Source organism: Paenibacillus sp. NN59 (assembly GCF_057597225.1).
Genome location: NZ_CP199678.1, coordinates 4152081 through 4209751 on the forward strand (window position 1 = coordinate 4152081; position 57671 = coordinate 4209751).

A 57671-nucleotide genomic window follows, 5' to 3' on the forward strand; every position below is an offset into this window, starting at 1 on the left:
TCTCCAGTCTGCAGGTGTTTGTTAACCGCAATAAAACCTCGTTCCACTTTGATATCGGTATTCTCAAGTCCAATATTTTCAACATTAGCTTGACGCCCAACAGACACCAGCATTTTTTCAGCCGTCAGAGCTTCTACCTTATCTCCCGCAAGCTGCACGTCAATGTTCACGTTCTGATCATCGGTGTGGTAACTGTCGGTCATCAGCTTAGCGCCAGTCAAGAAACGCACGCCTCGTTTACCAAGTAAACGTTGCATTTCTTTTGCTATATCCTCATCTTCTGCAGGAAGCACATGAGCCGCTGTCTCAACCACCGTAACACTCACGCCAAAGTCATTCAGCATAGAGGCCCATTCCAGACCGATTACACCACCGCCCACAATGAGGATTGAAGCTGGCAATTCGTCCATGCGGAGCGCTTCATCACTGCTCATGATGTATCGTCCATCCGGTTCAAGACCCGGTAGCACGCGTGGACGTGAGCCCGTAGCAATAATCAGGTTCGTTGGAACAACCGTGTCCATCTCGCCGTCCTCATACTCCACCGCTACAGCCCCGCTCTGTGGTGAGAAGATCGACGGCCCGATCACACGTCCTTTGGCGTGCACGACTTCGATTTTATTTTTTTTCATCAAATATTGAACGCCCTGATGAAGTTGCTCCACAATCGCATCTTTACGCGCCTGGACCTTCGGGAACACAAGCGTTGTTCCTGTTGTCTCGATGCCGTAGCTCTCGCTATCCTGAATCTCAGCGTACATCTCGGCACTTTTTAGCAGCGCCTTGCTTGGGATACATCCACGATGCAGGCAAGTTCCACCTAGCTTGTCCTTTTCTATAATAACGACCTTTTTGCCTAGCTGGGCAGCACGGATCGCCGCAACATATCCGCCCGTTCCTCCACCTAATACAGCAACATCACATGGTATTGGCATCTCTATGTTCTCCTCTATATGCTCATTTTTTTGAAAATAAATAATAATAAAATGACCTGTAATACCTAATTTACTTCCTACCCTCTATATATCATTGTACTCTCCTTGCGCGGTCAACTCAAAATTTAACCCATTCTCGCATGGACAGTCTGTACATTCCAAGCTATGATATAAGCAGGGATTCCCTGTAAGCGTAACCTTTATTTTATGTCTACACTGGCAGAAAGGGTATAATGCTCATGAATACAAAAATAGTCTTTGCGCGCTTTCTCGCAATTGTTATACTCGTTATCCCAGGCTTAATGGCCATGAAGGGCTTCCTCATGATGAAAGATGCCTTATTTCTATATTACGCGGAGCACGGAAACGACCTGATCGCTCCCGGATTCCAGTGGCTTTCCTTCTTGGGTGGGCTCGTGCTTTTTGCGGCAGGCATGAGTTTTCTCGGCGGCTGGATTCTGTTTCGCGACCGCAAACGCAATTATGTAGGACCACGTTTTCGCTCCAAAAAACAGTCAGAACAGATGGAAACACCCGGAAGCACTTCATGATTCCGGGCTTTTTTGTTTTCTGCGCATGATTAGAGATGCTTCATTCATACAAGGCATCTCGAAGTTTAGTGGACATGCGTGACTCTTTCGAAGATGATTTCAGAATCGTTCTGCGCAATGTCAGATTGCTGGCTTGTAGCCGTTCTGCTTCTGTCAGTAGTTCCGTAAATAATGCCTGCGCAGCTTCATCCAGCTTGCCTTGTTTATTCAGCTCCTCATATCGTTGCTTCAGTGAGGTTAATGCTTCGTTCATTGGTAACACCTCTTTTCAGATAACTCTAGTGGCGCAAGCTTTCGGAACCAACATCGTAACCATCCATATAGTAACACAAACCGATTTATATTAGTTCTGGCTCTTTCCAAAGAAGATGTGGTAATCTGTAATGGTCGCTTTTTTTGAATTCCGTATGCGAGAGGGGTAGCAGCACCGTGCAAACTGGACGTATTACCGTAATTACTGGACCCATGTTCAGTGAAAAATCTGGTGAACTTATTCGCCGTTGTCAGAAACTTATTCAATTTGGCCGTAAAAAGGTCGTTGCCTACAAACCAGCCGAGGATGATCGATTCGCTCAGGACGAGATCGTAAGCCGGATCGGCTACAGACTTCCTGCCCATTCCATTCCCCGGCAATTAACGCCGGAATCCGTTGAGACCATTCTGAATCAAACCATAGATGCCGATGTTGTTGCCTTTGATGAAGTTCAGTTTTTCAGCAGCGCCATCATGGAACTCGTTTCCGAACTAGCTTACTGTGGCAAACATGTGATTGTGGATGGACTGAACATGGATTATCGCGGAAAAGAATTCGGATATATCGGTGGCCTGCTTGCCATGGCTGATGATATTGAGAAACTTTCTGCATTCTGCGCGGTATGCGGCAGCCCGGATGCTGCCTTTACACAGCGAATTGTCAACGGAGAACCTGTTACATTGGGTCCAGTTGTCATGATCGGCGATTCGGAGGCTTATGAGCCCCGCTGTCGTTGCTGCTTTATTCCTCCTCATAAAGTGGAATGCCCGTCCTAAGATACACTCAGAACCAAAGCCCAATTGGGCTTTTTTTTATTGTCTGCAACAGAACAGGCACAAAAAAGCACCGCTGTGTGCGATGCTCTCCAAATCACTTCCCGCTAGTCACGGGAAACAAAATATTTGTTGGTCATGTAATATGCGTCGCCACGTGACGTTTCTACCATTCCTTTTTTGGCATCCAGGAATACAATCTCTTTACATTTCGTGCAATACCATTTGGTACGTTTATAAGGAGATTCTGTGACGTAGGCCGTGCCGCATTTACAATCAATTTTCATCAATAGCTCGGTGGATTTATAAGCACTGGACAGACGTTCCAGGTTATCCTGCTGCTGTGTTGGCATGATCGTCTGCTGATAATCGGATAAATGATTTTGAACCTTAAAGTCTGCGACCAAACCTGCATTTAACCCAAAAAATTCTTTGCCGATCTCCGTTACGAAGCGTCTCTCATTTCTATAACAATCGAGCCATTCAACAATCTGCTTATTAGACAGTGGAACCGTACCCTTGATACCGCTATTTAAGGTGTAGGTCATGATGTATAAAGTATCGTCTTGTCTTCCTGAGTACATTAGAATCCTCCTTCGAATACATTTGCTAATGTACTACAAAAACGCGCATAAATCAAAAAAATATTGTTTCCTGAGCGCATTTCTTCTTATTAAATGGGAAACATACCTCTCTCATCTGCTATTGTCTTACAAGAACTGCATACACCTGTAACATTTCCCTGTGGAGCGGCATAATACACGACCCTTTTCACAGGTTTCCTGCAAATGGAACAGTAGTTCCTCCTTTCCTTTTTTGGAGTGTAGTCCGATAGCTTCACTACGTTTTGCTGCCGCCGAAACCTCCGTAAAAAACCTAGCCAATTCATATTCGCTTCACTCTTTCTTATGCGCTAGCCTTGTCGTCGTTTTTTCCTTGGCCTGCAAAATCGCGCCACCTGTTATGTATACGATTCCAAGTTGTGCGTGCCGATCTCATATTTTATTCGACGTTTCGGGTGTTTTTCCTGTTTTAATCTCAGTACATATTAAAAAAAACCGTAGACACCTGTATTCTCTGCACCCGAGAAACAGCGGCCTAATCGGTTTTTTCAGTCATCGTTTTATTTATAAAATGTGCCCAGTACGTCGAGATCCGATGAACGCTCTATGCGAAAAGGATAGATGAACCCCTGTTTCAGTTTAGCGAACTTTCGTCCCCACAGATCCAGTCCGGATGTAAACTTATAAGCCTGATATATGAATTTGGAACAATAATTTCGCTCGACACTTAGAAGGTTCGTTTGCAAGCGGTAGAACTTCACCTGCTTGTAGTGTTCTTGAACCCATTCTGCTGCCCGCATACCCACCTGATGGAGCTTGGAACGGAATACAATAAAGCGATCCCCTTCATAAAAGCGAGTGAGATACCAGTCCAATGTATCCGCAAAAACCGGCCCGTAAGGATGCACATGATACACCTTTCCGTCCAGACCAATAATGCCCATATGCCCGGCATAATAAGTTGATTCCGAGCTTGGCGTATAGACGATGTCCCCTGGCTCAAGCTTCAACAATTTTAATTCACTTAGAGGCATATCCTGCTGTTGCCTTTTTACAGCGGCACGTTTACGTCGGCCCTCGACCAATAAATGATGCAGTGCTCCGGCTGTAGCAAGATAAACCTCGGACCATTTCACTCGTTTCATATTCACGCGTTGAAGCAATCTTTGAATGAAAGTCGTATTTTGTTGTCCGGATGATGAGCCTTTTTTCATTGTTGTACTCCACCCTTGTCGAAATGTAATCCGGTTTTGAGTCCCTAAGCTAGCATGCAAGACGTGAAAACCTGTTATTATTCGCGCAAGCCTCTTGTAGATTTTGATTATAGACGGTTTAGAGCTGATCTTCAATCCAAAACCTGTTCAAAGACTGTTATATCTTGTGCAATTCTAACTACTTCATACGCACATGATACAAAAAAATAACCTCGGAAAAATTTCCGAAGTTATTTTAAGTTCAAGTCTTGTTTCGACTTAATATTAACTACTCTACAACACCAAGCGCTTTGTTTTTTTCTTTGAAGCGACTGTTATGAGAAGAGACATAAGCTACTTTTTCGGCTTCCGGATCCATATATAACTTCGCACTGTTAACAGCTAGAGCTGCATCTGTAAATGTACCCGCGATCAGATACAATTTGCTTCCATAATCGACGAAATCACCCGCGGCAAAAACACCAGGTATGTTCGTTTGCAATCTTTCGGTCGTGCTCACATGCCATTCACCCAAGTCTAATCCCCAATCACGAATGGGACCAAAATCACTCTTCATGCCATGATTGACAATCACAGCATCCACTTCAAGCATCTCCGTCTCTCCGCTTTCCATATGTGTAACGGTTACCTGTTCAATCATATCCCCGCTTATGCTGTGTAACTTCTCAATTGCGTAGGGTGTGCGCACGTCAACTGAGGATTCTTTCATACGCGACACGTTCCGCTCCAGTCCTCCGAAGTGATCACGTCGATGTACGACCGTTACCTGCTGAGCCAAGCTCTCTAGCTCATTCGCCCAATCCACAGCGGAATCTCCCCCACCCGAGATTAACACTCGTTTACCGCGGAAAGGCTCGAGCTCTTGCACCGTATAATGTAGATTGGATACTTCATAGCGGTCTGCCCCTTCAAGCTCCAGTTTCGCCATTTTGTATATTCCGTATCCTATTGCCAAAATGACAGTGCGTGTCCAGTGTTGCTCACCTGTAGCAGAAGTTAGCAGAATGGTGCCATCCGCTTTACGTTCAAATCCTTCAATCTGTTGTTCAAACACGAGTGTCGGTTCAAATGTGCGCGCCTGCTGCTCCAACTGTTTAATCAGATCTTCACACAGGATGGGTGTTACCCCTCCAACATCCCAGATCATCTTTTCCGGATAAAACAGCATCCGTCCTCCCAATCTGTCGCGTGCCTCAATTAATTTCGTTTTCATATCTCGCATACCGCTATAAAAAGCAGAGTACATGCCTGCCGGGCCGCCTCCGATAATCGTCACATCATAAAGCTCTAATTCTTGATTCATCTCTACAGGACCTCCATCCACTCGACTATGGTAATTAATTATATGATATTGATTCTCATTATCGTTTAAGTCTAATGGAAATGGGTTCAAATTACAATCCCAATATCATTTTTGCCTCCTGCGTAACTTTATGTGCACGATTTCCTCTTCATTTATTGTGCTCTTGGAGCAGACAAAAGTTTATCTACAACAAAATCGAGTTGTTTATTGATGGAATAGATGTCTGAATAATAAAAGAAATCAAAATCAATCTCGATCAACCGACCTTCTTTGACCGCCTTAATGTTACGCCATATCGGATTATCCGTTAGAACATCTGCCCCTTCATACACAGAGCGGAACACATAGTCACCTATGTATTCTGGAAGAACTTCCATTGAGATTGTAGAGCCATCTTCGTCTGATACGACATCGATTTTGTCTTGTACTACTTTAGGAGCTTTCATCTCCAAATACTCATAGACTGCCTGAGAACCCCGACCAAATTGCTTGCTCTCCACAACGACCATACCTTTTAGTCCGCCTTCAATAATGGAAATGGTTTTATCCAATATACCAGCGTCTGCAAGAGTTTTTTTACTCTCTTCCACTTTGCTGTTAAGGTTGTTAATCAAGACTTCAGCTTCCTTCTCTTTGCCAAAAATGCTGGCTATGCTGTGAAGCCGTTCTTCCGTTGTCATTTTCTCGTACGGAATATACACCGTAGGTGCGATATTTTTCAACGTGTTATATGTTTCTTCCGACGGAACAATAATCAGGTCTGGATCAAGGTCAATGACAGCTTCAGGGTTCGGTTCGAACCAGGTACCGAGTGAATTTACACCTTCAAGCTCACTCTTGTAAGCAGCCCCGTCGTATACATCTGATGTAGCGATTGGCTTGACTCCAAGTGCAACAACATCACCTTGAAGATACAGCACAACAACTCTTTTCGGATTAGCCGGAACGATAACATCACCTTTTATGGTCGAGACCGTGCGTGTTTCTTTATCTTTGTTTACTTGACTTCCCGTCTCTGATGTTACTGATGAACTACTGTTAGTCGAATTAGCACCCGTTCCTTCTCCAGCTGAAAGTGTATTGGCGGTACCTGAAGAACAGGCCGTAAGGAGCATCGTTAGACTTAATATTGCAATCATGATCATGCTGGAACTTGAATTTTTTCTTTTCATTGGTGTGGACCCTCCGTTTATATATCGATAATGATTATCATAATCAATATATCTTGACTTCAATGCCCAGCCAATGGACGATTCGGATACGTGCAATGGACGATCTTCTATTCGGCCCAATTCCTTCATCTTCTTTTGATACAGGGTTGGAGACATGCCCACATGTTTCTTGAAGATTCGGCTAAAATAATATACATCTGAATAACCAACCTCTGCAGCGATATCACCAAGCTTTGCATCTGAACGTACAAGTAAATCCTGAGCCTTGCCGATTCGCGTCTGAATTAAGTAATCGATGGGACTGTAACCCGTCTTTCGTTTGAATCGCATAGATAAATGACGCGAGCTAAAATTGAATTGTTCTGCTAGAAAATCAAGTGTGACCTGTTCTCTATAATGCTGATGAATGTATTCAAGCGTCTGTTTTACCGGATCAACAACTTCGGTTTGAACCTCTTGTGCAGCTAGCTGAACCATCAGTTCATGAATGAATTGATAAAACAGACTCTTCGTATACAGCAGGTCCAAATTGGTTGGTTGCGTCCATACTTTCTCCATCTCATTAAGATACCTTAACAAGTTCAATGGACTCCTCGGTGTAAATCCATATTGTAAGGAAAACGGAGCACCTAGAACCTGTCCTTGTAACCACCTTTTACGATAATTTGGAAATGCTCGAAATGCTCTGTAATACAACATAATATATTCGAAATCTTTATGGGCCTGTATATTCAATAATGATCCTTTGGCTCCATGAATTAAAAAAAATGGTTCTGATCTATACTTATGTCCATTCAATTGAATGTCGGCTGACCCTCGAATTGAATATATAAAACAAGCAGCAGGCAGTGTATATGATCCATGTTGTATTTCGTTCTTTAAGACGATGCGGCGTATATCCAGCACCTTCACGGCCGCATAATTCCAATATTGCATCTGTTCATTTAATTGCATTATTTCTCTCCAATCTCCGTTTCTCCTGAAACAATAACCGCTAAAAACCACACACTCATTGATAACCATTATCAATTATCCTGATAAAGTTCGCAATACTTTACATAAAGTATATTTTTAGTGAGCAGGTAGAACCTTCATTCTTCTCCCTCATCAACCGATATATGGATAAAAGACCGTTACCATACTAAAGAGGGAGAAGGTAAAATGAATTCAATTTCACCTGCAACCAAAAGCAGCTTCACACCACCGGCCAGCCCGACCTCAAACCGAGATAAAGAAATTCAAGGGTTGATGCAGCAGAAAGTAAAATTAAATGAACAAATCCACGTTGTTAAATCCAATGATGAGCTTGATATCAAAACTAAGGCAGAACGCATAAAATCCTTAACCGGTTCCATTGCGCAGATTGATAGTCACATCGCGCAGATCAAAGCAGAAGAGATGGAAGAGAAGAACAAGTTACAACAGATGAATCAGACGAAGCAACCACAATCGAAGCCGAAGAGCCACAACAGACTCCGTCAATGAATCATCTTATCAAGCATAGTCAGACGTATGATCAGATGGGAAAGCTGGTTGGTTTACGGGACAAAATGCAAAGTTCAATTCATACGATTGAGGGGGAAACCCGGTTTGACCGGATTGTGTTGGAGAACGACACACACAGCGATATTGGCAAAACGCAGATGCTTGAAAACGCGGAACGCACGGTTTTTCAGAAAAAAAGAGAAGTAATGCAGGATCTAGAGTCCAACATAAGAAAAGCGAATCATAAGCTCGGTGAGTTGGCAGACGATATTCATAAGCCTGGAAGTCACGATTCGGGACAGTTTCCCTCATCTGTAGGTTCGCGCAAAGAAGAATCCCAAGAGATTGACCGAGGAAAATCGGCGGTACCTAAGTTGGAAGACAGTGCTCCCGATGAGGAAAAATCAGAACAGGGACGCGTAAGCAGCTCTGTACCAAACAAAGCAAGTGAATCTGCTGCTTCGGCTTATTCTTCTGTGGACATTCGTATCTAACGGAGAAAGAATACGTTTGGCCTTATACGGATCTAGACTGAATGCAATTATACATATTCTCAGCCAGTTTAATATTCCCTTTCTATCACGAAACGATCTTTTATTACTTAACACATGTGACTGTGAATTATTTATAAAGATCTAATTAGACAACGCTGTTTTTTGGGACGTATTCTCCAAATCTCGGCGTTTTTTTGTCATTCACCATTGACAGTGACTCAGGCTCATTTGATTTGCACGGATTTAAGCTTCAATTTCAATATGATTACTTCTCCTCTAAACCGTTAACATTAACCTATGTAGTATCTAAGTTTAGGTACAACTAGGCCCGCACAGCCTCCCCCTCCATGTCATTCGAACAAATGATGCTGCCATTGATGGATTTGCAGCTTTTTTTCACACGTGTAGCTTCATCAATAATCTGATTAATATTTTCATATCGTTGATATAGATTGGTTACAACTGCGATGGATACCGATACTAAAGGAATGGGTCGATTCAATCCCGAGCGGCCTTCACCCATCACATACTGATTGTTCCAGTCCTGTTCATTGTAAAAATTTTTCTTCAACTCTTCAAACTGGGAAATGACTTCTTCACAGACCCGCTTATACTGATGGTGGTTCAGGATTGCGATAAAATCATCCCCGCCGATATGTCCAAGAAAAGCCTCTGCTACCCCAAAATGCTCACGGAGTAAAGTGGCCGTTGCTTGGATAAGCTCGTCCCCCAATTTGAAACCATAGCTATCGTTATACGATTTGAACTGATCCAGATCAATGTATAGAACACTGAACTGATCCTGTTTAAGTACCTGAACTAATCGATCATCTATGATTCGATTGCCGGGAAGCCCTGTTAACGGATTCATAAAAATCGCCATTTCCGCTCGAACATCCGCAACCTCTAGCAATAATCGCCGAATACTCACCGCCCCATGGAATCGACCTCCAGATGTGACCAGAACCAAATCATACAGATCCGCTTCTTCACGCTTCATCGCCGCCACGCTGACATCTGTAATTTGTTCCGAATAATCTACGACCAGTGCGTTTACGTTCATAAGCAGCTTCACAGGACGCCCCATGTAGAGATTGTAACCATATTGTGAGCCGATCTGTTGAAAAAAACGTGTTCGCATCATCAATGAAATTCCTTTTTTCCCTTCAACCGCTACACCCTCCAAATTTGGATTGGATTTAAACAGTTGATATAAGGCATCACACTTGGTTTCTGGCAGTACGACTGGAATCGGTTCAGCAATTTCACCTATTTGAGTAAACACATAAATCAACCCCTCGCCATATCATCAACCATGTCACTTTTGATCTATCCGTGGTCACATCGTACCACTTTTTACCTAAAAAAGCGTTAACTTCAGGTAAATTTTTTCGAAAAACACCAATGCTTTGCTTAAATCTGTAAACTTTTTAGGTAATAAGTCACATTTACACTTTTTCGTGTTGTTCAATATGCTGAGTGACAATACAGCACATTCCGTGTCCAAAATAAAACACACCCCTTCGATACTCGCCAGGAGCGATTGAACGAAGGGGTGTACATTATTTTTACTCCTTATCCTTTCAGCTAACCTTATGCTCAATTCTCAGCTTGTCAGCGACCATCGCGATGAACTCGGAGTTCGTCGGTTTCGACTTGCTGATGCTCTCGTTGTTTCCATATCCCTGAATAACAAGGATGTAGCATTGTTAGTTTGTAATGTCTATTAAATTAAATATAGAAATACACCACAAAATCCGGACATTTATCGTGTTTCCGCAAAACATTTAGCACAAATAACCCAAGACAAAAGTCCTTAATTCAGTTTAGATTTCAATCCATATCACAAAAAAACAATACCAAATTCCTACTTATTATTGTATTATTATGGAATAAAGTGTTCACATATACTTTTATATGTGAAATTTGTAATATACTTATAACATATGGAGGAGGAATAATATGAGATTGGTTAAATTCAGTGTGACTAACTACAAGGTTTTCAAAGAAAAATTTTCAATTGATTTCTCGAAAGACTCTATTGTTATTCTAACTGGAAGAAATAACACAGGAAAGTCAACTATTTTAGAAGCAATCAACTGTTTTTTTCAAAAGGAGACTAAAGCAAAAACTATCCCGAATGACTGTTTCTCAGTACGCAAAACAGATATAACGCTTGAAGCTGTATTTGAATCTGATGAAGAACAGATAACTATTAAAAAGAAGTACAAAGAAGAAAGTGCCCCAAGTTTTTGTGATGAGAAAGGCAAAGAAATTAAAAAAACACACGATTTGTTCGATAAACTGGAGGAAATCTTAAATAATAAGCCTTTTTACATAACTCCTTCTATGTTACCTGATGACATAAATGATCTTATTCAAAATATATACTCTGAAATAATTAAAAATGATCTCCTCAAACTAGAAAATTTTGATGGAGATGCAGAAGAAGATAATGAGGCCTATACATTAGCTCAAGAGTATTCAAGCCTGAAAAGAGCATACCCTGCATTCTTGAAAAAAATAAAACAAAACACTGACAGCATACTATCACAAGTGAGTAACGATGTTTCCAGTAATCTAAGAATGCTATTCTCTAATGATCATCTGTCGCTAAATGTAATAGGCGGCGAAAGTGAAGGATTTTCATCATCAGACTTATTAAAGTCAACAAATTCAAGTGTTAATATTGATAGCAGTAAACAATCCAAAATGCCTTTAGCTAACCAAGGTACTGGACTTCAAAGAATGAGCCTAATATACCTCATCCAAAATATGATAGAGAAAAAACTTCTCGGCGAAAATGATAATAAATTATTGCTTATAGATGAGCCGGAAGCATTTTTACATCCCGAAGCAGTTCGAGCATTAAGTCGTTCGCTCTATCTAATAGGCAAAAAAATGCCATTAATGATCTCAACTCATTCACCAATACTTATAGATTTATCGGAAAGACACACCTCTATTCAAGTTTTTAGAGTTGGAGAAAAAGAGGCTATCCAGTTGTATCAGTCTGAAAGTGAACAATTTGACGATAATGATATAGCAAACATGAAAATCCTAAATTATGTAGATTCTTATGTCAATGAATTCTTTTTCGCTGATCGAGTAGTAATAGTGGAAGGTGATACTGAATATATTGCCTTCAAGCATCTTGCTAAAGAGAATAATACTAATATTCATATAATCCGTGCTAGAGGTAAGGCTACCATTGTTACTATAATGAAAGTTCTCAATCAATTTAATTCATCTTACGATGTGCTACATGATGTAGATAACCATGATAAGCATTCCTCAGCTACTCTTAAAGCTCAATTGACTAATTGTAAAAAAATATATGATTTTAAGTATAATGATAAAATTAGAATTTTTTGTTCAATAACTCACTTTGAAAAGGCTATAGGAATTGGTGATGTCTCAAATGATCAAAAAACGAAGGTAATTTATCAAATTTTAGGTGGACAAGATGAAGAAGAAAACAATTATAGTGAAGCTAGAACTTTAGTAGAGGGTATATTCAAACAAATAATAAATCGTGATGAAGTGTTAAACCTGACAGAGGGCTTCAAAAAAGTCACAAGTTCTGAAGATTATGATAAATTTTTCATAGGACTGATTGAACAGAAATCTCACGAAGAAACAGAAAAAAAGCAGAGCGATGACATACTAACAGTTTAAATTAGCTATTAATTGCAAATCGCTATAAGTTTAGAATTTTAGCGGCTTAAAATATCCATAACGGGATATTTTAAGCCGCTTTTTGACTCCTCCAAATCCTTTCAGCTAACCTTATGCTCAATTCTCGGCTTGTCAGCAACCATTGCGATAAACTCGGAGTTCGTCGGTTTCGACTTGCTGATGTTGATCGTGTAGCCAAACAGGTGGCTAATGCTGTCGATGTTGCCGTGCGTCCAAGCCAGTTCAATGGCGTGACGGATAGCAAGTTTGATGTGGACTGCATCATTTTGAATTTTTTCGGCAATAGCTGGATAGGAGTTTAAAAACTTCTATATAACTTAACGGTAGTCAATTTTAATAAAACTTAATAGGTTGACTCCCATTACTTCCAAATGTTTAATTATATTTACAAATATATCTTGAATATATCATTCTAATTGGATATTATTAGTACATAATATTAAAAGGAGGAATAAAAAATTGAAGAAGAAATTATCTCTGGTCCTCGCTTCAGTCTTGGCTTTATCTGCTACTTTTTACAGTCTCGCTAGTGCTTCCGAAAAAGAGTTGATCCCCGTAAATTCTGGTAAAATTTCTGGCTATGTTTACCTAAATGGGGAACCAATTAAAGAAAACACCACTGTTTACGCTACAGAAAATAATCAGGAAGAACTTATTGAGAAATACGGACTTGAAAAGCCTTCCGAAAGCGCAAAGTTGGTTTCGATCCAAATAGTAAACAATGAATTTGATAACCCTCGCGATCTTGTAAAAGAGCAAGATGACTCTATTAGTCCACAGAACATTTGGGGTTTCAAACTTGTAAAAAGTCCAACCCAAAGTGTTGATGGTTGGACTGAAATTGCGAGAGGCAAATACTTTTGCAATAAACCGAAAACTCAGTCATGCAATGGTGTAGAAATTTCGATAAGTGCAAACGAAAGTGTATCAGTAGAGGTACAAACTTCTCTCAGCCTCGGAGTTAAAGAGTTTGTTGCGGCTGAGTTTGGTCGTAGCCTTAATGAACAAATTGGCGTATCCACATCCGTAATGGTTCCTATGAATGTCCCCGGAGGTAAAACAGGTATAGGAGTTGGCTATCCAATTTATAAATCAACGTATGGTCAAGTTTATCAAAAAGGGCTCTTCGGCGATACACTTTTGGGTGGAGCAACATACCTTGAACCAAAGCCATCATCCATTGCTGTTACATCATGGATACAAGGATAAAAAGAAAAGAACATCTCAGTGAATTCTGATTTTAATATCTCAATTCAAAACATTGTAAAACATTTATGTCTCGAACTGACGTCGTTAATCTTACGGTGTCAGTTTTATTTAATTTACGTTGAGGATTTTCTCTTTTTTTTGAAATAAGAATAGACTTGATTTGGCTTGACCTTCTCCAGATTTCGTAAATCATACGCCAAACAAAGGAAGCCGATGTCTTGCGGAAAAGATTTTTCGAACTGATATGAAGCATAAATTTGTCGATAAGAAATACCACTTGTTTATGTGATTGTAGAAATCCCATAAACAAGTGGTTTTTGTTGTCTTATTTATTCGATATTATCGGCTCAAAACGTCCTTATTTTTTATAGCCGCAACTAAACTGTAATAGTCCTTAATACCCTCAAAATCTTACAGCTCATCAGTTCAGCTAACCTTATGCTCAATTCTCAGCTTGTCAGCGACCATCGCGATGAACTCGGAGTTCGTCGGTTTCGACTTGCTGATATTGATTGTGTAGCCAAACAGGTGGCTGATGCTGTCGATGTTGCCGCGTGTCCATGCCACTTCAATGGCGTGACGGATGGCACGTTCGACGCGAGACGGCGTCGTTTTGAACTTTTCGGCAATCGCCGGGTACAACGTTTTGGTGATGGCGCCCAAAATTTCGATATTGTTGTATACCATCGTAATGGCTTCCCGCAAATACTGATATCCTTTAATATGCGCAGGAACTCCGATTTCATGTATGATTGACGTGATGCTGGCATCCAGATTTTTGTGTTTGCCCATCGGTACAACATTAGATTTATTGATATACATGGAGGAAGAAGAACCGCTGCTTGTAGACATTGTCGTTTGCGTGCCTACAAGCTGACGCACCCGATTCGCCAGTACTTCCATGTCAAATGGCTTGAGAATATAATAGGAAGCTCCGAGTTGCACAGCACGCTGTGTGATGTTTTCCTGGCCGAATGCAGTGAGCATAATTACTTTGGGCTGCGGAGACAGGTTTAAGCCGCGCAGGCGTTCCAACACGCCGAGTCCATCCAGATGAGGCATGATAATATCCAGAATTAACACATCCGGTACATCCCGAGTTTGTTCCAGTAATTGCAGTACTTCTTCACCGTTGTATGCAATACCGGTCACTTCCATATCTTCCTGTTCGGATATATATTCGGCGAGCAAATTCGTAAATTCACGGTTATCATCGGCCAGCAATACCTCAATTTTTTGCAAAACGGTATCCTCCTTTTATTTAAAACCTCGTATTTTACAATTTCGTACATTTCCTTACACGTTAAATTTTCGACACGCCAAGTGAAATTCCTTCTGTCGAAAATTATTTTTCTTTATTTTTTTTTCTTGATCCTTTATAATAAATATTTTATTTCAGCATACGATATAATATGTTTACTTTCGACAAAAAAACCTTAAAGCTGTTTAACCAGCCTTAAGGTTTTTCGCTTGACCTTTTTTCATCATTACACCAGCATCTTGAAGCATCCATTCAATGAAGCATCCATAACCCGATTTCGGATCATTCACAAAGACATGAGTCACTGCACCAATAAGCTTGCCATCTTGAACGATCGGGCTACCACTCATTCCTTGAACGATGCCACCCGTCTTATCGATCAGTTTAGGGTCTGTAATACGCAATACCAACCCTTTTGTCGCTGGCTCCGATTGATCGGCAACATGCACAATATCGATGGTGAATCGCTCGACCTGTTGCCCATCGACCACAGTCAAAATTTCAGCCGGTCCCTCCTTCACTTCATGTGAAAAAGCGACAGGTATTCCTTGCGAATACAAGCTATGTTCCGGATTCTGAGACATCTTACCGAAGATACCAAAAGCCGTATTACGCTCGATGTTTCCTAAAATTTTGCTTTCTTTAAGAAAATGGGCTCTTTTCTCACCAGGATCACCAGTTTCACTTTTCGAGATGGATGTAACATTAGATTGTACAATTTGTCCACTGCCTACAACGATGGAGGTTTGAGTATTCATGTCCGTGATGACATGACCTAACGCCCCATAAACGCCTTGATCAGGTGCATAGAAGGTAAGCGTACCTACACCAGCTGCCGAGTCTCGAATGTACAATCCCAGTCTCCATGCTTTATCTTCTGCATCATACGCCGGGGTTAACTTGGTTTTAATGGTTTCATTCCCCCGTTTTAGCACAACATCAATACCTTGATTACGTTTACCAGCAAGTTCTACGGCCTCGGATACACCCGATACACCATCCAGACGTTTGCCATCCATATGTGTAATCAAGTCACCTAATTTGATCCCGGCCGCTTCACCTGGTGATTTTTGTTCATCCGGATTAGAACGAACGAGATGATGCCCAACAACCAGGATACCTGCAGATTTAACTTTGACGCCAATCGTTTGACCCCCTGGAACAACACGCAGATCAGGAATTACGTTTACATTAACCGTTTTAACGGGAATTTTCCCCCATAGCTTCAAGGTTAGTTTAGCATGTCCCGTCTGCTGAGGATGAAGATGTAAAGGTTCCTGACGAGTAACCTTGAGCGCAGACTGATGATCCAGTCCAACGATATCCGGCCGATCTACGACAGCGCTTGAAGCGGCTGGTACTGCAAGCCTGACGTCTGCTTGCCTGCCCGCAAAGACCTGCACTTCATCAGGCAGAGAAGCATAACTCTGCATCGGCTGTACAACCTGGCTAAGTACACATAGAAAGAAGGCAAATAAAAGACCTAGCAATTTTTTCCTGAGGGGGGAATTCAATGGCTGTCACACTCCCTTTGCTTCTTTCGCTTGACGAAAGGTGGTCGCCAATTGCGTACCTATAAGATAACCCCGCCCCCAGGCTTTTATTACTGTCAAACATTACGCCAGCCGTCCGTTTCACCCTTTTTTGGCTTCCGCCAAATTCAGCATTTCTTGCGCATGATGCAATGTTTTTTCTGTAATTTCCACACCACCGAGCATACGTGCCAATTCTTTCACTCGGCCTTCCTCGGACAGCGATTCCACTTGAGTCATCGTGCGTCCGTCGTAAACATGTTTCTCGATCAAATACTGATGATCCGCCATACAAGCTACTTGTGGCAAGTGTGTTATTGAGAATACTTGACACGTCGAAGACAGACGATGAAGCTTCTCCGCAATGGATTGTGCTGCCCGGCCGCTGACCCCTGTATCCACCTCGTCAAAAATCAATACCGGAATGCGGTCATGACGAGCAAATATGCTCTTCATCGCTAACATGATTCTGGATAATTCTCCGCCTGAAGCGATTTTACCTAGTGGCCGAAGAGGCTCACCCGGGTTAGGAGAGATCAGAAATTCCGCATTGTCGGCACCTTGGCGGCTGAACCTAATACGGCGTCCATTCCATTCAATGCCCTTTGGATCTTCAGCAGGCACGATCTGAACACGTAGTGACGTTCGTTCCATCTGCAGATCCTTGAGCTCACTTTCTACCTGAGCAGCCAGTTCCTCCGCACATTGTTTACGCACTTTGCTTAGCTCCTCAGCCGATTCCATCACAAGCACAAGCAGTTTGTCACGCTCCGTACGAAGCTTCTCCAAGCGCTCATCTTTGTTCTCTAGCTGGTCGGTCTCATGACTGATCTGTTCATAATAATTCAAAATGAGTTCTACACTATCTCCATATTTGCGTCTTAGTCCAGAGATTAGATTTAATCGTTGCTCAACTTCCTCCAGTCTGCCGGGATTAAATTCGATTCGTTCCCGATAATCCCGCAGTTGAAAGGTGACGTCTTCCAATTGGTAAAAAGCCGACTGCAGTTGCTCCACAATCGGCTGCAATCTTTTGCTGTCATATCCAGAGATATCTTCAATTTGGGATAAAGCTATGCTTATCGCTTCTAATCCGCGTTGTCCACTCAGTAAATCGTATGCACCCGAAACACTGTCCATCATTTTCTCGCTATGGGATAGTTTGACCCGTTCTTCGCCAAGTAATTCATCTTCCCCTTGGGTAAGACCAGCCGCAGCGATTTCTTCCAGTTGAAAACGGTACATATCAAGCAGTTGGTAAGCCCTCTGGCTTGACTCTTGTAGCGCCCGCAATTCCTTCTCAGCTGCAATAAATTTGCTGTAGCGCTCCTGGTATTTAGCTTTGACGGGTCCGATTATATCGGAGCCATACGTATCCAGCAACCCGAGATGACTTTCTGCACGAAGCAGACTCTGATGCTCATGTTGACCGTGAATGTTGATCAGCTTCTCGCCCACTTCGCGTAGCATTGTCAAATTCACAAGCTGTCCGTTAATCCGTGATGTACTTTTACCCTGCGTGTTTAATTCACGCCGAATCACCAGATGTTCCTCGGGCTCACAGTGAATACCCAGCTGCTCCAGCGTATTCCACACCGGATGACTAGGCTCCATCTCAAACAGCGCTTCCATCTCTGCTTTGTCACATCCGTACCGAATCAGATCTGCTGAACTCCGTCCTCCCGCGATCAAGCCGAGAGCATCGATGATAATGGATTTACCTGCACCGGTTTCCCCAGACAACACATGAAATCCCGGATGAAAGACCACATCGACTTCTTCCACCACGGCGAGATTGCGAATTGATAATGTAACTAACATCTGCAAAAACACCTCCGGCTGATTTAAGCAATATATCCCATTATGCGCTCAATGACAGTGACGCTGTTGTCTTCTGTACGGCAAATAATAAGGATTGTATCATCTCCACAGATCGTGCCCATCACTTCAGTCCACTCGATATTGTCAAGCAATGCTGCAATGGAGTTCGCTGTTCCCGGCAAACATTTCATCACTACAAGATTGTTGGTGTGATCAATGTGCAGGAAATTATCCACGAGCGCGCGCTTGAGCTTTTGAATCGGATTATAGCGCTGATCGGTTGGCAATGAATATTTATATCGTCCATCATCCATTGGAATTTTGATTAAAAGAAGCTCTTTGATGTCCCGCGATACCGTTGCCTGTGTCACTTGAAAACCCGCTTGTCGCAATGCTTCAACCAGATCATCCTGGGTCTCTATTTCATTTTGACTAATAATTTCACGAATCTTGATATGTCGTTGTCCTTTCATACATGCCTCCAATTAAAAATGTATTGCAAAGATGCAGTCTTGACCTTTAATGCAATGCTGTATCATGCCATATTTCAAACTTATTATATATTAATCCAGATCCTCTCCATCATACACGTCTTCTTGATAATCCATAAGCCTGATTACCATTATATCGGAATCATCCAGATCTACATAAAGCAATCCTTCACATCCAGGGTACAATAATAAATAGGGAAGAAAGCGATCCCTTATAGCAGGTCCGCTTCGTTCAAGCGGTTGCCTGCGACGGGAAGTTTTGACTAGATACCTTGCATCCTGCCGCTCAGCAACATAATCAATAAACAACCTGCTGTATAAAACGGAATTATCGGCCTCAAAGGCTAAAGGTACTTTCATTTTCCCGCCAATCACGTCGTATCCATTTGCCTCAAGTAAAGTCAGAGCAGGAGAATCTTGAATGTTTTCATTAAGTCTCAACTCGGCAAAGCTTACCGGAATCGGACGATTCAGCCAGCTACGCAGTCCGAGAAACAACCATACGATTAAACAGACAGCAAACACACCAATAACGATTGTGTCATATTGACCCTCCATTACCGCTCACCTCAGTGATATATTCGAGATCGAACACCCGTTTTCCTTTGTCCCAAAATATCTTTCCAGCGAAAAGAAACCCATCCTATGATGAGTTTCCCGTAAAAGTATGAGCGGCTTCTTTGGCGACCTGCTCTGCAAGTGCATCAAGTGAAGCCTCGTCGTTCTCTGGTTGTGTGGCCTCTGGTTCTTCCAGACGCCAGTGTGCGAGAAATTCGATATTCCCCTCCCCACCCGTAATCGGTGAGAAGGTCAGGCCTTTCAGGTTTAATCCAAGTTGACTGGCAAAATGAAGCATGGTCTGCAATACATCCTTGTGTACCTTCGGGTCTCGGACAACACCTGATTTACCCACTTTATCTCGTCCCGCCTCAAACTGTGGTTTAATTAGAGCCACAATATCCGCAGGCCGTTGCAACAGAGCCAAAAGCGGCGGAAGTATAATTCGTAAGGAAATAAAGGATACGTCAATGCTTGCAAAGTTTGGCACAGGTCCACTCAGATCTTCAGGAGTGACGTAACGGAAATTCGTACGTTCCATCACGGTGACCCGCTCATCATTACGCAGTGACCAGTCCAGTTGATTATACCCCACATCAATGGCGTATACATGGGATGCGCCATGTTGAAGAGCACAATCCGTAAAACCACCAGTGGATGAACCGATATCCAACATGACAAGATCATTCATATTCAGGTTGAAATGACGAATCGCTTTTTCAAGCTTTAGTCCACCTCTGCCTACATAGGGATGCACCGAACCTTTTACCTTCAGCTGAGCATCCCTTGGAATTTTCATGCCTGCTTTTTCAATCGGTTCATTATTGGCATACACAAGTCCAGCCATAATCGCTGCCTTTGCCTTCTCACGGCTTTCGTAGTAGCCCTGTTCCACCAGCAGCACATCGATTCGTTCTTTCGGGAGTGACATGTCTTTCTCCTATCCGCTAATCATTCTAATGTTAGGAAGGGAAACGTGTTTTGGACATTCCGTATGAAGATTGAACGGCCATTTTACGCAATTCGGCACTTACATTCTCCACCGTGAGACCAACCTCTTCACGTTGTTCCTTGATGCTGCCATGTTCGATAAATCGATCAGGAATGCCCATCAGATGCACATGTACATCATGTATACCTTGTTCAGCATAGAATTCCAACACCGCACTTCCCATGCTGCCTGCCTGCGAGGTTTCTTCGAGCACAATCAGCTTTGTTCCACGGACAGCCAGATCACGAAGCATCTGTTCATCCAATGGTTTGAGGAAACGAGCATTGATAACTCCAGTATTTATCCCTTCCCGTTTCACCGTATCTGCTACTTCTTCAGCCAGCTGAACCATGGAACCCGAGGCGATAATCGCGTATCCTTCACCTGGACGTAGCTGTTCCCAGGAACCAATTGGAATCGGAACTAACACATCGTCCATTGGTACGCCGACAACATTGTTACGCGGGTAACGATATGCAATCGGACCTTCGTTATAATCTAGCGCCGTTTTCATCATATGGCGCAGTTCATTCTCATCTTTTGGCATCATAAGTACGATATTCGGAATGTGACGCATAAACGCAACATCGTATACTCCCTGATGTGTCTCACCGTCAGGTCCAACAAATCCAGCGCGGTCAATTGCAAATATAACATTTGCATTGTGACGACAGATGTCGTGAACGATCTGATCATATGCACGTTGCATGAACGTAGAGTATACCGCATAAACCGGTTTTAACCCTTCCATGGCCAGTGCCGCACACATCGTAGCTGCATGCTGTTCTGCGATCCCCACATCAATCATGCGATCCGGAAACTCTTTGCTGAAAGGAATTAGACCTGAACCTGTAGGCATTGCAGGTGTAACCGCAACGATACGTTTATCCTCTTTCGCTAGTTCAACGAGCGTCTGACCGAATACTTCGGTGTACATCGGTTTTCCAACGGCTTTGAGCACTTGACCTGATTCAATTTTATATGGCGAAATTCCGTGCCACTTATGCGAATCTGCCTCGGCAGGCTGATAACCTTTGCCTTTGGTTGTAAGCACATGGACCATTACAGGACCATCCACATTGTCAGCCTGTTTGAAAGCCTCAATCAGTTGCGGGATGTCATGCCCGTCAATCGGGCCCAAATACGTGAAACCCAGTTCTTCAAAAAGAACACCAGGAACCATCATATATTTGACACTATCCTTAATCCAGCTCGCCGATTTCGCCAGACGATCACCAATGGCCGGAATTTTTTTGAGAATACCTTCCACATCATCTTTAGCTTTCAAGTAATGACGATCTGAACGAATTTTACTCAAGTATTTATGCATGGCTCCCACATTGGGTGCGATAGACATCTCATTATCATTGAGAATAACCATCAGCTTACGTTGTTCATGTCCGATATGGTTCAGTGCTTCAAACGCCATACCGCCTGTAAGCGCTCCGTCTCCAATGATGGCGATAACCTGGTTATCCTCACCTTTCAGATCACGAGCCATAGCCATACCCATGGCAGCAGACAATGAAGTACTACTGTGTCCGGCTTCCCATACATCGTGTTCACTTTCGTTCCGTTTGACAAATCCGCATAATCCGTTCTGTTGACGCAACGTATCAAAGCGATCCATCCGCCCCGTCAAAACTTTATGCACATAAGCCTGGTGCCCCACATCAAAAATCATTTTATCCGTTGGACTGTTGTAGCAGTAGTGCAGGGCCACGGTGAGCTCAACCACTCCTAAGTTCGGTGCAAGATGCCCGCCTGTAGCAGACAGCTTCTCAATCAGAAACTGGCGGATCTCTGCCGACAAAAGGACAAGATCATCCTGGGACATCACCTTTAGATCACTGGGTTGTTTAATTTGTGGAAGCAGCACGAGAATCTCCCCGCTTTCCTAGAATGTTGTTGTTTATTTAGATGTGTATCATTTATTGAGTGTAATGGATGGAATAACATTGAATCATTATACCATAAATGAACAAGAATCATAATTTACAGCCCGCTTCAGCCGATCAAGAGTCGTTCGCTTACGATTCATATCCGAAGCTCTATAATTATGTATTCTCCAATCATGAAAGAAGCTTTCGTTTATTGGCATAAAGAAGCCATTACTATCATTACACTGTTCGTTTCACATTGAATCAGCTGCCTAAGTTAAATGTTAATGGTCACGGCTCATCAGATAATCGGCAATCTCCATTAACCTTGAAGCATCCGGCAATTGCGCTCGTTCAAGTGCATCTTTAGCGGATTGTGTGAGGGATTTCACTTCTGCAACGGAAGCTTCCATTCCGATAAAGTACGGATAAGTTACCTTCTGCTGATTCACGTCACTTTGCGTTTTTTTTCCCATCTTTTGCTCGTCACCCGTCAGGTCTAAAATGTCATCCTGAATCTGGAATGCAAGTCCTAAATCCCGCCCAAATACACTCAGCGCCTCCAACTGTCCTTCTGTAGCCCCGCCGATGCGAGCACCTGCAAGGAGGGAGAAGACAATCAAATCACCTGTTTTATGCAGATGAATGTATTGAAGCTGAGACAAATCGGTCAACCCTTGCTCGCCTTCCATATCAGCAACCTGGCCACCAACCATGCCTCTGGCTCCTGCAAGTTCAGCTAAATCCTGGACAATAGCTAACAGAGCATCAGCATTCACTCCGCTTTGACGTCCTGTCTGAACAATGCTGTAGAAAGCGTGGGTCAGCAGTGCATCTCCCGCAAGAATGGCTGTCGCTTCGCCATATACTTTGTGATTCGTTAATTTTCCCCTACGATAATCATCATTATCCATCGCAGGCAAGTCGTCGTGGATCAACGAATACGTATGAACCATCTCCACGGCGCAGGCTACCGGCATCGCAGCTGTACGCTCCGCGCCGAAGGCTTCCGCCGCAGCAACGACCAGAAGTGGACGAAGGCGTTTCCCTCCAGCCATTAATGAATACTGCATCGATTCCGTGAGCGAACGAGGTACATCCCAATGCTCGGGAAGGGTGTGTTTCAGCGCTTCCGTAACATCTCCAGTTACTTCCTGAAGGTACGCTTCGAATGAAAGACGGTTACTCATTGATCTCACCGCTCTCCTCGTCAGCCGTGCCAAAAGGCTTCTTGCGAAGCTCCCCATCTTCTTCTACGATCATCTCGATCTTACGTTCCACTTGTTCCAGCTTCAAACCGCATAACTGGGAAAGTTTCATTCCGCGCTGAAACAAATCAATCGCTTGCTCCAGAGGAACATCCCCATGCTCCAGCTGACCTACGATGTCTTCTAATGCCGCCATTGCCTCTTCAAAATTCAGTTCCGGTTCATTCGCCATGGATGTTGTTGTCCTCCTTCATTCCCCAGACCTGACAGTCCAGCTGTCCGTCCGCTAATTTGATCTTCACCGAGTCGCCCGGCTGTACATCATTTATGGATTTAATCAATTGCTGTTCCTGCTCATCGTAGACAAGACTATAACCACGTGACATTACCTTCAGCGGACTGAGTGCATCGAGATGCCTTACCAGTGACTTCCACTGTTGTTGCTTGCTACGTGTAATTGATCTCATCGCAAGTTCAAGTTGCTTACGAGCAGCTGCATTATCCCGGCGTGCTGTATTCACTTGTTCCCGAGGATTAAACCGCTGTAAAGCTGTCCGCAACCGTTCTTGTTTTTCTCCCGTCCATTTCATTCGTGTATCCACACTTCGTTGCAAGCGTTGATGTAACATATCCAGACGTTCTGTATGCTGCATCAACGTTCTGCGCGGATGCACCAGCACCGGGGAGCGCTGAAGACGAGTTAGGCGTTCACGATGATATACGGCACGTTGCTTCAGACTGTTTTGTAACTGGCGCTGTCTTCGTGCAATCTGTTCCATCAGCTCTGCACGATTCGGCACAGCAAGTTCCGCTGCCGCTGTTGGTGTCGCAGCACGTAAATCGGAAGCAAAGTCTGCAATCGTAAAGTCCGTTTCATGCCCAACCGCAGAGATCACTGGAATGGTTGAAGCTGCAATGGCTCGAGCTACAATTTCTTCATTAAAAGCCCACAGTTCTTCGAGTGATCCACCGCCCCGTCCTACAATAAGCACATCTGCTTCAGCCATATGGTTAAAGTTGTTTATTGCCTTGACGATGGATGGTGCAGCCCCTTTGCCTTGAACAAGCACCGGGTACAATACAACTTTAGCCGATGGATACCTTCGTTGCAGTGTGATTATAATGTCACGAACAGCCGCTCCTGTAGGAGATGTTACAACACCAATCGTTTGTGGATAACTTGGGATGGGTCTTTTGCGAGCAGGAGAGAACAATCCTTCGTCCTCCAGTTTCTTTTTCAGCTGCTCATAAGCCAGATATAGACTGCCTATACCATCTGGCTGCATATGTGTCGCATAAAATTGATACTGCCCGTCGCGTTCATATACCGAAACGTTACCACGCGCAATAACCCTTGCACCCTCCTTCGGTACAAAGGGTAAACGCTGATTATGCGATGCAAACATGATGGATTTAATCCGACTGTCCTTGTCCTTTAATGTAAAATACATGTGGCCGCTGGAGTGATGCGTGAAATTGGATATCTCTCCGCGCAGCCAGACGTCCGACAGAACCTGATCCGATTCCAGTTTCATCCGGATATATCGGTTCAGGTCTTTGATAGAGTAAATTTTTTGCTCTGCCACAGACAGTTACCTAGGCCAATCCGTGAGCGCGTTTTGCCGCGATCAGAGTGTTCTGCATCAGCATGGTGATCGTCATTGGACCCACGCCGCCGGGAACAGGTGTAATTGGGCCAGAGACTTCTTTTACACTTTCAAAATCTACATCCCCCGCGAGTTTTCCGTTATCCAAACGATTCATGCCGACATCGATCACAACAGCGCCTGGTTTAACATAATCGGCATCCACAAAATTGGCACGACCGATCGCTACGACCAAAATATCCGCTTGACGTGTAATTTCTTTCATATTAGCCGTACGGGAATGACACATCGTTACGGTTGCATTTTCACGTTGCAATAACAAGGACACCGGTTTACCTACAATGTTACTACGACCGATAACGACAGCGTGTTTACCGGACATTTCCAGACCCGTGCGTTTAATTAATTCAATGACACCGGCAGGTGTACATGGGAGCAAGCTGTCATCACCGATAACCAAATTCCCCACATTCACTGGGTGGAATCCATCTACGTCTTTATCTACAGCAATCGCATCGATTACCGCTTTCTCTTCAATGTGGCTCGGCAGTGGAAGCTGCACAAGAATACCATTGATGGACTTCTGATTGTTCAGCTTGTCCACGAGAGCTAGCAAATCCGCTTGCGATGTACTTGCATCCAACCGATGTACTTCAGAGTAAAAACCGAGGTCATGACATGCTTTTTCCTTATTACGCACATAAACTTGAGAAGCCGGATCTTCCCCCACGAGCACAACAGCCAGACCCGGTACTACTCCCTGTTCGCTTAGTTGTTTTACTTCTGCGGTCATGCTTGCGCGGAGCTCTTGGGATACTTCTTTACCGTTAATAATAGATGCTGTCATTGTACTCTCTCCCTTATATGAACATATATTAGATAAAACGATCTAGATACATCCTTACAGAAAAGCTGGCTTGTCTAATCTACTCCATCAGAATGTTCCCTTAGGATAATTTTTGCTTGATGCTATCTACTTCCTGAATCATGCGGCCAAGAACACCATTGACGAACTTGCCTGATTCATCTGTACCAAAATACTTCGACAGTTCAATCGCTTCGTTGACAGAAACTTTGGCTGGTACATCATCACGGAATACCATCTCATAGGTGGACAAGCGCAAAATTTGGCGGTCTACACGTGACAAACGGCTCAGCTGCCAGCCTTTCAAATAGTCCACAAGCAAACCATCAATCGCTTCCTTATGCCCCCACGCACCTTGCACCATTTCGGTAACGTAGCTACGCATCTTTTCTTCATCACGGATTTCAACTTCCGTTTCATTTTCCTCAGCCGCTTCATTAATCAGCATATTTACCGCTTCAGACGCGCTTACTTCATTCATTTCCATCTGATACAGACTCTGTACTGCAATTTCCCTTGCCAAACGTCTTTTCATGTCCTGCCTCCTGCAGCGCTCAATCCCGAGCGTCATCATGCTTATTTTAAAATTCAAGAAACCACTTCATTACCCTATACAGGATACCCATGGCTCCTCTCTGATATTGCGTTCTCTTTTCACAAAAAAACCTGCAACACGTTTCCTCCAAAAATCGGGCAACTCAAACTACAGTTCTATTTTCGGAAGAAACATATTGCAGGGTTCTGATAGGTTTATTTGAACGGACGCCAGCGATCTCCAAGCCATTGTCGTAACTCTCCCCAAGGGATGAACGAGCCTAGCTTCTCATCGCTTCGTCTGCCAAATGTATACCCGATGAACACCAAAAGTGCAAAGAACAACATATCCCAAAAACCGATCCATACATAAAGAAATCCTAATAAAATACCAAAGGCAACGCCAAGAATACGTCCCTTGTAGCTATCCCAAATCTCTTTCCACAACATCAGTGAAACTCACCTCATTCCACGCGACTCTTGTAGTTAGGCGACTGGGTCACATTAGCGATATATACGGTTACAAAAGAAACAGGAATTCCTGTAATCTCTTGAACATGATCATGTATCGCCTTTTGCAGATCCGTAGTCAGCGCCGGAATAGGTGTCTCCCCATCCACAACAGCCCGAATCTTAATCTCCAGTCCTGACTCCACCACACGGATGCGCGCTTTGACGTCACGTACTCCACGAAAACGGGAAGTAGCCTTCAAACAGAGATTTTCAATTGTCTCCATTGAAATCTGAACATCCCCGAACTCGGTACGTTGATCCACAGAAGGTAACGAGCCACGCTCGCGGCGAATCGAGATGTAGAAAAAACGTAAACTCAGGACAAACAAAATCGCTGCCGCGACAATTGACGCAACAATAACATTTTGTTCCTGCTGGTAATTCAATTCGTATGGCAGCACACCGCTAATCAGTAAGATTACCGCTGCCGAGATTGCTCCTACGCTTATGCTGTATATAAACAACAGAAGCCGATCCAGTATTTTAGCCACGAACTGCACAGCCTCCCTTGCTCACTCACATTGCTTAACTGCTGAAAAGCTTAACGTTGATCACCTTGTCCGTCTCAAGTGCATAACGAAAGACCCGTCCAAGACGGGATAACCCCCGACAGAAGTGCCGGGGGAAATCTGTCTTATTATTTTACACGTTGCGTGTTCAGGTCGATCTCTTCCACCTTTTCAGCACTCTTGAACTGAACGTCATGAATGTGAACATTCACTTCATTTACGTTCAATCCTGTCATGTTTTCAATGGAGCGCTTCACGTTTTGTTGGATTTCAGTAGCAACCTGCGGCAAACGGTATCCATATTCAATAATAACGGAAACATCTACGGCTGCTTCGCGTTGACCTACTTCAACCTTAACTCCTTTTGAAAGGTTTTTGCGGCCGAGCAATTCCGCGAATCCACCTGCGAATCCACCGCTCATCCCAGCTACTCCTTTAACTTCCACAGTTGCAAGTCCAGCAATCACTTCGATAACTTCAGGTGCGATCTGGATTTCACCGATATCCGTGCGTTCAAATTCTGTCGGTAGTGTACTCATAAATGTTCAACACACCTTTCGCGAGATAAGTTTGCGGCCATCCGTCAGGGTGCCGGTTCATTTTCACAACACTCAGAACCCTTCCGGTCCGGCTTTACCGGAGCTCCTGCAACCATCCGCTAGAAGGCGGGCTTATCCGATGCAGGAGACATGCGCTCTTATTATTACATACTATATCATTTGGGCTAGATTATGACAAACAAGTCCAATATGAATGTTAAATCTCGTTTTCCTCGAGAAATTTAATATCAAAATCTCCGCGAATAAACGTTGGATGCTCCAGAAGTTTCTGATGGAAAGGAATCGTTGTTGAGATGCCTTCAATCGCGAATTCTGCCAAAGCACGCTTCATTTTGGCGATCGCTTCATCACGAGTTGCGCCCCAAACGATCAATTTTGCAATCATGGAGTCATAGAATGGTGAGATTGTGTAACCAGGGTACGCTGCGCTGTCCACCCGAACTCCAGGGCCACCCGGTGCAAGGTAAAAACCAATCTTGCCTGGTGCAGGCATAAAGTTACGGTCAGGATCTTCAGCGTTGATTCGGCATTCAATGGACCATCCGTTAATAACCATATCTTCCTGACGGAAAGATAACGGATTACCTTCGGCAACAGAGATCATTTCACGGATCAGATCGACACCCGTTACCATCTCGGTAACCGGATGTTCAACCTGAATACGAGTATTCATCTCCATAAAGTAGAACTCCCCGTTTGGACTTAGAAGGAATTCCAGTGTACCGGCTCCTGAGTAATTCACCGCAAGTGCAGCTCGCACAGCAGCTTCTCCCATGAGCGTACGGACTTCCTCGTTGATCACAGGACACGGTGCTTCCTCAACAAGCTTCTGACGACGGCGCTGAACCGAACAATCACGCTCGCCAAGATGCACGGCATTGCCGTGTTTGTCAGCCATAATCTGAATTTCAACGTGCTTCATGCCTGTCAGGAATTTCTCCAGATACACACCGGCGTTCCCGAATGCTTTCTGAGCTTCCTGCTGCGCAGCCGTGATTTGTTTTACCAATTGCTCTTCGTTTTCAGCGATCCGAATCCCTTTACCCCCACCACCAGCGGTAGCTTTGATAATGACAGGATACCCGATATCACGTCCAATCATAATCGCTTCTTCGGTAGTTTCTACAAGGCCGTCTGATCCAGGAATAACAGGTACGCCTGCATCCTTCATCGTCTGTTTCGCTACAGCCTTGTCACCCATCTTGGTAATAGCTTCCGGTGAAGGACCAATGAATGTAATGTTGCAGGAATCACAGATTTCCGCAAAATCAGCATTCTCGGCCAAGAAACCGTATCCAGGGTGGATGGCGTCACATTCCGTCAAAGTAGCTACACTCATCAGGTTAGTAAAGTTAAGATAACTGTCTTTAGACAGTGTTGGTCCGATACAGTAGGCCTCGTCTGCAAGACGGACATGCAAGGAATCTTTGTCCGCTTCCGAGTAAACAGCCACTGTCGAAATGCCAAGCTCGCGGCAGGCACGAATAATGCGCACAGCAATCTCACCACGATTGGCAATCAATATTTTATGGAATTTCATTTCGTCTTTGTCCTCCTTCGAAGCTCATGCGGTTGCTATAAACCTGTAAACCGTTATTCCGGTTTTACCAGGAACAGAGGCTGTCCGTATTCGACAAGCTGTCCATTTTCAACCAGCACTTCAACGATTTCTCCCTTGATGTCCGCATCAAGCTCGTTCATCAGTTTCATGGCTTCGATGATGCATACCGTTGTTTTCTCAACAACTTTATCACCCACACTCACAAAAGAACCAGCTTCCGGTGAGGAAGCTCTGTAAAATGTACCTACCATCGGAGATACAATTTTATGTAAATGACTTGTTGTATCGGCTTGCGGGGCAGCCTCGCTAACCACTGCGGTAGCAGCAGGTTGCACCTGAGGAGCAGCAATCACTTGCGGTTGTACGGCAGCAGCCTGTACGAACTCCGTTTTACCTGGTTTGCGAATCGACAAACGTGATCCTTCATTTTCAATTTCCAATTCCTGAACAGAACTTTCATCAACCAATTTGATCAGTTCTTTAATTTCGCTCAATTTAAACATTTCCATTATTCACTCCTTCGGCATCATGCCAGTCTCACGAGGACGGTCATATGGCTTTTAGTATTATATCATAATCATTAAAAATGGAAAGAGCCCGAGAGTCGAACAGGCTCCCGGGGCTTCCTTATCACATTTCCGATTACTGTTCTGTGACATATTGCACGCTGATTTTGTTCTGTGATACAGACAATTCTTTCATAACCAGATCAACAATAGAAACCGCCTGTTTAACGTCAAGTTTGTCACTCAGAACCACCACTTTATACTTGTCAGCCTCTTCTTGAACGACTGCATTTGCGAATTGCTGGGAAAGTGTCTCTTCAATGCCTGTAATTTTGGCTTCTTTATCTTCAAGTACCCGGAGCTGTTCTGTTGCTTTTGCATTTTCTTCCGGTGTTTTACTAAGATCTCCTGCAATGGTCATCAATTCCTCGTACTTACGGTTGTTACTCTCTTCACGCTGCCACTGGTAATTCTGGAACTGACTGCTTGCCGACACAGCCGTATTTTGCTGTTCCATCTCTTTTAGCACTTCTTCATCCGTTTTAGCAGCAGTCCCCTCTGTTTTCCCTTCAGTTTCCGGGGTAGTCGCCGCTCCTTTTTCCGCACTACTTTCTGACTTTTGATCCGTTTCTCCTTCTTTGCTGCCCGGTTCAGTAGCAGGTGTTTTTTCTGCGCTTCCCGCTTCCTTACCTTCTGCGCCAGTTGTGTTTTCGGCCGGGCTCGCCGCACCGGAATCACCCTTAATCTCTCCGCTGTTCACGACCTCGTTGATCACCAGACCTTCTGTTGGATCAAGAATACCGGCAGTTTCCTTTGCCTCGCCTTGTTTCATCGCATCTACTTGCTGACTGTCAGCCACAGGGGGATTAACGGGCCCGGAATCTTCAGTAAAGAGATAATAGGCGGACAAGATAACCATTAGACTCAGCATGGAAACGAGCCATATTGTTTGACGTTTGTTATTCATTTAGAAGTTCCTCCTCAAAAATAGGGTTGATTCTGACAACACATCTCTTCTTATCGTCATTCAAAGCTTTAATCCTGTTTGCGCGGAACAACCGAGATCCGGTAAGCCGCTACGTTCAAACCTTTTTCAACGGCATCTGTAATGAGGTCTTTCACAACCTTGTTCTCTGCACCTTTTGCCACCACCAGCACTCCGCGGATTTGCGGTTTCAGCTTTTTCGTGACAATGGGTGTCTGATCCCCTGATAATTCATACGTAATGATCTCACCGTCACGGGTATATTGCGTCATATGCCGTTTACCGCCATTGGCATCCGTCTCTTCGGTAAGCTGCTGTGAATCTTTGACGTTCCGCTGCACCACGAGTTCTTCCGTAGAATCCACGGTAACCATCACATCGACGGTACCTACACCAACGATGTTTTCCAACACGCCTTTGATCTTGTCTTCAAATGCCATTTCGATCGCCTGAAAAGGGTTTTCTTCCAGCAAACCATGTTGCATCGTCGACATGGAAGTAGCTTGTTCTGGTGGTTCACGACCGATGTTTTCAGAATCGATCTTTTTGACGTTGACAAAGGAATTAAAGAGCATGATGCCCACACCGATCAGTCCCAAAATGATTAACCACCGTAAGGTTTGACTGCGCTTCGCACCACCTTCACCGCCACCCATCCAGCTTTCCAGCTTTTTGAACCAGTGTTTCATCGGACCGCCTCCTTTTCAGAGCACTTCTGCATTTTCTCTCTCCGTCACTCGCACCTGGCTCGCATCAACTTCCCACTTCTCCTTGAGCAATGTGATAATTTGTACTGCGTGTTCAGACCGTGAAACACTAGTTTGCTTAACGTTTGAATCTTCACTATCATTCCGGGTAACGGAGGGTTCGGATGCTTGATTAGAAGCTACCTGATCTCTCTTTGGTTGCTCGGATCGCTGCCCGTTTGACTCAATCTGTATATTCTTAATTTCAACTGGATCAATCTGCACAGGTTGAGTACTCGAATAATTTTCATCATGTTCTAACGAATCTTTGGTTTCTGTCATCGGGTTGCTACTCACAGGTTCGGCCGCATCCCCATCCGTTTTTGAATCACCCTTTCCACTTGCTAGTTGCACCTCCACATGCTGAATGACAGGCAGTTCAACAGAAGTGGTTGCTTGGGTATCCGAATTTGATTTCTTCATCGCCAGTTGTACCTCAACCGACTGAACCTTTGCTCCAGTTGTCTCTTCAATCTGACCTTTCATAACGTTAGCGAGTTCCTTCGCCGTCCACTTTAGGGACTGTTGTTGTTCACTCGCCTGCATTCGCTTCCCTTGAGCCAGAATCTGCTCCAGTGTGGCTTGCCCGTCAGGAGGTGCATCCATTGCGGTCATGGCGCGTTTTAGTTCCCCTACCGGATCACTTTTCAACAGTTTCGTGATGGGGGATAACAAGGTCAGTAGGATGAGAAGGCTCAGCACAAGCTTGACATACCGTTCCATGGAACGATTCGGGAGTAGCATATCTACAAACGTTGCCAGTAAAACGATCATGATCAGATCCTGCAGCCAATTGCTCAGCCACCCCATCCTCTCCAGCCCCTTTCCCTGCAGACAGGTAGTTAACGCATCATCACTGTCAGATTCCCTGCGGTCAGCAGAATCGTAATTGCCAGGAAAAACATGAGTCCAACGGCGGCCAGTGCCGCGAACACATAAATCATGCTTTTACCAATCGCTTGCAAGCAATCTACGATCGGCGTCTCTCCCAAAGGTTGCATGATCGCTCCGGTCACGTTGTAGATCAAGGCCAGCGCCAGAATTTTAATGGCCGGAAACGCACAGAGGAACAAGATAATAATGACACCTGTCAGTCCGATTGCATTTTTGACAAGCAACGATGCCGTGATCACGGTATCCGTTGCATCTGCAAATGTCCTCCCTACAACGGGTACAAAGTTTCCTGCAATATATTTGGCTGCCTTCAAACTGACACCATCCGCAACCGACCCCGAAGCTCCCTGTACCGAAATAACCCCCAGAAACATCGTCAGCAGAATGCCCAGCAAGGCTACACTGATGTTTCGCAACAGGTCAGCCATTTGTGTCAATTTGTATTTATCCGAAAGCGAGCTCACCAGATGCAGCACAGCCGAGAAGAAGAGAAGTGGGAACACCAGCAGATGGATCAGCGTACTTACGAGATGAATCATGAAAATAATTAGCGGGTGCGTCACCGAAACGGTAACGACATTACCCATCGAAGCGAGCAGTGTGAACAGAAGTGGAACCATCGCCATCATAAAGTTGATCATGCTGGATATAGCCTCTTTTGCATAACCAATCGCTACGCTAAAGCTGTTGATTGCGATGATAATGATGACCAGATAACAGATGGCATATGCAATTTTACTAATATTGTTCTTCTCAAAAGCAGTCTGAAGTGTCTCCAAAATCATGCTCAGCACTGTCAACATCACGATCGTGACCAAAAGTTTGCCGTTATATAAAATTTCATGTAACATAAACGTGCCAATTGCCGAAAATACCGATTTCAGACTGAATCCTTCATTCCCGGGAATTAACATGTCCATGAACGATGGTGTTTTGCCTTCTGGAAAAAAACCACCGTACTGTTTCATCAGTTGATCCCAATATTTCTCGACCTGATCCTTCGGAAGCTCATCAGCCTGCTGCTTTATCCACTCGTTTGAAGGTGTGGTGGCTACAACCTGTCCAATTACACCGAACATGAAACATATCATCAGCACAATGATGAGGCGCCAGCGCGGCTTGTTATGCATCAATTTCATCAGTTATCCGCCCGCCCTTTCTACACTGGCATCAGTTTCATCACGGTTTCGATAATGATGCTAATGATCGGAATCGCGAGTACAAGAATCAGCACTTTGCCAGCGAGTTCAATCTTGGAGGCGATGCTCTCTTGCCCTGCATCTCTGACAATCTGTGCACCGAATTCAGCAATGTAAGCAATGCCGATAATCTTCAATACCGTTTTCAGATAGATGCTCTCCATACCGGAATTTTCAGCAAGTCGCTTCAGCACTTCAATGACTGTGCCAATTTTGCCAATCAACAGCATAAAGATCACTACACCAGTGGCTGCCGCAATCAGAAAGGCAAACATCGGCTTTTGTTCCTTAATGACTAAAATCAATACGGTTGCAATGAGTGCCAGACCAACAACTTGAATAATCTCCACGGGTCACCACCATCCGGCTTCATGACCGATTTCATTGAAAAAGAAATATGGATTTAATCTCTTGTAGCAGGCTGTCCAGCATTCGAACAACCATGAACAGTACAACGACAAATCCGATTACGGTCACCCAGTGAGCCATATCTTCCTTTCCCATTTGTTTCAATACGGTATGAATCATCGCTATAATGATTCCAATGCCCGCAATTTGAAAGATTGCGTTCACTTCTAAATTCATGACCTTGGCACCTCGCTATCCCGGCTATTTCAGAAGATCAGTATGACGATTAACGCTCCGACAAGCATCCCCAGGCTGCGGCTCATTCGTTCGTACTTCACTTGATCGGCCTGTGCGCGGGATTCCTCATGCATAAGTTGCTGAATGGCTAACGAAATATGTTTGGTCTGATCTTGACGATCACTGGTGCCAAGACTGTAACTCAACTGTAGCATGACCTCCCGCTCGTCTGATTTCATCGCTGATTTCCCCCATGCCTCCTCGACACCGGCTTGCAGACTCTCCCTGGCTGTAAGGCCATGTGGGGGTTCCATCTGTGTGGAGGCGTGTAAAAAAAGAGTTCTCACCGGCTCTTTGGTCTGGGCCCCCATCTTGTTCATCGCATCAGGCAGCGGCGTTAAGCCGTAATTAATCTCTGTCATCAGCCGCTGTAGGGCCGCAATCAACTCACGTAGCTGCCTTGGCCTTAATGCATATTGCCTCGCCTTGTGAAAACCAGCGAGAGTACTTGCTAGCAGAATCAGCAAGGCACCAAGCATATTAAGCAAAGGCTTCACCTCCTGACCCGGTCTGTTGCAGTCCTCTCATCTTGCCATCGGACAGTCGAAAGCTCATGCCTCTGCTCGTCCGCTGCAGCTGTACATAACGCTGAAACATCTGCTCGGCAATCAGTGTTTTCAAGGCAGGCCTTGCAGATAGTTCAGACAGATCCCTTGCGTGAGCCGTGGCAATGACAGAAACTCCTGCATGCAGAGCCTCCATAACTGCCTCCGCATCCTCCGGCCGACCAATCTCGTCCACAATCAGAACGTCAGGTGACATGGAACGAAGCATCATCATCATGCCTTCAGCCTTGGGGCATCCATCCATTACGTCTGTGCGCGGCCCTACGTCGAAGCTAGGCACACCTTTATAGCTTCCCGCTATCTCAGAACGTTCATCTACAATGCCCACTTTTAGTCGGGGGCGTATCCCCTGCCTCAGTTCACCACCGGCTGTCAGTTTCGTGCCGTTACTGATCTGCCTTGCCAAATCTCGCAGCAACGTTGTTTTGCCTTGCTGCGGTGGAGATAGTATCAGGGTATGCATCACCTGTCCGTTCCTCATATCTAGCAGGTATGGAAGAATCGGGTCAGCCACGCCCTGCACTTCCCGGGCAACACGGACGTTAAATCCGTTGATATCCCGTAAATATTCTACACGCCCTCCACTGAGCACCGTCCGGCCAGCAAGTCCGATTCGATGCCCTCCCGGGATGGTGATGAATCCTTTTCGTAATTCTTCTTCCAAGGTATAGAGCGAATGGTTGCTTATGAGATCAAGCAGTCTGTGCGTTACTTCTTTCAGAGGAACATATGCTTCCTCTGGTTTTCCCGTTGGTACACCTTCTGGGGTGAGGAAGTGATAATTGTTTCCTGCATTAATTTCCAGCGGCCTGCCTTCTCGAATACGGATTTCCTCTACTTGTTCCAATAAGGCGGGCGGCATTCTGCCCAGAATGGTTCGGATGGGTTCCGGAAAAAGATCCCTCCATTTCACTTTCATGAGTAGGCTCCTCCAACTTGATTAATTTCATCTCTGATGCTTGTTCATATCTCAAGTTTATGCCTGTACATTCATTTTATGACGCTGAAATCTATCAATTCTTCAAGGACGATGAATGAGAGCCAAAACTCATAGACATCTCTTGTTCTAGGCACCTGTCTAGACATTCATGCATATAGTGCTTGCAAACAGATGGACTGTTCCACTGATAAACCAATGCTCGATCCCGAGGAACAAAAAGGAGTTGTGGGGTGTGCGTGTCGACGTTGTAGGTAATGTAAATGAAGTACGAACGATAGATATTGAAGGGCGAAGTGTGGTCGTCATTGACGTTTTGCGAACAACAAGCACAATTGTGACCGCGCTTGCTCATCATGCTGCGGGGGTTATTGCTACGGAGACTGTTCCGCAAGCCAAACAGATGTTGGTAGGAAACAGTATTCGGGGCGGGGAACGTTTTGACAAACAAATAACCGGATTCGATGCGGGTAATTCTCCCTATGAATATATGAGTGGTGACATTGCGGAAAAAGTCATTATTCTCACCACAACAGATGGTACAAGAGCTCTGATTAAAGCATCCAGAGCCAGACATATACTTGCGGGAGCATTCTTAAATGTTAGAGCGGTTGCTTCCGCTCTACTGGAATTACAACGGGATATTTTGTTATTATGTGCCGGAGAGCAGGATGAGTTTGCTCTGGAGGACGGCCTATGTGCCGGATGTATTATTGAAGAGTTGTATCGTCAGACCCGTTCGCCACTGCAACTGAACGATCTTGGTATTATTCTGCATCAGGCTGTGTCTCAGTGTCATGACCAGATTACAGATCTGGTTCGCACATCATCCAGTGCACGCAGACTGGATAAACTAGGGAAAATGCATGATGTTACCTATTGTTCACAATTGAATCTGCTGGATTGTGTACCAGAGATGAGGGAAGGGAACGAGCTAAAACCTTACCGTAAAGTAAGAGGAGGCAACATGTGCAGACGACTATAGTCACAGCTAAAAGAGGTGTACCGCTGCCTAGTGGCAACGGTACACCTCTTCCTAATTATACGTTTATTTTACGCATCATTTGCAATCTTATCTACGAACTTGCGGTCCACCGATTACGGCTTGCTCAGCCGTATCCAGATCGTAAGCCGTGTGCAGAGCTTTAATCACGTCATGAAGCTTCTCTCCATCGATAACGCAGGAGACCTTGATCTCGGAAGTGCTGACCATTTTGATGCTTACGCCTTCACCTGAGATCACTTTGAACATTTTAGCAGCTACACCTGGATGGCTCACCATACCTGCACCAACAATCGAGATTTTAACCAGGTTCTCTTCGGAGGTAACTTCACGGTAAGGCAACCGGCTGTGCAGACCTTCAATGACACGAAGTGCTTTCTCACGATCAGACAGTGCAACCGAGAAGGAGAAGTCCGCTTTGCCGTCCTGTACCCCGCTCTGCACGATAATATCGACGTCCAGTTGCTCACTAGCCAGTTCGCCAAATACTTCGGCAAGGACGCCCGGGACATCCGGAACACCCAAAATACTGATGCGAGCTACGTTTTTGTCATACGCGATTCCACTTACCACTACTCCTTGTTCCATTGCCGCTTCCTCCTTCACAACCGTTCCTTCATTATGGTTAAAGCTTGATCTTACAATCAAAGGTACACCGGAATGCTTCGCGTACTCAACAGCACGTGGATGCAATACCGCCGCTCCCAGATTCGCAAGCTCCAGCATTTCGTCGTAGGATATTTCTTTCAGTTTGCGCGCTACCTTGACGATCCTCGGATCTGTGGAATAAATTCCGTCCACATCCGTATAGATCTCGCAAGCGTCCGCTTGAATTGCTGCTGCGAGCGCAACAGCTGTTGTATCCGAACCGCCGCGGCCCAGTGTAGTGATCTCGCCGTCTTCCGTCATGCCTTGGAAACCAGCGACAATAACGATATTGCCTTCAGCAAGCGCAGATTTGACACGTTCAGGACGGATATCCTGAATCCGAGCTTTACCGTGAACCGGTTCTGTTCGGAAACCGGCTTGCCATCCTGTAAAGGATACGGCCTTGCGTCCAAGTGCCTGAATGGCCATGGATAATAAGGAGATCGAAATTTGTTCCCCTGTTGTCAACAACATATCCATTTCACGAGCAGGCAAATCACTGTTTAGCAGCTTCGCCTGATCAATCAAATCATCTGTAGTATCTCCCATGGCCGAAACCACGACGACACATTGATGTCCTTCATCCGCTTTTTCTACAACACGTCCGGCTACACGCTTCATGCGTTCTGTATCTCCGACCGAGCTGCCCCCAAATTTCATGACGTACAATGACAACGCAAATCCACTCCCTACCTTGTGCAGTATGCATCAATTGATATCTTTCGTCATTATTCTCTACGAGAAATGACTTTAACCCAGTATATTACGAAAGCGTCTGATAGGCTAATCTTTTTTCAAAAAAACCCTCTGCCATATTCATGGCAAAGGGTTTTCATTCTTGCATTAAAGCTTACAGCAAGTGAAAGTTACGCACGGGAAGAGTATTTACCTTCACGTGTATCAATCAGAAGCACGTCGCCTTCATTGATGAACAAAGGAACTTGTACATTCAGACCTGTTTCCACTTTTGCGTTCTTCGTAGCGCCTTGTGCTGTGTTACCTTTAACGCTTGGCTCTGTTTCAATAACTTTCAGCTCAACGCTTGTAGGCAAGTCGATACCCAGGATTTCACCTTGGTAACTAACGATCTTCACGTTCATGTTTTCTTTAAGGAAGTTCAGTTCCCACTCCAGTTGATCACTAGTCAGTGTGAATTGATCGTATGTTTCATTGTCCATAAACGTATGCTCAGAACCACTTGCATACAGGTAAGATACTCCACGGTTTTCGATAATTGCACGGCCAATCGTTTCACCTGCACGAAATGTTTTTTCAACCGTATTACCATTACGAAGGTTTTTTAACTTGGAACGTACAAAAGCTGCGCCTTTACCTGGTTTTACGTGTTGGAAATCAAGCACGGTATAGATATCGTTGTCTACTTGCACGGTCAAACCTGTTTTAAAATCGTTAACTGAAATCACAAAAGATCCCTCCTGATATAAGTAAAAAGTGTTTGGGTATGTTAGCCAATAACGGTGAACTTTTTGTCCGATTTCGTAAGAATATGAATACCTGACTCGGTAATCACAACGTCATCCTCAATTCGTACGCCGCCAAGTCCATCAATATAAATTCCCGGCTCAACTGTAACCACCATTCCCGGTTTCAACACATCATCGCTAAGCTTGGACAGACGCGGAGCTTCATGAACCTCCATACCCAGACCATGGCCCGTGCTGTGTCCAAACTGTTCTCCATATCCATAGCCTGCAATGATATCCCGAGCAAGTGCATCCGCTTCCCGTCCGGTCATACCTGGTTTCAGGTTCTCCAGCGTATGTAATTGTGCTTCCAGTACGATGTCGTAAATCTTGCGCAGTTCACTTACAGGATTACCTGTTGCAATCGTACGTGTCAGATCTGAACAGTATCCGTCCAGCAACGCACCAAAGTCAAACGTAATCAGTTCGTCCTGTCCAATTACTTTGCTACTTGCAACACCGTGAGGCATAGCAGAACGTTCGCCTGAAGCGACAATGGTGTCAAAGGAGGAGCTGGTCGCCCCATGCTTACGCATGAAGAACTCCATTTCAAGATCCACTTCACGTTCAGTCATACCCGGTTTCGCAAATTGCAAAACGTGGCTGAATGTGGCATCTGCCAAATCTGCAGCACGCTGCATCACTGCAATTTCGTCAGCATCCTTGAACATCCGAAGCTGCTCAACAATGCCGGATACTGCTGTAAGTTTAACCGATTGCAACGATTCCGCATAAGAAGCGTGCGTACCAAATGTAACCGAATCCTGTTCGAAGCCAACTTCGTTGATGTTCGCTGCAACCAGCAAATCACGTACAGAATCCATCGGTTTTACACCGTGCTCCACCACGTTGAAGCCTTGCGCTTGCGTGGATGCCTGTGCCATATAACGGAAATCAGTAAGCAAATAAGCTTCCTGTTCAGTAATAAGCACATATCCTGCCGAACCCGTAAATCCCGTCATATAACGGCGGTTAATCGGATTCGTAATCAGCATTGCTTTGAGTTCACGCTCGGCCATGGCCTCACGTAACTTGTGTACTCGTTTGTTTTCCATCGGTAACCCTTCTTTCTCTCACATTCCCGGGTTCCCGGCTCAGGTTTGTTTGTCCAGATGACGCACGAGAGCCAGCAATCCCAGTTCATAGCTTACTTCGCCAAATCCGGCAATCTGCCCGATCGTTTCTGCTGCTAGCACTGAATGATGTCTGAACGCTTCGCGTGCATGAATGTTGGATAGATGAACCTCCACGGTAGGAACTTTCACGGCATTGATTGCATCCCGTATCGCATAACTGTAATGAGTAAAAGCCCCGGCATTCAGCATGATCCCGTCTGCCTCACCCATTGCGGCATGAATGCGGTCAATAATGTCTCCTTCATGGTTGGATTGATAAAAAGCGATGGAGACGCCCAATTCTTCAGCCTGTCTGCGAATTTTGTCTTCAATATCCTTCAGACTAAGCGTTCCATAGATACCTGGTTCACGAACACCAAGCATGTTCAGGTTCGGGCCATTGATCACAATAATTCGTTTCATCGCTGCTCCACCCTCTCTGCAAATAACCATCTGCTATTTTAACACAGCCGTTACCGGATTGAGAAGCTTTTTTGCGTCTAGGCTCCTGCGTGCTCTGGCTCCCGTTTCCTTTCGTCGGTGTACTCCATCGCTACGGTGTAACCTATGAACAGCCCCCAAAGAAGGAAGAAACAAATTTCCGTGAAAATTGAATCCCATGTCAATTGATTTAACGGTTTCATCATTCCGAGTTTAGGCCCAAGCAGGATAAAGAGGATCACCCACCAGACGATCCCATACACCATACCGGGAAACGGCCCTTTTAATTTGCGGATGGTAAAGGTATATAACAGTGACGCAAAGATGGAAAACACGATAAAACACAACCAACCTGTCAAGTGACCTGCCGGCGTATAAATATATTTATGCTTGAAAAAAGGCTCCGCCAGAAAACCCACGGGTACAACGGTAAAATGCAGAAAATGAAATAGCCAGTGGATTCCTCCCCAGATTAGCCCGGCAAAGAACCCCAGTTCCAGCGCAAAGGAAAACGGATTTGTGAAATAGTGCGCATCTCCCTGCCTTGGCACGGAGCGCCTTTTCGTCACGTTTTCGTCACGTTCTCGCGGTCGTTGCCGATTTGTGCGCTGATCCGTTTTACCTTCGTGATTATGATTCGTTAATACGTCCTCATGAGTATGATCTGTCATCATAAAACGTCCCCTTCTTCGCAAGATGATCTCGCAGGCGTGCTAGATATTTTCTCACAGTTCTAGGGCGTAGTATGTTCAAAACAGGACAATCTTAACAGCAGCACTTGCCTTTTCTCTCGTAAACTAGAAATTGCTCTCAAAATTCGATACAATAAGGATATTAAACTGCCTTTGATTGTAAAGGCTTAGAACAGAATAGGAAGGTGAATAATTTGCCTCAACAATCCAAGCCTGTCAGCTACGGGGGGCAAGCTGTCATCGAGGGCGTAATGTTTGGCGGTAAACACGTCAATGTTACGGCCGTTCGTAGAAAAGACGGCGAAATTACGTATCTGGAAGTTCCCAAGCAAGACAAGACCTGGGTCATGAAATTGCGGCGGATTCCTTTATTACGCGGAATTGTCAGCATTATAGATTCAAGTGTCAAAGGTAGCAAACATCTTAATTACTCTGCTGACGCTTATGCTGATGATGAGCTAGAACCTGAAGAAAAAGCCAAACAACAAGAGAAACAAGGAACTGGCTGGAGCCTTAGCATGATAATCGGTGTGACTGCGGTAGCCATACTTTCCTTCCTTTTCGGCAAAATTGTACTGACGCTGCTTCCTGTCGTGATCGAGGACTTCTTATTTAAAAATGTATTCGACAATCAATTTCTGCATAATGTATTGGAAGGTGTCATCAAACTGATCCTGTTACTCGCTTATCTGTGGCTAATCTCACAGACACCAATGATTAAACGCCTGTTTCAATACCACGGGGCAGAGCACAAAGTCATAAGCGCATACGAAGCTGGCGAAGAACTTACACCGGAAAATGTTCAGAAGTACAGCAGGCTACATTACCGCTGTGGTAGTAGCTTTATCATGTTGACTGTCATCATCGGTATTTTCTTATACTCCGTATTCACATACGATAATTTATGGGAACGGATGGGACAGCGTTTGCTCTTGTTGCCAGTCGTACTAGGTATTTCGTTCGAGCTACTCAAGATTACGAATTCGCTTCGTGATATTCCTGTGTTACGTTATCTGGGATACCCTGGCCTGTGGTTGCAATTGCTTACGACCAAAGAACCTACGAACGCTCAAGTGGAAGTATCCATTGCGTCTTTCAATCGCATGCTTGAACTGGACGCCAAACTTGCCAACGTTTCGACCGCAACGGAAGTTCCTGTAGCAACACTTGATCCTGTGAAAGGGTGAATGAAATGAATAAGCAGGCTATTGTATTTTGGGCATTCATTGTACTGGCTGCTCTTGGGGTTATCAGTTTTATGACTAGAGCTTCGTTGTCCAGTATTCTCATCCCTCTGATTGTGTTCGGAGTTGTGTTCCTGCTGTACAAATTCCCGCCTGCCCGTTGGTCACGAAAAGCCAAAACACCAAAGATCAAACCTTCGGCAAAAACGATGGCTAAAGTGAACGCACAAAATAATGTCAATGCAAGAAAGAGCAGTTCGTCCAAGAAACGCAAGGACTATCCTTTTCAGGTCATTCAGGGCCAGAAAGGCAAAAGCAACGAAGAGGACGTTCCCAAATATCACTGATTTGTCAATCTTGTGATGTCTCTGTTTTCTTCTCACAGTAAAATAAAACCCAAAAAAGCAATTCTCCATCATCCGGAGAATTGCTTTTTTCACGTTTCTATATGGGAACCAGCGGTGGCGAATCCGCCTGTTTCTTCCGCATTTCTTTTCGCTGCTTTTCCAATTGCTCGTTGTACATCTTCGTATTCCATGTGGTGAAAAACTCCAGACCAGAGGCCACACCTGAACGATATAAGTTCGTACTGTCTTGAACGGAGAGATTAAATTGTGTCGGTTTAATACCAAGTGTAGGAATTTTGACCGTACGGAATCGGTTAATCTGCTCAATGTAACGCTCATCGTGAGCTGTTAACATGGTCTCGACAAGCGCTTGCAACATGGTCAAAGGCCCTTTAATTCGTGCAGGTTCTACTTCTGTCTTACCTACCATTTTAAAACCGACTACTGGAATGATCTCTCCCCCTGATTCAGAGCGTTCTCCATCGAACAACCACAGTGGGAAGTTACTCAGTAGCCCTCCGTCCACGACATACACAAACTGATCTTGGAAAGGTAGCCCCTTGGACATCATCGGTGATTTCCGAATAATGACAGGATCGAAAAAATACGGAATGCTACAACTCATACGTACAGCTTTAGCAACCTCAAGCTTCGAAGGTTCAATCCCAAAGCGCCGAATATCGTCGGGCAAGACGAGAATGTTTCCGTTAGAAATATCCGATGCGGTAATGAGCAACTTTCCAGGTGGCAAATCAGCGAAGGTTCGGATTCCTTTTTGCGCCAGCATTTTGCGTATCCATGACTCCAGTGCTTCACCTGAATATAAACCTTTTTTCAAAAACAATCTTGTTGCTGGACCAATCCAGCGTGTATTAAATATAGGCGACCGTTGCAGAAGCGAAGCAAACGGCGTACTCTCAATGATTTCTTTCATCTCCTCGGCCCGGTAACCCGCAGCCAGTAGGGCAGCAACAATCGAACCGGATGACGTGCCAGCAACTCGGTTGAATTGCACTCCGCAGTCCTGTGCTCCCTGTACAGCTCCTGCAAGGGAAACTCCTTTTACGCCTCCACCTTCAAAAACGCCATTAATTAACACAACAAAAAACCCCCGTTCTCCAGGCAGCCATACTTCTACTGCCACTGTATGAGAACAGGGGTTGGTCATATAACTATGAGTTGAAGAATCCGTGATCATTAACAAAGAAAAATTAACGTTAGACTAGACCCTACAATCCATAGTAAGCTTTCAGTCGTTCAATCAAACCGAGCGGGTTTTTCGTAAGATATTGGGAACTGAAATAAATGTCTCCGCCAATAGATGGATACTTCTGATTATATGTCAATTGATCAATGATTTCTTGTGATGTCTGCCACCCAATCTCTGGCGTTCCAAGTTTATAAGGAGAATGGCCAATGTACAATTTTACATTGGTATTGGCTACCTCATTAACCCACCAATCTACGACCTTATCGTATCTTGCTGCACTTAGCGTCATGCTCCAGTATACCTGTGGTGCAACGTAGTCGATCCACCCTTGTTTGATCCATGTCCGAACATCTGCATTCATGCTGTCATAAGCAGTTACGCCTGCTTTGGTATCTGAGCCAGTCAGATCATTTACTTTGTTACGCCATACACCAAATGGACTGATCCCATACTCTACATTAGCTTTTGCTTGATGAATACGTTGTCCAAGTTGCTGTACAAACTGATTAATGTTGTCACGGCGCCATGCTGCACGGTCTGTTGAACCTGACGTGTTATACATTTTGTAAGCAACATCATCATTAAAGGTCACATTGGAAGGATAGAAGTAATCGTCCAGATGCACTCCATCCACGTTATAGTTATTCACCACTTCCATAATGGTATCCATAATATGCTGCCGTGCTTCTGGAACACCTGGGTTAATATATAGTTTACCCGATGCATTTACAATCCAGTCCGGATGTAGCTTGGATACATGGTTAGTCGCCAGATTGGCTGTTGTTGCTGAGTTCGTTGCCCGAAACGGATTGAACCAGGCATGAAATTCAAGCCCGCGTTTGTGCGCTTCCTCAATCATAAAAGCCAGTGGGTCATAACCTGGATCTTTCCCCTGGGTTCCTGTCAGAACACTATTCCAAGGCACCAGACTGGATGGATAAATGGCGTCTGCATTTGCTCTAACTTGTACAAATACAGCATTGATCCCCATGTCTTTTAACTGATCCAGTTGACTTGTGTACTCCTGCTTCTGTTTATCTACATTGCCTTTCGCGCCAGAAGATGGCCAGTCCCCATTAACTGTAGATATCCAGGCTCCGCGCATCTCATTCGTTGCTGGTGGGGTTACACTTCCTCCCGGTTCTGCAGGAGTTGGTTCCGGTGTTGGCGTTGGTTCTGCCCCGGTGTACAGATCAATGGTTTGAGCCGCCTGATTCCAGTTCACTTGAATCCCCAAATTTTCACTTACAAAACGAATTGGAACCATCACGCGACCTTGTTTGAGTTGCACGGAAGCATCCAGATCAACCACGGCATTGTCCACTGTCGCTTGCTGACGTCCACTCGTCATCGTAATCGTTGAATCCGATTTCTGAATCGTCACCGTCCGGGTTGCCTGGGACCATAACACAGAAGCCCCCAGTCCTTCACTGATGACCCGTAACGGCACCATCGTTACGTTCACCTTGGGCATGATATAGGGTGACACATCTGATTCCAGACGCTGACCATCCAGAAAAATAGTAATCTGTTTTGAACTTGCTGCCTGAGCGGTCATACCGACTGACTGTAATCCAAGAACAAAAATGAGCAGTAGCAACAATCCTTTACGCAATTTCATCAATACAATCCTCCAACATCATTAAATTTGCGGTAAATTCTACTAGTTTAATAGACGCTTGGCAGACGGGTTTAGTTGCGCAATTGACCAAATGTTGGTTGGAATTAAAATATTGAAATTAAAAATGCTCCTCGCCATTCCATTGGCAAGAAGCATCCTTTATTTATCAACTTATGAATTCAAGGCTCAAGAGTCCGTGTTACTCATGATTTCCTGAATGTTTTTTAGGTCTTGCAGACGGCTCTCATCCTGACGGAAATATTCCACGAGAGACTCAATACATGTAATGGAGTCCCAGCTTAAGTGATGTTCAATACCTTCTACGTCGTTATATATGTTCTCTTCCTGAACACCGATCGTCGTTAGAAACTGCTCAAGCAGATGATGGCGCTCCATCAACCGTTTGCCCATTTTTTTCCCTTTTGGCGTTAGTACCAGCCCCCGGTACTTCTCATAGATCAGGTACTCGTCTTTGTCTAGCTTTTGGATCATCTTCGTCACGGATGAAGGATGTACTTCTAGTCCTTCAGCTATATCAGACACACGAGCATAGCCCTTTTCATCAATCAATTTGTATATACGCTCCAAATAATCTTCCATACTGGGCGTTGGCATCTGCTTCCCTCTCTTCTCTCTGACCGGTTCTACGTACCTGGTCCCTATCTTCTAATGATACATGTTATCAATGCGCATTGGCAAGTCCTACCCGATTCCGATCCGCCTTACACAAGGATTGGCAGGCGTGACTTCTCTTCATTTGAGGCAAACTAAGTCCAGTTTCGTATTGAAAGGAGTGATTCTGTGAGCACAAGCGTGGCCCAGCCCCCTGTTAGAAAAGTAAAGGGTACTAAACCCTTTATTCCCGATTTGGTGTATTTTGAACCAGGTGCGCTTGAATATGAAAAAGGAAAACGGATTATGGAATGGGTAACCTCCCAAAAAATTCCTTATCAGATGACCACTTCACACAATCGAATCACCAACCTCCCCGGTGAGACAGAGCAAGAAAAATACCGGATGGCCAAGCGAACTCTGGTTGTAGGGGTACGTAAAACCTTGAAATTTGACCAGTCCAAACCATCAGCAGAGTATGCGATCCCTATCTCGACAGGTTGTATGGGGCATTGCCATTATTGTTATCTTCAAACCACATTAGGTGCAAAACCATACGTTCGCGTGTACGTAAACACGGAAGAAATCATTGAAGCTGCCAAAGGTTACATCGAGGAACGCAAACCCGAAATTACCCGTTTCGAAGCAGCCTGTACCTCCGACCCCGTCGGTCTGGAACATATCACGGAAAACCTGAGCGACCTTATTCGTTTTATGGCTGATGAAGAATACGGGCGTTTACGCTTTGTGACCAAATATCATCACGTCGATCCGCTACTTAACATCAAGCATAATGGCCATACGCGTATCCGGTTCAGCGTGAACTCGGATTATGTTATCAAAAACTTTGAACCCGCAACTTCCCGCTTTGAAGAGCGAATTGAAGCTGCAGGCAAAATAGCCCATGCCGGATATCCACTCGGTTTCATTATTGCTCCGATTATTTGGTACGATGGCTGGCAAGAAGGTTATGCTGAGCTACTGCAAAAGCTGGCAGATACCTTGCCTGAAGAGGCTACCAAAGAACTGACGTTTGAAATGATTCAGCACCGTTTCACCAAAACGGCTAAAGCAACCATTGAGAAAAGATATCCAAAAACCAAGCTGGAGATGGATATTGAGAAACGGAAAATGAAATGGGGTCGCTGGGGTCAGTACAAATATGTGTATAAAGATGACCAGCAAGATGCCCTGCGCGAATTCATTACAGAACGCATTTTCGAACACTTTCCTTTAGCCAACATTGACTATTTTACCTAATTCAACTCGTATATCATCAGATCAAAAAGCAGGTTGCATGTTCCAGAGAAGTTCTGGTTCCTGCAGCCTGCTTTCAATTATTTATTCTGCTGAAGAAGAAAAATGCTTCATGTTAAGTTGATCATCCAATCGGGTGTAATTTGCTGCAGCCAGATTGTTATTTGGGTCATCTGATCCGTGAATAGCAAAATACCCATTAAGAGCATTAAAGCTCCGCCAATCTTCATCATGAGGTTTGAATAACGCAAAATCCAGCGTGTTGAACCGATAAAGAACGCTAGAACAAAAAAGGGTAAAGCAAAGCCTACCGTATAACCTGTAATCAGTGTCAGCCAAGTTGAAGGTTCGCTCGCTGCCATGGCGATAATCGCCGTCAGAATCGGTCCGATGCAAGGCGACCAGCCTGCCGAAAAACCAATCCCAAAAACAAAGGAACCTAAATACCCCGCCGGCTTCCATTTCATATCCAGTTTGCGTTCCTTCATTAAAAATTGCGGCTTGAAGATACCTAACAAAAACAGTCCCATCAACATAATTAAAATCGCGGACAGTTGACGAATCAAATCCCGGTTATCATTGAAAAATTGTCCAAATAATCCTGCACCCAGACCCAGCGAATAAAATACTGCAGAGAATCCGAGAATAAACGCCAGTGTATGCGTTAACGTCTTCAAGCGCACCTCTCGCTGATTCCGATCCTCTTTTAACTGTTGCACAGTCATTCCCGTGATGTATGAGAGATACGAAGGATATAGCGGAAGACAACACGGTGATATAAAAGAAGCGAGGCCAGCAACAAAAGCCAGCCATACATTAACATCAGGCATGAAGCAATGTCTCCCTTCCTGGGGCTCACTTGCTCTTAAGTACTTGTTTTTAAACGATAAGTGTAGTAGTCAGAACTCAGGCTCGGAACCCTTTTTTGGCAATCATCGTTAGGATCAGCATACCAATGAGCAGCAGTACAATGGTTGCTCCAGGTGCCAGGTTCCAGATCCCCGCTGTAACTAGTCCAATCACAACCGCAATCTCTCCAATGACCACCGACAGAATGATGGCTGATTTGAAGCTTCGAGCCATGAGCAGGCTGACGGCGACAGGAATGGTCAACAAGGCGGATACAAGGAGAGCACCCACGATCTTGATCGCCGTACTGATTACCAATGCTGTCATCACTGTAATTAACATATTCAGCATTTTGACTGGCAATCCGGTCACTGCAGCTGCGTCCTCCTCAAAGCTGAGCAGGAAAAACTCTTTATGTAGGAAGCCCACTACAATAACAACGATTAGCGTCACGATACCCACCAGCTTCAGATCCGCCACGTCCAATGTGTAGATGCTACCAAACAAATAGCTCATCACGTCCGCATTGTACCCTTTCCCCAGTGTAAAAAACAGTGAAGCCAGCGCTACGCCTCCAGACATAATGATCGCAATAGACAACTCAGCATAGCTCTTGTAAGCTTTACGCAACTTTTCAATAGCAAACGATGCGAGTACCGCAAAGATCAAACCAACGCCGATCGGGTATACCTCAATCAGAAAACCAAGCGCCACACCTGCGATCGTTACGTGTGACAAGGTGTCTCCGATCATCGAGAGTCTGCGCAGTACAAGAAAAAGTCCAATCAGCGGAGCAGTGATACCGATAAGCAAACCACCTGCAAGTGCACGCTGAAAAAAATCACTCCATAATATTTCCAAAACTAACACGACTCCTTCGGCCTATCATCTAATGGCCCACATACATAGCTAGCGTACCTGCGCGGTAGTATGCTGCAGGTTGGTTTCTGCACAATCCTCGATCTCATGCGAATGACGCACATGGAAATGAATTTTGCCATTCGTGAGCGCCGCTTCCGCGCCAAGATAACTCTCCATGCGATCCATATCATGTGACACCATGAGAAACGTCATCCGATGATGTTCATGCATATGGGTAATCAGTTCGAAAAAACTGGCTTGTGACTCTGCATCAATCCCCACGGTAGGTTCATCGAGAATCAATAGATCCGGGTGATTAATTAACGCACGGGCCAAAAAAACACGTTGCTGCTGACCGCCGGACAGTTGTCCAATACGTTTGTTTGCGATATCCTCGATTCTCATAACCTTCATTGCATCGATGCATTGTTGCTGACCTTGACGAGAGATGCGGCGGAACATGTTTTTGTTGTTATACAGCCCGGACATAACAACCTCACGAACGGTAGCCGGGAACAACGGATTAAATGCATTTTTTTGTGGCACGTACCCGATCCGGTTCCAATCCTTGAATTTACGAATCGACTCTCCAAACAACTTGATATCCCCCTGCGCAGGAGGAAGTAGTCCTACCAGCATACGAAGCAACGTTGTTTTCCCTGCTCCGTTTGAACCGATAATACCTACAAAGTCACGTTGTTGAACCATAAAATTGAGATCTTGAATCACGCGCTGATCCCCGTAGGAAAAAGACAAATTCTCGATCTGGATAATCGGATCATGACATAATGGCATGATTTGCTGCATGGCAAAGCCGCCCTTCATAATAAATAAAAATACGTAAATATCGTGCTTAACATTCCAAAAGTCTTCGCCGATGGAACAGCAAAGACTTCTGGATGTTTACCTTCATTCTTCTTATTTTAATGCGATCAGCAGATTTTGCAAATTTTTCTCCATCAAGGTGAAATAATCATCTTTGTTCTTCACCTGTTCCTGCGTCAGACCCTCCACCGGGTTCAACACCATCGTTTCTACCCCTGCTTCGCTGGCAAGTGTTTTGGCTAATTTGTCGGATACAAGCTCTTCAAAGAAAATGTACTTGATGCCTTCATCTTTAACCAGTTTAGCCAGTTTTACAATATCCTGTCCAGTTGGTTCTGCATCCGGGGACAGTCCCATGATGGCATGTTGCTTCAAACCATAATCACGTGCAAGATAACCGAACGCTTGGTGTGACACTACAATTTCCTTCTTTGCTACGGATGCTAATTCATTCGTGAAACGCTGATCCAGTGCTTCAAGTTTGGTATGAAGCTCCTTATAACGTTGCTCGTAACCTGCTTTATGTGTAGGGTCAACTTCTACTAAACTGTTCTTGATATTTTCCGCCATGATCATTGCGGATTTGGGGCTAACCCATGTATGAGGATCGATATGATGGTCGGCTACTTGTTCCTCATTGCCACTCTCGTCTGCATGGTCATCGGCATGTTCATCCTCATGCTCTTCACCATGTCCGTGACCATCGTCTCCTTCTGCTGTTAACAACTTGACACCTTCGCTGACAGCCACGGATTTCACTTTTGTATCACTGTTCAGTGATTTCAAAAAGTTCGGCACCCATCCTTCCAGACCCGCACCGTTGTATAAGAAAAGCTGTGCCTTGGACGTATTCACAATATCCTGGCTCTTCGGTGTCCAATCGTGCGGCTCTACTCCCGTAGGCAGCAAGTTAATAACATTGGCATCCTCTCCGCCAATTGCTGCAGTAAACGCATATACCGGATAAAATGTGGTCACCACATTAACTTTGCCTTCAACAATTTTGGCTGTATTCTCGTTGTTTTGCCCACATGCAGACAATACAAGCAAACTAAGTATGAGCAGACCGCTCCAAAGTAGCTTCATTATACTCCGTTTGCCAAGTTTGCTGGATCGATTTAATCGTGCCTGTCTCTTCTTTTGAATAAATGTCATATATAATTCACTCCGCATCACTTAATCGTAAATATTACTGAAAGAATTATAGGTAACCTGCTCCTAATTGTCAAGGCTCATGTCCTATTCATTCTTTCCCGAAGTACGGAGTTCATAACAATATATGCTTGTTCTTCAGTTATCAGCTCTTTTTTCAGCATAAAAAAGCGGTCCGAATCACTTCGGACCACCCTTGGTTCAAACTTGTGACAATCTCTGTACGATTGAACACCCTAGGTTGCTTGTCTTATACTTAAAAACTTTTTATTTCACTTGCGCGCCATTAGGCATGCTGTCCGGTACGGTAGCAAGGGTCAACTGATCCCCATGAGAAGCTGCCAGGATCATGCCTTGAGACAGCTCTCCACGCAGTTTTACTGGTTTGAGATTGGTCACACAGATGACTTTACGTCCAACCATCTCTTCTGGCGAATAAAACTTTGCGATACCAGATACAACCTGACGTTGCTCATAACCAAGATCCAGTTGCAGCTTAAGCAATTTATCTGCTTTTTTAACAGGCTCACAAGCGATGACTTGTGCCACACGTAGCTCAACTTTGGCAAAATCATCAATGCCGATCTCTTCCTTGCCTTCAGGTGCTGTTACCGGGTCTGCTGAAGCTGGAGTAGCGGCTTCTGCTTCTGCCTGGCTTGCATCGGACTGTGCTGCTTTTTGTCCACCTGTCATCGCTTCAGAGATATAAGCAATTTCCTGTTCCGCATCCAAACGCGGGAAGATCGGCTCGCCTTTGTGCAATGCGTTGCCAGCAGGCACGATGCCCCATTGTTTCGCTGAATCCCAAGCTGTCAGTTCACCTTCTTGGATGCCCAGTTGTTCCCATATTTTGTGCGGCGCACGAGTCAGGAACGGCTGTAGAAGAATGGAGGCAATACGCAAGCTTTCAATCAGATGGGACATTACGGATGCCAGCTCATCCCGTTTCGCTTCATCACGAGCAAGAGCCCATGGTTGTGTTTCGTCGATATATTTGTTGCTACGGCTAACAAATTGACTGATCGCTGTAAGCGCCACAGAAAACTGCAAATTTTCCATCGCTTGCTCTACTTTTTCCACCGTTGCATGTCCTGCTTCTTCCAGCGAAGCATCAAATTCCGTTACATTGGAAGCAAACGCAGGCGCTTTGCCTTCAAAGTATTTGTCGACCATCGCTACGGTACGGTTCAGCAGGTTGCCCAGATCGTTCGCCAGATCGGAGTTTACACGCTCTACGAAGCTTTCCGGTGTAAATGTACCATCGGAACCAAACGGTACTTCACGCAGCAAATAGTAACGAAGCGAATCCAGGCCGTAACGATCGATCAGGGTTACCGGATCCACTACATTTCCTTTGGATTTGGACATTTTGCCATCTTTCATCAACAGCCAGCCATGTGCAAATACCTTTTTCGGTAATGGCAGATCCAGCGCCATGAGCATAATTGGCCAATAAATCGTATGGAAACGAACAATTTCTTTACCTACCAGATGAACATCCGCTGGCCAGAACTTGTCGTACAATGAAGCATCCGAAGAGCCGTAGCCCAGTGCTGTAATGTAGTTGGACAACGCGTCAATCCATACGTAAACGACGTGTTTCGGATCGCCTTTAACTTTGACACCCCACTCAAATGTGGTACGGGATACCGCCAAATCCTCAAGACCCGGCTTGATAAAGTTGTTGATCATCTCGTTTTTGCGGGATTCCGGTTGGATAAAACCAGGATTCTCTTCGTAATATTTCAACAAACGATCTGCGTATTTACTCATACGGAAGAAGTAAGATTCTTCTTTGACGAGTTCAACCGGGTGTCCGCTATCCGGACTTTTAGCCGAGATAATCTCGCCTTTCTCATTTTTTTCAACATCCACCAGCTGTGTTTCAGTGTAATAAGTTTCATCCGGGATGCTATACCAACCTTCGTACTCACCCTTGTAGATATCACCCTGCTTCAGCAAACGATCAAAGATATCTTGTACGACGGTTTTGTGACGCTCCTCGGTTGTGCGAATGAAGTCATCATTGGAGATGTCCAGCTTGTTCCACAGTTCCTTGATGCCTACGACAATCTCATCGATAAAAGCCTGTGGAGACAATCCTTTCTCCTGGGCCTTGCGCTCAATCTTCTGGCCATGCTCATCGGTACCTGTCAGATAACGCACCTCGTATCCACGCAAACGTTTGTAACGAGACATTGCATCACCTGCTACTGTTGTGTACGCATGCCCAATATGTAGCTTGTCGCTTGGATAATAAATCGGCGTTGTTAAATAAAATGTTTTTTGATCCGTCATGAATGACTTCTCCTCCTTCAATTGTTCTAACGAATACATACCAATCGCTCGAATGGAACCATCTTCCTGATCCGAAAATGAACACAAAAAAACTCCCGCCCTGTATGGGACGAGAGTATCTCTCACGTGTTACCACCCAATTTCCCCGCATTTTTCGCAAAACGCAGGCTCTTCCGGTCCTTCGACCGCCCATTAACGCTGGATCACGCCTCAGGCTTACGACAATAGCGACAAGTCGCTGATTGCACGCTCGAAAGAGGTTCCTCCGGGACCATCTTCCATCCTCCTCCCAGACCGGTTCTCAGCTTCTCCGGCTCTCTGCACTGGGGGTGTGTCTGTACTTATCCCTTCACTGGAAAATCATATACAAAAAATATACTGAAATGCTGACCTTGTTGTCAAGTATACCACCGAATAGAACCAAGCTTCTAGGTTCCAGCTACCTGCTCTATAACACTTTGATCAGCAAAAATGAACATCAGGCTCTTTTGCACATTACGGTTCGGATATCACTACATTTTTCTCCACCTTAGGCGGAACCAAATCTACACCGCCCGGATGAAACGGATGACATTTGGCAATCCGTTTCGCCGCTAGAAGGGAACCTTTGAGTGCACCATGCACTTCAATTGCTTCCATCGCATACGCCGAACACGTAGGATAAAATCGGCAGGTCGGCGGTTTTAGTGGAGAGATATAATTGCGGTATACCCGGATTGGAGCTTGCACGATTCTACGCGAAAGTTTCATCTTCAATTCTTCCCGTGGCTGTGTGCATGCTGATGTGTAGATGACTTCTTCGCTGGAGCATGTTCAGCACAATCCTTGCAGTATCCGAATACTTCAAACTTGTGATCCACGACCTGAAATTGCTCGGGAGCATCAGCAAGTTGCATCGGACAAAAAACGATCGGGTAGGTCTTCTGACACTTCAGGCAGATCATATGATGATGATGGTGGCCTTCGCTACAATGTGCTCTGAATTTCACTCCATCTTCAAATATAACTTGCTCCAGCACGCCTAGTTCCTGCATTACACGCAAGTTTCGGTACACCGTGTCAAAGCTTAATCCGCTGTATGTCTTACCCATATATTCGTAGACGTCCTTGGGTGTAAGATACCCCGGAGACTCGGCAAATAACCGTGCAAGTGTCTTGCGCTGATCAGTTATACGAAGTCCCTGTGAGGACATAGTTGATATAATTTCTTCCGTCGACAGCATGATTTAAAGCACCTCCTGTCATACAAACCTTTTGCATTTTCATCATGCGACAAAATCTTTTGGCAAAAACCGTTGCTTCTGCTCTTTTTGTATACCTCTAATAATGCATGAAATGAAGAACAGAGTCAACGGAACCCTACACGCAAGTATAGGGGTTTTGCTTAAACTAAAAACTTAAACTAAAGACAAAGGACCCCATAAGTATGGAGTCCTTCGGTTGACGGTTCAGAATATAGGTCATACAGGTGACTTTTGGGGTGAACGGGTATATAAAATATAAGCTTTCACTCCAAACCGTACGGTTTGATTCACTAGAATATTACTTCTCAGCTGGAAGTGGGGTAAACAGAATGTTTACCGGCAAGTTGCTACCAGGGGCAGCAGAGAAAACAATGGTAACACTCTCACCGTAAGAACCTGTGCGATACAGCACATTTTGTTCATTCGGCGCACTTAGAGACTGGCTGTTATTCGACAACTGCACCAGCTGTCCATTCACAAGTGCTGAACCGTAATACTTGCCTCCGCGAGGATTAAACGAAATCAGTGTACGCGGAGCAACATTGTTCAGGGTGATTTTGTACAGTACACCGAAGTTACCAGCGTTAGAAGCGCTTGTGAAGGCCATCGGGTCTGTGCCGTCGAGATTCGGATCACTTGCATTATCCCCGAGTGGCAAACGGGAAGGCTTCGTGCCAACTTCCTGATCGTACGTAATGATTCGTGTTGCGTTTGGATAAGTCCCACGGTTATGAACGCCGTCACGGTCCAGAACTGGCAATGAGGACAACACGGCCATCGGATCTTTATTTTCTTCGATCATTACAATGTTGTAGTCAAGAGTATAATCACTGAAAGCGTCGGAATAAAGGGAGATGACCTGCCCTTCTTTCATCGAAATATTGTTCAATTCCGTCAGAATCAATTTACTTTCTCCTGGCTGGATGTATACTCTCTTCGAATCTGCCCCCGTTTGCATGGATTTGAACCATTTATCGATGGACAATTTACCCGCAACGGTAGCAAATGGCGTCGGTCCTGCAAAGCCCATATTTTGCTGATCGAATACAGCTGTGTATGGATTGTTATTGGTTGCAATCACATACATTTTTACTCTTTTGCCCGTATTATTGACATGGTGAATCATGAAACGCGTCTGTCCAAAGGAAGATTCCTTGTAGACAATGCCTTCCTGGTTAACGGTCTCAGGGCTGTTACTACGAATAAGCAGGCTTGGTTCATCCGTGTACGTAAACGGAACTTTTTCCATGCCAGGAACTTCTCCGCCGTTGAATGTAAATTTGTCACCTACTGGTACGAACAATTTGTTGAAATCAGACTGATTATAAAGCGTCTCGCTTGTGATCATAATCTCTTTCGTATAGGTGTTGCTCAAACCGTGCTGATCTGTAACCGTAAGTGATACCGTCTTCGGTCCCGGAAGGAAAAATGCGAGTGCATTGTTGCTCCAGTCTCTTTTGACGATCGCATCCTCATCATCTGTACTTTGATCAGTGTAGGAAATTTTTTCACCCATTTTGTATTCTTCCTTGTCCGTTGTAAACATCGCTACTGGGGGAAGATTCGGACGCTCCACTTTGATCGTAAGCGTATAAGGGTTACTCCACTGGCCACTGGAATCTTGAACCGTATAAGTCACCGTATAAACGCCTGGCTGATCAAAGGAATCTTGACGTCCAGTCCACTGCTCATCCACAATCGGAAGGCCGTTCGGCGAACTGTTTTTAGTCGTGTAGATCACTTGATCTCCTGCAAAAATTTCCTTTTGTACCGTAAAGCTGGCTACAGGCTTAGTGTTAAGCTTCAATACTACCGTCTTCGCAGGCTGATTCACGGTATATGTGATATTCAGCGCTTGTGTGATAGACGTCAATGGAATCATGAACGTGTTTTTTTCTTGATAAGCGGGGCCTTTCATCGTTCTGGATTCTCCGTTAACGGTATACACTTTGCTGTTTGTTTTGAAACGAAGTTCGTCCGTACCGCTTAGAATGATCGTTTCTTTGGTTTGGTTATCATATTTTACGTCGTAACCTACCCGATCAACCAGAGCACGAATGGCTACATAGGAGACACCATTTTTTACTGCCATTGGCTGTCCAGCCAGATACGTTTTCCCATCCTGAACCATCTTGTTGCTATTCATATAAAGTGTCAGGTCTCCGGCAGATCGCACAGTCGCAGCTGTTCCACCAGTCGTTGGTTGCTCTACTTCAGCAGGTGTTGGTGTGTTTGTTTCTTCACCTGTTCCTTGTTCCCCGTTTGCTCCTGTTGCCGGATTTACCGGTGCAGCTTCTGTTCCAGAAGGATCTGTTGTTCCCTGATTGGGTTCTATGGCGCTTTCATTGTTGGCAGGTTGTGAGTTGTTTGATGGATTGTTAGCAGGATCAGTCGTTGCTCCTGATTTTACTTCGGACTCAGCGATTCGCTGTTCTTTCTTTACAACCTCAACGGATTTCACTTTTGCGGTATTCACTGGCGTAGCTTCGCTTGATTCTGCTGCTTGTGCATTCGTTGGAATAACTGCAAACGCCTGAAAAACAGCAAAAGCGGTGATTATGGACAACTTCTTCTTCAAATTCATTCTTTGTCTTTGGCTCCTTCTGCTCCCATTTATTAATATCCCCTCTAAAAGTCATATGATTAGACGCTCAGAAACGGGAAAAGTTGCTAAAAATAATGAATAAGAATTGTAAACTTTTAATAGAAGTGAAAAACTATGAAAATAGTTATCTGTTAAAATAAACAAGCTGTATGGGTTAATCTAAAGATTTACCTAGCTCCAGTGCAGAAGCATTTGCTTTAACC

At 44.7% G+C, this 57671-nt stretch carries 58 protein-coding genes and 2 pseudogenes (1 of these 60 only partly in view); 10 read left to right on the plus strand and 50 right to left on the minus strand.

Annotated features, from left to right (window positions below; translation table 11 throughout):
• Nucleotides 1-935: the 5' portion of a dihydrolipoyl dehydrogenase gene (gene lpdA, locus ACT89M_RS18280; RefSeq protein WP_154888471.1), read on the minus strand. The gene continues 490 nt to the left of window position 1, outside the view; 935 of the gene's 1425 nt are visible here — the first part of the coding sequence; the start codon lies at nucleotides 933-935; its stop codon lies beyond the left edge, outside the window.
• 233 nt (nucleotides 936-1168) lie between these two features.
• On the opposite strand from lpdA, the gene ACT89M_RS18285 reads away from it, so the two are divergent.
• Nucleotides 1169-1486, plus strand: a complete 318-nt coding sequence (locus tag ACT89M_RS18285) for a DUF2627 domain-containing protein (RefSeq protein ID WP_090922472.1) — start codon at nucleotides 1169-1171, stop codon at nucleotides 1484-1486.
• A gap of 40 nt (nucleotides 1487-1526) precedes the next feature.
• On the opposite strand, the gene ACT89M_RS18290 is transcribed toward ACT89M_RS18285, so the two are convergent.
• Entirely contained in the window at nucleotides 1527-1739 is a 213-nt protein-coding gene (locus ACT89M_RS18290) for a hypothetical protein (RefSeq protein WP_154888469.1), read from the minus strand.
• Nucleotides 1740-1915: 176 nt separating this feature from the next.
• Between ACT89M_RS18290 and ACT89M_RS18295 the strand changes: the two genes are divergently transcribed.
• Nucleotides 1916-2515 carry a thymidine kinase gene (locus tag ACT89M_RS18295; RefSeq protein ID WP_090922476.1) on the plus strand — a complete coding sequence of 200 codons (600 nt, stop codon included), beginning with the start codon at nucleotides 1916-1918 and terminating at the stop codon, nucleotides 2513-2515.
• 104 nt (nucleotides 2516-2619) lie between these two features.
• Here ACT89M_RS18295 and ACT89M_RS18300 read toward each other — a convergent pair whose 3' ends face one another.
• The 4 genes from ACT89M_RS18300 to ACT89M_RS18315 form a co-directional block, all read right to left on the minus strand.
• Nucleotides 2620-3096 carry a hypothetical protein gene (locus ACT89M_RS18300; protein WP_090922478.1) on the minus strand — a complete coding sequence of 159 codons (477 nt, stop codon included), beginning with the start codon at nucleotides 3094-3096 and terminating at the stop codon, nucleotides 2620-2622.
• A gap of 539 nt (nucleotides 3097-3635) precedes the next feature.
• On the minus strand, nucleotides 3636-4289 hold the full coding sequence (locus tag ACT89M_RS18305) for a hypothetical protein (protein ID WP_154888467.1): 654 nt from the start codon (nucleotides 4287-4289) through the stop codon (nucleotides 3636-3638).
• Between the two features lie 268 nt (nucleotides 4290-4557).
• A complete protein-coding gene (locus ACT89M_RS18310; protein WP_154888464.1) occupies nucleotides 4558-5592 on the minus strand; it encodes an NAD(P)/FAD-dependent oxidoreductase in 1035 nt (344 codons plus the stop codon).
• 152 nt (nucleotides 5593-5744) lie between these two features.
• Nucleotides 5745-7343 carry an AraC family transcriptional regulator gene (locus ACT89M_RS18315; RefSeq protein WP_261764508.1) on the minus strand — a complete coding sequence of 533 codons (1599 nt, stop codon included), beginning with the start codon at nucleotides 7341-7343 and terminating at the stop codon, nucleotides 5745-5747.
• Nucleotides 7344-7925: 582 nt separating this feature from the next.
• On the opposite strand from ACT89M_RS18315, the gene ACT89M_RS18320 reads away from it, so the two are divergent.
• On the plus strand, nucleotides 7926-8249 hold the full coding sequence (locus ACT89M_RS18320; RefSeq protein WP_487344772.1) for a FlxA-like family protein: 324 nt from the start codon (nucleotides 7926-7928) through the stop codon (nucleotides 8247-8249).
• Nucleotides 8246-8743, plus strand: a complete 498-nt coding sequence (locus ACT89M_RS18325) for a hypothetical protein (RefSeq protein ID WP_487344773.1) — start codon at nucleotides 8246-8248, stop codon at nucleotides 8741-8743. The genes ACT89M_RS18320 and ACT89M_RS18325 overlap by 4 nt, the downstream gene beginning before the upstream one ends.
• Nucleotides 8744-9065: 322 nt before the next feature.
• On the opposite strand, the gene ACT89M_RS18330 is transcribed toward ACT89M_RS18325, so the two are convergent.
• Together ACT89M_RS18330 and ACT89M_RS18335 are read right to left on the minus strand one after the other, a co-directional pair.
• Nucleotides 9066-10028 (minus strand): GGDEF domain-containing protein, encoded by a 963-nt coding sequence (locus ACT89M_RS18330; RefSeq protein WP_154888458.1) that lies wholly within the window; start codon nucleotides 10026-10028, stop codon nucleotides 9066-9068.
• A gap of 298 nt (nucleotides 10029-10326) precedes the next feature.
• Nucleotides 10327-10413: pseudogene (locus ACT89M_RS18335) on the minus strand (sporulation transcription factor Spo0A); the annotation flags it as partial.
• Nucleotides 10414-10705: 292 nt separating this feature from the next.
• On the opposite strand from ACT89M_RS18335, the gene ACT89M_RS18340 reads away from it, so the two are divergent.
• Complete coding sequence (locus ACT89M_RS18340; protein WP_308723125.1) at nucleotides 10706-12421, plus strand: ATP-dependent nuclease; 1716 nt, start codon at nucleotides 10706-10708, stop codon at nucleotides 12419-12421.
• Nucleotides 12422-12522: 101 nt separating this feature from the next.
• Here ACT89M_RS18340 and ACT89M_RS18345 read toward each other — a convergent pair.
• Nucleotides 12523-12735, minus strand: a pseudogene (locus ACT89M_RS18345) (sporulation initiation factor Spo0A C-terminal domain-containing protein); the annotation flags it as partial.
• A 166-nt stretch (nucleotides 12736-12901) separates the two neighbouring features.
• Here ACT89M_RS18345 and ACT89M_RS18350 point away from each other — a divergent pair.
• Nucleotides 12902-13651: a hypothetical protein gene (locus ACT89M_RS18350; protein WP_308723126.1), complete on the plus strand. Its 750-nt coding sequence runs from the start codon at nucleotides 12902-12904 to the stop codon at nucleotides 13649-13651.
• A 426-nt stretch (nucleotides 13652-14077) separates the two neighbouring features.
• Here ACT89M_RS18350 and spo0A read toward each other — a convergent pair whose 3' ends face one another.
• From spo0A to spoIIIAA, 25 genes are all read right to left on the minus strand, one after another.
• Nucleotides 14078-14893, minus strand: coding sequence for a sporulation transcription factor Spo0A (gene spo0A / locus ACT89M_RS18355; protein ID WP_090922491.1), 816 nt, complete (start codon nucleotides 14891-14893; stop codon nucleotides 14078-14080).
• Between the two features lie 204 nt (nucleotides 14894-15097).
• Entirely contained in the window at nucleotides 15098-16426 is a 1329-nt protein-coding gene (gene spoIVB, locus ACT89M_RS18360) for a SpoIVB peptidase (RefSeq protein ID WP_090922493.1), read from the minus strand.
• Between the two features lie 120 nt (nucleotides 16427-16546).
• Complete coding sequence (gene recN / locus ACT89M_RS18365; RefSeq protein WP_090922495.1) at nucleotides 16547-18265, minus strand: DNA repair protein RecN; 1719 nt, start codon at nucleotides 18263-18265, stop codon at nucleotides 16547-16549.
• 23 nt (nucleotides 18266-18288) lie between these two features.
• A complete protein-coding gene (gene ahrC, locus ACT89M_RS18370) occupies nucleotides 18289-18738 on the minus strand; it encodes a transcriptional regulator AhrC/ArgR (protein WP_090922497.1) in 450 nt (149 codons plus the stop codon).
• Nucleotides 18739-18828: 90 nt separating this feature from the next.
• Complete coding sequence (locus ACT89M_RS18375) at nucleotides 18829-19314, minus strand: hypothetical protein (protein ID WP_154888456.1); 486 nt, start codon at nucleotides 19312-19314, stop codon at nucleotides 18829-18831.
• Between the two features lie 85 nt (nucleotides 19315-19399).
• Nucleotides 19400-20245: a TlyA family RNA methyltransferase gene (locus ACT89M_RS18380; RefSeq protein ID WP_154888454.1), complete on the minus strand. Its 846-nt coding sequence runs from the start codon at nucleotides 20243-20245 to the stop codon at nucleotides 19400-19402.
• 31 nt (nucleotides 20246-20276) lie between these two features.
• A complete protein-coding gene (dxs, locus tag ACT89M_RS18385; RefSeq protein WP_154888452.1) occupies nucleotides 20277-22184 on the minus strand; it encodes a 1-deoxy-D-xylulose-5-phosphate synthase in 1908 nt (635 codons plus the stop codon).
• A gap of 285 nt (nucleotides 22185-22469) precedes the next feature.
• On the minus strand, nucleotides 22470-23375 hold the full coding sequence (locus ACT89M_RS18390) for a polyprenyl synthetase family protein (RefSeq protein WP_090922505.1): 906 nt from the start codon (nucleotides 23373-23375) through the stop codon (nucleotides 22470-22472).
• On the minus strand, nucleotides 23368-23625 hold the full coding sequence (xseB, locus tag ACT89M_RS18395) for an exodeoxyribonuclease VII small subunit (RefSeq protein WP_090922507.1): 258 nt from the start codon (nucleotides 23623-23625) through the stop codon (nucleotides 23368-23370). The genes ACT89M_RS18390 and xseB overlap by 8 nt, the downstream gene beginning before the upstream one ends.
• On the minus strand, nucleotides 23615-24979 hold the full coding sequence (xseA, locus tag ACT89M_RS18400) for an exodeoxyribonuclease VII large subunit (protein WP_154888450.1): 1365 nt from the start codon (nucleotides 24977-24979) through the stop codon (nucleotides 23615-23617). Before xseA ends, xseB begins: the two co-directional genes overlap by 11 nt.
• A 10-nt stretch (nucleotides 24980-24989) precedes the next feature.
• Nucleotides 24990-25847, minus strand: coding sequence for a bifunctional methylenetetrahydrofolate dehydrogenase/methenyltetrahydrofolate cyclohydrolase FolD (gene folD / locus ACT89M_RS18405; protein WP_090922511.1), 858 nt, complete (start codon nucleotides 25845-25847; stop codon nucleotides 24990-24992).
• 100 nt (nucleotides 25848-25947) lie between these two features.
• Nucleotides 25948-26400 carry a transcription antitermination factor NusB gene (nusB, locus tag ACT89M_RS18410; RefSeq protein ID WP_154888448.1) on the minus strand — a complete coding sequence of 151 codons (453 nt, stop codon included), beginning with the start codon at nucleotides 26398-26400 and terminating at the stop codon, nucleotides 25948-25950.
• 215 nt (nucleotides 26401-26615) lie between these two features.
• Nucleotides 26616-26849: a DUF2273 domain-containing protein gene (locus tag ACT89M_RS18415; RefSeq protein ID WP_251511132.1), complete on the minus strand. Its 234-nt coding sequence runs from the start codon at nucleotides 26847-26849 to the stop codon at nucleotides 26616-26618.
• A gap of 14 nt (nucleotides 26850-26863) precedes the next feature.
• Complete coding sequence (gene amaP / locus ACT89M_RS18420) at nucleotides 26864-27403, minus strand: alkaline shock response membrane anchor protein AmaP (RefSeq protein WP_090922517.1); 540 nt, start codon at nucleotides 27401-27403, stop codon at nucleotides 26864-26866.
• Nucleotides 27404-27549: 146 nt separating this feature from the next.
• Nucleotides 27550-27960, minus strand: coding sequence for an Asp23/Gls24 family envelope stress response protein (locus ACT89M_RS18425; RefSeq protein WP_090922519.1), 411 nt, complete (start codon nucleotides 27958-27960; stop codon nucleotides 27550-27552).
• A 217-nt stretch (nucleotides 27961-28177) separates the two neighbouring features.
• Nucleotides 28178-29521 (minus strand): acetyl-CoA carboxylase biotin carboxylase subunit, encoded by a 1344-nt coding sequence (gene accC / locus ACT89M_RS18430; protein ID WP_154888446.1) that lies wholly within the window; start codon nucleotides 29519-29521, stop codon nucleotides 28178-28180.
• 53 nt (nucleotides 29522-29574) lie between these two features.
• Complete coding sequence (accB, locus tag ACT89M_RS18435; RefSeq protein WP_090922713.1) at nucleotides 29575-30045, minus strand: acetyl-CoA carboxylase biotin carboxyl carrier protein; 471 nt, start codon at nucleotides 30043-30045, stop codon at nucleotides 29575-29577.
• Between the two features lie 139 nt (nucleotides 30046-30184).
• Complete coding sequence (locus ACT89M_RS18440) at nucleotides 30185-31015, minus strand: SpoIIIAH-like family protein (protein ID WP_154888443.1); 831 nt, start codon at nucleotides 31013-31015, stop codon at nucleotides 30185-30187.
• Nucleotides 31016-31083: 68 nt separating this feature from the next.
• Entirely contained in the window at nucleotides 31084-31722 is a 639-nt protein-coding gene (gene spoIIIAG / locus ACT89M_RS18445) for a stage III sporulation protein AG (protein ID WP_308723127.1), read from the minus strand.
• Nucleotides 31723-31737: 15 nt separating this feature from the next.
• Nucleotides 31738-32589, minus strand: coding sequence for a stage III sporulation protein AF (gene spoIIIAF / locus ACT89M_RS18450; RefSeq protein ID WP_154888441.1), 852 nt, complete (start codon nucleotides 32587-32589; stop codon nucleotides 31738-31740).
• A gap of 32 nt (nucleotides 32590-32621) precedes the next feature.
• Entirely contained in the window at nucleotides 32622-33812 is a 1191-nt protein-coding gene (gene spoIIIAE, locus ACT89M_RS18455; protein ID WP_090922530.1) for a stage III sporulation protein AE, read from the minus strand.
• Nucleotides 33813-33832: 20 nt separating this feature from the next.
• A complete protein-coding gene (spoIIIAD, locus tag ACT89M_RS18460) occupies nucleotides 33833-34222 on the minus strand; it encodes a stage III sporulation protein AD (RefSeq protein WP_090922532.1) in 390 nt (129 codons plus the stop codon).
• Nucleotides 34223-34253: 31 nt separating this feature from the next.
• Entirely contained in the window at nucleotides 34254-34457 is a 204-nt protein-coding gene (gene spoIIIAC / locus ACT89M_RS18465; RefSeq protein WP_017687585.1) for a stage III sporulation protein AC, read from the minus strand.
• Nucleotides 34458-34486: 29 nt separating this feature from the next.
• Complete coding sequence (spoIIIAB, locus tag ACT89M_RS18470; RefSeq protein WP_154888439.1) at nucleotides 34487-35005, minus strand: stage III sporulation protein SpoIIIAB; 519 nt, start codon at nucleotides 35003-35005, stop codon at nucleotides 34487-34489.
• The gene (gene spoIIIAA, locus ACT89M_RS18475) at nucleotides 34998-36002 is read right to left on the minus strand and encodes a stage III sporulation protein AA (RefSeq protein WP_154888437.1); all 1005 of its coding nucleotides are present in this window, start codon (nucleotides 36000-36002) and stop codon (nucleotides 34998-35000) included. The genes spoIIIAB and spoIIIAA overlap by 8 nt, the downstream gene beginning before the upstream one ends.
• Nucleotides 36003-36255: 253 nt before the next feature.
• Between spoIIIAA and ACT89M_RS18480 the strand changes: the two genes are divergently transcribed.
• Complete coding sequence (locus ACT89M_RS18480; RefSeq protein ID WP_154888435.1) at nucleotides 36256-37005, plus strand: 2-phosphosulfolactate phosphatase; 750 nt, start codon at nucleotides 36256-36258, stop codon at nucleotides 37003-37005.
• Between the two features lie 87 nt (nucleotides 37006-37092).
• On the opposite strand, the gene ACT89M_RS18485 is transcribed toward ACT89M_RS18480, so the two are convergent.
• From ACT89M_RS18485 to ACT89M_RS18505, 5 genes are all read right to left on the minus strand, one after another.
• Nucleotides 37093-38346, minus strand: coding sequence for an aspartate kinase (locus ACT89M_RS18485; RefSeq protein WP_090922538.1), 1254 nt, complete (start codon nucleotides 38344-38346; stop codon nucleotides 37093-37095).
• A gap of 191 nt (nucleotides 38347-38537) precedes the next feature.
• Nucleotides 38538-39095: an elongation factor P gene (efp, locus tag ACT89M_RS18490; protein WP_090922540.1), complete on the minus strand. Its 558-nt coding sequence runs from the start codon at nucleotides 39093-39095 to the stop codon at nucleotides 38538-38540.
• A 41-nt stretch (nucleotides 39096-39136) separates the two neighbouring features.
• Nucleotides 39137-40210: a M24 family metallopeptidase gene (locus ACT89M_RS18495; RefSeq protein ID WP_154888433.1), complete on the minus strand. Its 1074-nt coding sequence runs from the start codon at nucleotides 40208-40210 to the stop codon at nucleotides 39137-39139.
• A 39-nt stretch (nucleotides 40211-40249) separates the two neighbouring features.
• Entirely contained in the window at nucleotides 40250-40693 is a 444-nt protein-coding gene (aroQ, locus tag ACT89M_RS18500; RefSeq protein ID WP_090922544.1) for a type II 3-dehydroquinate dehydratase, read from the minus strand.
• A gap of 77 nt (nucleotides 40694-40770) precedes the next feature.
• Nucleotides 40771-41385, minus strand: a complete 615-nt coding sequence (locus tag ACT89M_RS18505; RefSeq protein WP_253493202.1) for a YqhR family membrane protein — start codon at nucleotides 41383-41385, stop codon at nucleotides 40771-40773.
• Nucleotides 41386-41597: 212 nt separating this feature from the next.
• Here ACT89M_RS18505 and ACT89M_RS18510 point away from each other — a divergent pair, with 212 nt between their 5' ends.
• Nucleotides 41598-42590 carry a DUF1385 domain-containing protein gene (locus ACT89M_RS18510; protein ID WP_090922548.1) on the plus strand — a complete coding sequence of 331 codons (993 nt, stop codon included), beginning with the start codon at nucleotides 41598-41600 and terminating at the stop codon, nucleotides 42588-42590.
• A 5-nt stretch (nucleotides 42591-42595) separates the two neighbouring features.
• Nucleotides 42596-42934 carry an MraY family glycosyltransferase gene (locus tag ACT89M_RS18515; RefSeq protein WP_154888428.1) on the plus strand — a complete coding sequence of 113 codons (339 nt, stop codon included), beginning with the start codon at nucleotides 42596-42598 and terminating at the stop codon, nucleotides 42932-42934.
• Between the two features lie 97 nt (nucleotides 42935-43031).
• Here the strand turns inward: ACT89M_RS18515 and ACT89M_RS18520 are convergent, their stop codons facing one another.
• From ACT89M_RS18520 to mntR, 3 genes are all read right to left on the minus strand, one after another.
• Nucleotides 43032-44033: a patatin-like phospholipase family protein gene (locus ACT89M_RS18520; RefSeq protein ID WP_090922552.1), complete on the minus strand. Its 1002-nt coding sequence runs from the start codon at nucleotides 44031-44033 to the stop codon at nucleotides 43032-43034.
• A gap of 130 nt (nucleotides 44034-44163) precedes the next feature.
• Nucleotides 44164-45765 (minus strand): family 10 glycosylhydrolase, encoded by a 1602-nt coding sequence (locus ACT89M_RS18525; protein WP_308723128.1) that lies wholly within the window; start codon nucleotides 45763-45765, stop codon nucleotides 44164-44166.
• Nucleotides 45766-45951: 186 nt separating this feature from the next.
• Nucleotides 45952-46380: a transcriptional regulator MntR gene (gene mntR, locus ACT89M_RS18530; protein WP_090922556.1), complete on the minus strand. Its 429-nt coding sequence runs from the start codon at nucleotides 46378-46380 to the stop codon at nucleotides 45952-45954.
• Between the two features lie 186 nt (nucleotides 46381-46566).
• On the opposite strand from mntR, the gene splB reads away from it, so the two are divergent.
• Nucleotides 46567-47637 carry a spore photoproduct lyase gene (splB, locus tag ACT89M_RS18535; protein WP_154888424.1) on the plus strand — a complete coding sequence of 357 codons (1071 nt, stop codon included), beginning with the start codon at nucleotides 46567-46569 and terminating at the stop codon, nucleotides 47635-47637.
• A gap of 107 nt (nucleotides 47638-47744) precedes the next feature.
• Here the strand turns inward: splB and ACT89M_RS18540 are convergent, their stop codons facing one another.
• The 8 genes from ACT89M_RS18540 to ACT89M_RS18575 form a co-directional block, all read right to left on the minus strand.
• On the minus strand, nucleotides 47745-48464 hold the full coding sequence (locus ACT89M_RS18540; protein WP_090922559.1) for a cytochrome c biogenesis CcdA family protein: 720 nt from the start codon (nucleotides 48462-48464) through the stop codon (nucleotides 47745-47747).
• Between the two features lie 76 nt (nucleotides 48465-48540).
• Nucleotides 48541-49344, minus strand: a complete 804-nt coding sequence (locus tag ACT89M_RS18545) for a metal ABC transporter permease (protein ID WP_090922562.1) — start codon at nucleotides 49342-49344, stop codon at nucleotides 48541-48543.
• Nucleotides 49345-49392: 48 nt separating this feature from the next.
• Nucleotides 49393-50151, minus strand: a complete 759-nt coding sequence (locus ACT89M_RS18550) for a metal ABC transporter ATP-binding protein (protein ID WP_090922564.1) — start codon at nucleotides 50149-50151, stop codon at nucleotides 49393-49395.
• Nucleotides 50152-50262: 111 nt separating this feature from the next.
• The gene (locus ACT89M_RS18555) at nucleotides 50263-51255 is read right to left on the minus strand and encodes a metal ABC transporter solute-binding protein, Zn/Mn family (protein ID WP_253500025.1); all 993 of its coding nucleotides are present in this window, start codon (nucleotides 51253-51255) and stop codon (nucleotides 50263-50265) included.
• A gap of 333 nt (nucleotides 51256-51588) precedes the next feature.
• Nucleotides 51589-53619, minus strand: coding sequence for a methionine--tRNA ligase (gene metG, locus ACT89M_RS18560; protein ID WP_373323286.1), 2031 nt, complete (start codon nucleotides 53617-53619; stop codon nucleotides 51589-51591).
• 495 nt (nucleotides 53620-54114) lie between these two features.
• Nucleotides 54115-54369, minus strand: a complete 255-nt coding sequence (yidD, locus tag ACT89M_RS18565) for a membrane protein insertion efficiency factor YidD (RefSeq protein WP_090922569.1) — start codon at nucleotides 54367-54369, stop codon at nucleotides 54115-54117.
• A 2-nt stretch (nucleotides 54370-54371) separates the two neighbouring features.
• On the minus strand, nucleotides 54372-54842 hold the full coding sequence (locus ACT89M_RS18570) for a Fur family transcriptional regulator (protein WP_090922571.1): 471 nt from the start codon (nucleotides 54840-54842) through the stop codon (nucleotides 54372-54374).
• A 319-nt stretch (nucleotides 54843-55161) separates the two neighbouring features.
• Entirely contained in the window at nucleotides 55162-57447 is a 2286-nt protein-coding gene (locus tag ACT89M_RS18575; protein WP_487344774.1) for a stalk domain-containing protein, read from the minus strand.
• Nucleotides 57448-57671 lie beyond the last annotated feature (224 nt).

Bases quoted from the DNA above. Each gene is read 5' to 3' on its own strand.
- ACT89M_RS18285 (WP_090922472.1), top strand. From the start codon at position 1,169: ATGCTCATGAATACAAAAATAGTCTTTGCGCGCTTTCTCGCAATTGTT.
- ACT89M_RS18290 (WP_154888469.1), bottom strand. From the start codon at position 1,739: ATGAACGAAGCATTAACCTCACTGAAGCAACGATATGAGGAGCTGAAT.
- ACT89M_RS18300 (WP_090922478.1), bottom strand. From the start codon at position 3,096: ATGTACTCAGGAAGACAAGACGATACTTTATACATCATGACCTACACC.
- ACT89M_RS18305 (WP_154888467.1), bottom strand. From the start codon at position 4,289: ATGAAAAAAGGCTCATCATCCGGACAACAAAATACGACTTTCATTCAA.
- ACT89M_RS18310 (WP_154888464.1), bottom strand. From the start codon at position 5,592: ATGAATCAAGAATTAGAGCTTTATGATGTGACGATTATCGGAGGCGGC.
- ACT89M_RS18320 (WP_487344772.1), top strand. From the start codon at position 7,926: ATGAATTCAATTTCACCTGCAACCAAAAGCAGCTTCACACCACCGGCC.
- ACT89M_RS18325 (WP_487344773.1), top strand. From the start codon at position 8,246: ATGAATCATCTTATCAAGCATAGTCAGACGTATGATCAGATGGGAAAG.
- ACT89M_RS18340 (WP_308723125.1), top strand. From the start codon at position 10,706: ATGAGATTGGTTAAATTCAGTGTGACTAACTACAAGGTTTTCAAAGAA.
- recN (WP_090922495.1), bottom strand. From the start codon at position 18,265: ATGTTAGTTACATTATCAATTCGCAATCTCGCCGTGGTGGAAGAAGTC.
- ahrC (WP_090922497.1), bottom strand. From the start codon at position 18,738: ATGAAAGGACAACGACATATCAAGATTCGTGAAATTATTAGTCAAAAT.
- ACT89M_RS18375 (WP_154888456.1), bottom strand. From the start codon at position 19,314: ATGGAGGGTCAATATGACACAATCGTTATTGGTGTGTTTGCTGTCTGT.
- ACT89M_RS18380 (WP_154888454.1), bottom strand. From the start codon at position 20,245: ATGTCACTCCCGAAAGAACGAATCGATGTGCTGCTGGTGGAACAGGGC.
- ACT89M_RS18390 (WP_090922505.1), bottom strand. From the start codon at position 23,375: ATGAGTAACCGTCTTTCATTCGAAGCGTACCTTCAGGAAGTAACTGGA.
- xseB (WP_090922507.1), bottom strand. From the start codon at position 23,625: ATGGCGAATGAACCGGAACTGAATTTTGAAGAGGCAATGGCGGCATTA.
- folD (WP_090922511.1), bottom strand. From the start codon at position 25,847: ATGACAGCATCTATTATTAACGGTAAAGAAGTATCCCAAGAGCTCCGC.
- nusB (WP_154888448.1), bottom strand. From the start codon at position 26,400: ATGAAAAGACGTTTGGCAAGGGAAATTGCAGTACAGAGTCTGTATCAG.
- ACT89M_RS18415 (WP_251511132.1), bottom strand. From the start codon at position 26,849: ATGTTGTGGAAAGAGATTTGGGATAGCTACAAGGGACGTATTCTTGGC.
- ACT89M_RS18425 (WP_090922519.1), bottom strand. From the start codon at position 27,960: ATGAGTACACTACCGACAGAATTTGAACGCACGGATATCGGTGAAATC.
- accC (WP_154888446.1), bottom strand. From the start codon at position 29,521: ATGAAATTCCATAAAATATTGATTGCCAATCGTGGTGAGATTGCTGTG.
- accB (WP_090922713.1), bottom strand. From the start codon at position 30,045: ATGTTTAAATTGAGCGAAATTAAAGAACTGATCAAATTGGTTGATGAA.
- ACT89M_RS18440 (WP_154888443.1), bottom strand. From the start codon at position 31,015: ATGAATAACAAACGTCAAACAATATGGCTCGTTTCCATGCTGAGTCTA.
- spoIIIAG (WP_308723127.1), bottom strand. From the start codon at position 31,722: ATGAAACACTGGTTCAAAAAGCTGGAAAGCTGGATGGGTGGCGGTGAA.
- spoIIIAF (WP_154888441.1), bottom strand. From the start codon at position 32,589: ATGGGGTGGCTGAGCAATTGGCTGCAGGATCTGATCATGATCGTTTTA.
- spoIIIAE (WP_090922530.1), bottom strand. From the start codon at position 33,812: ATGAAATTGATGCATAACAAGCCGCGCTGGCGCCTCATCATTGTGCTG.
- spoIIIAC (WP_017687585.1), bottom strand. From the start codon at position 34,457: ATGAATTTAGAAGTGAACGCAATCTTTCAAATTGCGGGCATTGGAATC.
- spoIIIAA (WP_154888437.1), bottom strand. From the start codon at position 36,002: ATGAAAGTGAAATGGAGGGATCTTTTTCCGGAACCCATCCGAACCATT.
- ACT89M_RS18495 (WP_154888433.1), bottom strand. From the start codon at position 40,210: ATGGAAAACAAACGAGTACACAAGTTACGTGAGGCCATGGCCGAGCGT.
- aroQ (WP_090922544.1), bottom strand. From the start codon at position 40,693: ATGAAACGAATTATTGTGATCAATGGCCCGAACCTGAACATGCTTGGT.
- ACT89M_RS18505 (WP_253493202.1), bottom strand. From the start codon at position 41,385: ATGATGACAGATCATACTCATGAGGACGTATTAACGAATCATAATCAC.
- ACT89M_RS18515 (WP_154888428.1), top strand. From the start codon at position 42,596: ATGAATAAGCAGGCTATTGTATTTTGGGCATTCATTGTACTGGCTGCT.
- ACT89M_RS18525 (WP_308723128.1), bottom strand. From the start codon at position 45,765: ATGAAATTGCGTAAAGGATTGTTGCTACTGCTCATTTTTGTTCTTGGA.
- mntR (WP_090922556.1), bottom strand. From the start codon at position 46,380: ATGCCAACGCCCAGTATGGAAGATTATTTGGAGCGTATATACAAATTG.
- ACT89M_RS18540 (WP_090922559.1), bottom strand. From the start codon at position 48,464: ATGCCTGATGTTAATGTATGGCTGGCTTTTGTTGCTGGCCTCGCTTCT.
- ACT89M_RS18550 (WP_090922564.1), bottom strand. From the start codon at position 50,151: ATGCAGCAAATCATGCCATTATGTCATGATCCGATTATCCAGATCGAG.
- ACT89M_RS18555 (WP_253500025.1), bottom strand. From the start codon at position 51,255: ATGAAGCTACTTTGGAGCGGTCTGCTCATACTTAGTTTGCTTGTATTG.
- metG (WP_373323286.1), bottom strand. From the start codon at position 53,619: ATGACGGATCAAAAAACATTTTATTTAACAACGCCGATTTATTATCCA.
- yidD (WP_090922569.1), bottom strand. From the start codon at position 54,369: ATGAAACTTTCGCGTAGAATCGTGCAAGCTCCAATCCGGGTATACCGC.
- ACT89M_RS18570 (WP_090922571.1), bottom strand. From the start codon at position 54,842: ATGCTGTCGACGGAAGAAATTATATCAACTATGTCCTCACAGGGACTT.
- ACT89M_RS18575 (WP_487344774.1), bottom strand. From the start codon at position 57,447: ATGAATTTGAAGAAGAAGTTGTCCATAATCACCGCTTTTGCTGTTTTT.